Below are 47926 nucleotides of genomic sequence, written 5' to 3'. Positions count from 1 at the left end.
GGCCGCCTCGGTGGCGCGGCGCTGCACCTCGTCCGGGGCGTAGGAGACGGGCCCGTCGCTGTCGGCGGTCAGCGCGGTGTCCCCGTGGGCGTGGGTACTGCCGTGCGGCTAGGCCGACTTCTCGTGCGGGCCCTGGTCCTTCGGGACGATGCGCGGGACCAGCGTCGGGTTGACGTTGGAGCGGACCACGTCCGCGGTGATGACCACGCGGGCCACGTCCTTGCGGGACGGGACCTCGTACATCACCGACATCAGGACCTCCTCCATGATGGCGCGCAGGCCGCGCGCGCCCGTCTGGCGGAGGATCGCCTGGTCCGCGATGGCCTCCAGCGCCTCGCGCTCGAAGTCCAGCTCGACACCGTCGAGTTCGAACAGCCGCTGGTACTGCTTCACCAGCGCGTTGCGCGGCTCGATGAGGATCTGGAGCAGGGCCTCGCGGTCCAGGTTGTGGACCGAGGTGATGACGGGCAGACGGCCGATGAACTCGGGGATCATCCCGAACTTCACCAGGTCCTCCGGCATGACCTCCTGGAACTGGTCACTGGCCTCGATCTCGCGCTTGGAGCGGATCGTCGCCCCGAAGCCGATGCCCTTGGCGCCCGCGCGCGACTCGATGATCTTCTCCAGGCCGGCGAAGGCGCCGCCCACGATGAAGAGCACGTTCGTCGTGTCGATCTGGATGAACTCCTGGTGCGGGTGCTTGCGGCCGCCCTGCGGGGGCACCGACGCCGTCGTGCCCTCCAGGATCTTCAGCAGGGCCTGCTGCACGCCCTCACCGCTCACGTCGCGCGTGATCGACGGGTTCTCGCTCTTGCGGGCGACCTTGTCGATCTCGTCGATGTAGATGATCCCGGTCTCGGCCTTCTTGACGTCGTAGTCGGCTGCCTGGATCAGCTTGAGCAGGATGTTCTCGACGTCCTCGCCGACGTACCCGGCCTCCGTCAGCGCCGTCGCGTCGGCGATGGCGAACGGGACGTTCAGCATGCGGGCCAGCGTCTGCGCGAGCAGCGTCTTGCCGGAGCCCGTCGGGCCCAGCAGCAGGATGTTGGACTTCGCGAGCTCGATCGCGTCCTCGCGACCCTGCGCGCCGCCGTTCTCCCCGGCCTGGACCCGCTTGTAGTGGTTGTAGACCGCTACGGAGAGCGCCTTCTTCGCCGGCTCCTGGCCGACGACGTAGCTCTCCAGGAACTCGTAGATCTCACGGGGCTTGGGGAGTTCCTCCCACCGGACCTCGGAGGTCTCCGCGAGCTCCTCTTCGATGATCTCGTTGCAGAGGTCGATGCACTCGTCGCAGATGTACACACCGGGTCCTGCGATGAGCTTCTTCACCTGCTTCTGGCTCTTTCCGCAGAACGAGCACTTGAGCAGATCGCCGCCGTCACCGATGCGTGCCACGAGGTGCTTCCCCTTCGCCTGGGAGACGCCTGGTTCAGCGCTCCTGGTGCCTCATATCCGACGGTACCTTGCCGGGGGCCCCGTGCGGGGCCCCCTTGACGTGGTTCACATCCCCGAATCCGGTGGTGTGCCCGCGCCAACTGGCGGCAAGGGTCAGAGCTTGTTGCTCTTGCGGGTGGAGATGATCTGGTCGATCAGGCCGTACGCGAGGGCGTCCTCGGCCGTCAGGATCTTGTCGCGCTCGATGTCGTCGCGGATCTTCTCGATCGGCGTCGTCGAGTGCTTGGCCAGCATGGTCTCCAGCTGGTCGCGCATGCGCAGGATCTCGTTGGCCGCGATCTCCAGGTCCGAGAGCTGCTCACGGCCGGTGCCGCCGGAGGGCTGGTGGATCAGCACGCGGGCGTTCGGCAGGGCCATGCGCTTGCCGGGGGTGCCGGCGGCGAGCAGGACCGCGGCGGCGGAGGCCGCCTGGCCCATGCAGACCGTCTGGATGTCCGGCTTCACGAACTGCATCGTGTCGTAGATCGCCGTCAGCGCGGTGAAGGAGCCGCCGGGGCTGTTGATGTAGATCGAGATGTCGCGGTCCGGGTCCATCGACTCCAGGCACAGCAGCTGCGCCATGACGTCGTTGGCCGAGGCGTCGTCGATCTGCACGCCGAGGAAGATCACGCGCTCCTCGAAGAGCTTCGCGTACGGGTCGTACTCGCGCACGCCCTGCGAGGTGCGCTCGACGAAGCGCGGGATGACGTAGCGGTTGTCCACCTGCGGGCCGGTGTAGAGGCCGCTCGCGGAGCTCGCGGAGAAGTTGTTCTGCATCTGGGTGTTCACCATCCTGGTGGCGTTCTGCGGGCTGTCGGCTGACGGTTACTGACGGTGGGCGCCTGGATCAGGCCCCGGTGCCGCCGCCGCCCGGCGCGCTGGACGCGGCCGAGATGATCTCGTCGATGAGGCCGTAGTCCTTGGCCTCCTCGGCGGTGAACCAGCGGTCGCGGTCACCGTCGCGGATGATCGCCTCGACGGTCTGGCCCGAGTGGAACGCGGTGATCTCGGCCATCCGCTGCTTGGTGCGCAGCAGGTACTGGGCCTGGATCTTGATGTCCGACGCGGTGCCGCCGATGCCGGCGGAACCCTGGTGCATCAGGATGTCGGTGTTCGGCAGGGCGAAGCGCTTGCCCTTGGCACCGCCGGTGAGCAGGAACTGGCCCATCGAGGCCGCCATGCCCATACCGATGGTGACGACGTCGTTCGGGATGAACTGCATGGTGTCGTAGACGGCCATGCCGGCCGTCACCGAGCCACCGGGGCTGTTGATGTAGAGGTAGATGTCCTTCTCCGGCTCGGCGGCCAGGAGCAGGAGCTGCGCGGTGATCTTGTTGGCGATGTCGTCGTCGACCTGCTGGCCGAGGAAGATGATGCGCTCGCCGAGCAGCCGGTTGTAGACATGGTCGCCGAGGCCGCCACCGATGGACGGCTCACCCGCGGCGTAAGGCTTCAGATTCGTCACGTATCCACCTGCTCGTCTCCGACGGCCATGTGCCGTCTCAGCGTCTCGTTCTGGGGCGCGGTCCAGTCGGAGCGGACGGGTCCGCCGGCGCCCGGGTACTCACGTGCCCTCGTATTCATGGACCCTAACGCGCAGGTCGGACAACGCCATCCCGCTTCCCGAACTGTTCGCTCGGAGCGCAAGGTCCCAGAGCCCCGCGGAAGCCTTGCCGCGGCCGTGCAGAAGGGCCCGGACGCGGCTGCGTCCGGGCCCTTCGGGGCACTGCTCAGCGGGCTTCGCCCGGAGTGTTACTTGGCCTCGTCGGCCTTGACCTCGTCGTCGCCGTCAACGGCGGCCTCGACGGTCTCGGCGGCCGTCTCGACCTCGTCCTCGTCGTCGGAGAGGTCCACGACGTCACCGTTGGTGTCGACGACCTTGGCGGCCTCGACGACGACCGCGAGGGCCTTGCCGCGGGCGACCTCGCCGACCAGCATCGGGACCTGGCCACCCTCGACGACGGCCTGGGCGAACTGGTCGGGGGACATGCCGGAGGACTGCGCACGGCGCATGAGGTGCTCGGTGAGCTCCTCCTGGTTGACGCCCAGCTTCTCCTTGTTGACCAGGGCGTCCAGGACGAACTGGGTCTTGATGCCCTTGATCGCCTGGTCCTTGGTCTCGGCGTCGAACTCCTCGACCGTCTTGCCCTGGAACTCCAGGTACTTCGCCAGGTCCAGGCCCATCTGGCCGAGCTGGTGGTGCTCCAGGTTGTGCTTGCGGGTGTTGACCTCGTCCTCGAGCAGCTTCTCGGGGATCGGCACCTCGACGAGCTCCAGCAGCTTCTCCAGGACGCGCTCCTGGGCCTGCGTGGCCTGGTCGTACTGCTTCATGTTCTCGAGGCGCTTGCGGCTGTCGGCCTTGAGGTCCTCGAGGGTGTCGAACTCGCTCGCCATCTGGGCGAACTCGTCGTCCAGCTCCGGGAGCTCCTTGGCGGAGACCTTGGTGACCTTGACGGTGACCTCGGCGTCCTTGCCCTCGGCGGAGCCGCCCTTCAGCTGCGAGGTGAAGGTGGCCTCGCCGCCGGCCTCGAGGCCGGTGACGGCCTCGTCGATGCCCTCGAGCAGCTCGCCCGAGCCGATGGTGTAGGAGACGTCGGAGGCGACGCCGTCGGGCAGCACCTCGCCGTCGACCTTGGCCTCCAGGTCGATGGTGACGACGTCACCCTCGGCGGCGGCGCGCTCGACGTCCTTGGTGGACGCGAAGCGGCCGCGCAGCTGCTCGACGGACTTCTCGACGTCCTCGTCGGAGACCTCGATGGCGTCGACCTCGACCTCGATGCCGGAGTAGTCCGGGATCTCGATCTCGGGACGCACGTCGACCTCGGCGGTGAAGGCCAGCAGCTCGCCGTCCTTCAGCTCGGTGATGTCGACCTCGGGCTGGCCCAGCGGGTTCAGGTCGGCCTCGTTGACGGCCTCGGTGTAGAACTTCGGGAGGGCGTCGTTGACGGCCTCTTCCAGCACCGCACCGCGGCCGAAGCGCTGGTCGATGACGCGGGCCGGGATCTTGCCCTTGCGGAAGCCCTTCACCGTGACCTGCTGGTTGATCTTCTTGTACGCCGCGTCGAGGCTGTCCTTGAGCTCCTCGAAGGGCACCTCAACAGTGAGCCGAACCCGCGTCGGGTTCAGGGTCTCAACGGCGCTCTTCACGGTTCGGTCTCCTTGTGGCTGACTGCTGGGGGATCTGCCGTCTCGCTGCGATTCAGCGGTTCAGCGGACTTCGGCCCGGTACATCAGACACACGGGCACGCAGCTTGCATAGTAGCCGCAAGCGGCAATCAGCCCACAACGCGATCTTGCGGTGGTCGGGGTGGCCGGATTCGAACCGACGACCTTCCGCTCCCAAAGCGGACGCGCTACCAAGCTGCGCCACACCCCGTCGGTGCGACACGTAGGGTACATGCCCGGAGACCCTCTGATGCGCGGTGTTTCCAGAGCCATTTCGGACAGGCCGCGGCGCGGGCACGGAATGTGGTGTGCGATCCGCCGGAACGACCCGCTAGGATGCTGTCCGTGCCAGGGTCCCCGGACCTGCGGCGCACGCAATGCGGGCGTAGCTCAATGGTAGAGCCCTAGTCTTCCAAACTAGCTACGCGGGTTCGATTCCCGTCGCCCGCTCTGAGTACCGAAGGGCCAGGTCAGAGGACATCTCCTCGACCTGGCCCTTCGGTCGTTCCCGGGCCCGGAACCGCTCTCGGTCGAGCCCGGGGAAAGACCTGGCGCGGGAGCGGCCCGGCGCCCGGTTCGCCGGTTGCCCGGTGACCGTCCGGCGCGTCTCGGAGCGGCGGGCTCGCGTACAGGAGGGACCGGAGCTCCGTGGCGCCCTGCCGATGGGCCTCAGAGCTTGATGTTCGCGATCATCGTCGCGAGGGAGTTGAGGAAACGGTTCACGTCGTCCGCGATCGAGCTGGACGCCAGGAAGAAGCCGAAGAGGGCCGCGACGATGGCGGGGCCCGTCTTGATGTGGTTGCCGCGGATCAGCACCACCAGGATGACCCCCAACAGAACCACCACTGACAGCGAAATGGCCACTTCTGATCACACCTTCGGTCGTCCCCTGGTCGGCCGGGGGCGCACGGCCGAGAATGCCCCCACATGGACCATCCTCCCACCAACGGGCCGGAGTCATACGCCCCGTGACGAAAGGCCACTGTTCCGTTTTCGCCAACCGCCGTGCGCGAGGGGGCTCAGGGGGCGGTGAGACCCAGGAGGGAACGGACGTATGCGTACTTCGCGGACAACCGTTCACGGGTGGGGGCGTCAAGGACCGCGAGGCGTACGGGGTCGGCGTTGTGGGCGAGGTCGGCTTCCTTGACGAGGAGGGCGCCCGGGGTGGCCAGGATGCGGGCCGCGTAACTCTCCACCGGCTCGCCCGGTCGCTTGGTGACGGCCAGGACCATCTCCTTGACGGACTGCGGGAGAGCGGCGGAATCCAGCCAGGTGAGGCTCAGCGCCTCGTCCTCGATCGCGTCGTGCAGCCAGGCAGCTGCCTGCTGTTCGGGGCTGCCGCCGCGCACGCGCACGCCTTCGGCGACGGCCGCGAGGTGCTCGGCGTACGGCCTGCCGGCCTTGTCGGTCTGGCCCTCGTGCGCGCCGCGCGCCAGGGCCTCGACCTCCAGGAGGGTCAGGGGACTGCCCGTCATGCGATCTCCCTCGCTGCCGTGCACAGGGCCCGGGCGGCCCTGCGGACATCTGCCTGCGTCGTACGCCAGTTGGAGAACGCGGCGCGCAGCCCCGCGGTTCCCTCGTGGACGGTCGGCGTGACGAACACCTCGGCGGACACCGCCTCGCGCAGGGCGGTCAGCCGGGCCGGGTCGGGGGCGTCGGCGAGGGTGAAGCAGACGACGTTGAGGCGGACCGGGGCGAGGAGGGTGAAGGCGGGGTCCTCCTCCAGGGCGGCGCCGAGGGCCCGGGCGCCGGCGATGTTGCGCTCGACGATCTCGCGGTGGCCCTGGCGGCCGTAGGCGCTCAGCGTGAACCAGGCGGCGAGGGCGCGCAGCCGGTGGGAGTTCTCCGGAGTGAGGTGGACGAGGTCGGGGTGTTCGCCGAGGGGGCCGAGGTAGGCGGCGGCGTTCTGGAAGACGCGGGCCTGCAGGTCGCGTCGGCGGGTGAACTGGACGGCGCTGTCGTAGGGGACGTTGAGCCACTTGTGCAGGTCGACGCAGACCGAGTCGGAGGCGTCGAGGCCCGCGGTGAGGTGGGCGTGGTCCGGGGAGAGCGCGGCGAAGGCGCCGAAGGCGGCGTCGGTGTGCAGCCAGAAGTCGTGGCGCGGGCGGAGTGCGGCGATGGCGGTGAGGTCGTCGAAGTCGACGGTGTTGACGGTGCCCGCGTTGGCGACGACCACCGCCGGGCCCGGGGTGTCGGCCAGCGCCCGGTCGAGGGCGGCGGGGTCCACGGCCTCCCGGCCGGGCAGGGTCGGGACGCGGACGAGGGAGCTGCGGCCGAGGCCCAGGAAGGAGAGGGCCTTGGCGATGGAGGAGTGCGGGGCGCCGGAGACGACGCGGACCGGGCCGAGGGCCGCGGCGCCGTCCTCGGCCGGGGACACGCCGAGGCGCTCGCCGAGCCATTCGCGGGCGATCGCGAGGCCGGTGGTGTTGGACATGGTGGCGCCGCTGACGAAGGTGCCGGTGTGCGCGTCGGAGAGGCCGAACAGCTCGCGCAGCCAGCCCACGGTCTCGCGTTCGAGGTCCTGGCCGGCGCCGTCCATGGAGGAGTTGGAGTTCTGGTCGTGGGCGGCGGTGAGCCAGTCCCCGGCGAGCGCGGCGGGGGTGGCGCCGCCGGTGACGAAGCCGAGGTAGCGGGGGCCGGCGGAGGCCGAGAGCCGCGGCTCCCAGCGCTCGCGGAAGGCGGCGAGGGCGCTGTCCGTGCCGGTGCCCCGGACGGGGAGCGGTGCGGGCTCCCCCGGCTTCGGGGCGGGCGGTACGACGGCGCGCTCGTCCAGGGTGGCGAGCGCTTCGGCGGCGGCGCGGCGGGTGGCGTCGAGCAGGTCGGGGAGCCGGGCGAGGTCGGCGGCGAGCGTGCGGTCCATGGGGGCACGGTAGGGCCGGTGGGCGCCCGCGCGGGCGTGCCAATCCCGGGCGAGTGGCCCGGGCGAGTGGCCCGGGCGTGCCACCCGCCCGATCCGGCGCCGCTCCGGCCGGGGCGTCGTGGTCCCGCTTCGACCGGGCCGTCCCTCAGGCGGCCGCGGGCGCGGGAGCGCGGCGGGCCGCGGAGGCGAGTGCGGTCATGCGGGCGGCGACGGTCGCGGCGGAGCTGCGCGGGAGGCGGTCCGCGATCAGGCCGTCGGCGAGGAGGAGCACCTGGTCGGCGTGGGCGGCGGCGGCCGGGTCGTGGGTGACCATGACGATCGTGGCGCCCAGGGTGTCGACGGCGTCGCGGAGCAGGCCGAGGACCTCGGCGGCGGTGGTGGTGTCGAGGGCGCCGGTGGGTTCGTCGGCGAAGAGCACGTCGGGCCGGGTGACGAGGGCGCGGGCGACGGCCACCCGCTGCTGCTGGCCGCCGGAGAGCTCGGCGGGGCGCCGTCCTCCCTTCCCGTCCAAGCCGACGCGGGCGAGCAGGTCCGCGGCGCGGGCCCGGTCCGGGCGGCCGCCGGCGAGCCTCAGCGGCAGCAGCACGTTCTGCTCGACGGTGAGGGCGGGCAGCAGGTTGAAGGACTGGAAGACGAAGCCGAGCCGGCTGCGGCGCAGCTCGGTGAGCCCGTTCTCGTCCATGCCGGTGATCTCGGTGCCGCCGAGGCGTACGGAGCCCTCGGTGGGCAGGTCGAGGCCGGCCGCGCACTGGAGGAAGGTGGACTTGCCGGAGCCCGAGGGGCCCATCACGGCGGTGAAGCTGCCGCGCGGGAGGCTCAGGTCGATGCCGCGCAGCGCGTGCACGGCGGACGCCCCGCGTCCGTAGGAGCGCCGTACGCCGCGCAGTTCCACGGCGGCCGGCACGGTGTGCCGCTCCCCCGTCCGGGCTTGCGTCGCCGTGTTCTCGTCCGGGCGCCCGCGCCGTCGCAGTCCCATGGTGTGCCGCCTCTCGTCGCCGTCCTGGTCGTGGCTGCGACGCTACGGATCACGGTGGGGCCGCGGCCATGGAGCGGCCCGGGGTGGGCGGGGTGGGGAAGGCCCCACCCCGGCCGGGGCCCCACCCCGGACGGGGCCCCCACCCCGGTCGGGCCCCCGCCCGTGCTCAGGGGGAGCGGCGGATGAGGAGCAGGGCCCGGTCGTCGTTGACGTCCTTGGCGACCTTCTCGATCAGGTGCCAGGCCGCGCCCTCCCAGCCCGCGGAGACGTAGCGGTCGGCTTCGCCGGTGAGGCGGTCGATGCCCTCGCTGATCTCGCGGTCGGCGGTCTCGACGAGGCCGTCGGTGAAGAGCATCAGGACGTCGCCGCGGCGCAGGTTGCCGCGGGCGGGGGTGAACTCGGCGCCGTCGTAGACGCCGAGCAGCGGGCCCTCGCCGGACTTCTCCTGCCAGCGGCCGGTGCCCGCGCAGAGCTGGAGGGCGGGGAGGTGGCCGGCCGAGAGGAGTTCGTAGTCGCCGGTCTCCAGGTCCAGGACGAGGTGGATGGAGGTGGCGAAGCCCTCGTCCCAGTCCTGGCGGAGCAGGTAGCCGTTGGCGGCGGGCAGGAAGCCGTGCGGTGGCAGGGCGCCGAGCAGGCCGCCGAAGGCCCCGGACAGCAGCAGGGCTCTGGAGCCGGCCTCCATGCCCTTGCCGGAGACGTCGGTCAGGACGATCTCCAGGGTCCGGCCGCCGTTGGTGCGGGCCGCGACGACGAAGTCGCCGGAGAAGGACTGGCCGCCGGCGGGGCGCAGGGCCATCTCCCGGTGCCAGCCGCGGGGCAGGGCGGGCAGCTTGCTCTGGACGCGGATGCGTTCGCGCAGGTCGAAGAGCATGGTGCCGCCGCGCCGCCAGGGCACGCCGACGCGGCTGCGGAACTGCGCGATGACGAGGCCGAAGAACCCGCAGGCGGCGACGACGAGCACGGTGCCGGGGGTGACGCGCGCCGGACCCTGGGTATAAGGACCGAGCACGACGGCTTCGACGATCAGGGCGGTCGCGGAGGCGGCGTACAGGGCGAGGAGGCTGGCGGGGCGCAGCAGCAGGCCGCCGGCCACGATCGGCAGGACGAGCGCCGCCGGGGAGAACCACACGGGCAGCATGATCGTGCCGCAGGCTATGGCGGGGACGGTGAGCAGCAGCCCGATGAAGGCGAGCCAGTCGGAGGCGTCTCCGCGGAAGTAGTCGACGGCGGATTTACGCAGGGCGGTGCGGCCCCGGTGCGACCGCATGCGCATCCGGGCCAGAAGGGTCTCCACGCGTGCTCCGGCCATTGCTTCGGGACCTTATCCATCCTGGCTGTGAATGCGCAGGGGTACCCCCGCACCCGGGGCCGGGGGGTGTCCGAAATCGCCCGGGGCGTCATGGAATGCCATGGCAGGGATGGACGCATGGCTCTGGGGATGTGCGGATTGCAGGCATTGCCGGGCGATGGGCGGGATGTCCGGTGCGGCCTGACGAACAGCCGTGCGCCGGGAGAGTCCTAGTTCTGCTGGCAGGTGGGGCACCAGAAGAGGTTGCGGGCGGCGAGACCGGCGGTGCGGATCTCGCCCCCGCAGATGTGGCAGGGCATGTTCGCCCTCCGGTAGACGTACACCTCGCCGCCGTGGTCGTCCACCCGCGGCGGCCGGCCCATGGCCTCGGGGAGGTGCTCGTCGCGGACGGTGTCGATGCGGTTGTTGCGCACGCCCTGGCGCATCAGGGCGGCCAGGTCCTCCCACATGGCGTCCCATTCGGCGCGGGTGAGGTCCTTGCCCAGGCGGTACGGGTCGATGCCGTGCCGGAAGAGGACCTCGGCGCGGTAGACGTTCCCGACGCCCGCGACGATCTTCTGGTCCATGAGCAGCGCGGCGACGGTGGTGCGGGAGCGGGAGATGCGGGTCCAGGCGCGGTCGGGGTCGTCGCCGTCGCGCAGAGGGTCCGGTCCGAGGCGGGCGCTTGTCGCGGCCTTCTCCTCGTCGGTGATCCACGCGCAGGTGGTCGGGCCGCGGAGGTCGGAGTAGTAGGCGTCGTTGGCCAGGCGCAGCCGGACGGTGTCGGTGGCCGGCGGGGCGGGCGCGGGGCCGATCGCGTACTTGCCGAAGAGTCCGAGGTGGATGTGGATCCACCCGTTCTCGCGGAAGCCGAGGAAGAGGTGCTTGCCGTGGGCGTCGACGCCGTCGAGGATCCGGCCGTCGAGGAGGGCCGCGCTCTCGGCGAACCGTCCCTGGGGGCTGCTGACGGCCACCTCCCGTCCGGCGAACCGGGTCAGGTGGTCCTCGGCGAGGCGGTGGATCGTATGCCCCTCGGGCACTGCGCGCTCCTCGGCGGAAGGGAGTGGGGAAGACGACGGCCGTGCCACCCGCCCGGCGGGTGGCACGGCCGGAGGCGGGATCAGCCCTGCGGGTGGTGGGCCGGGATGGGGGGGAGCTCGCCGGTCTGCTCGTAGGCGGAGAGCATGTCGATGCGGCGGGTGTGGCGCTCCTCGCCGGAGTACGGGGTCGCCAGGAAGGCCTCGATGAAGCTGACGGCCTCGTCCTGCGTGTGCATGCGGCCGCCGACGGAGATGACGTTGGCGTTGTTGTGCTCACGGCCGAGCTGGGCGGTCTGGACGCTCCAGGCCAGGATGGCGCGGACGCCCTTGACCTTGTTCGCGGCGATCTGCTCCCCGTTGCCGGAGCCGCCGATCACGATGCCGAGGCTGCCCTCGTCCGCGGCGGTCTTCTCCGCGGCGCGGAGGCAGAAGGGCGGGTAGTCGTCCACGGCGTCGTAGATGTGGGGGCCACAGTCGACGGGCTCGTGGCCGTTGTTCTTGAGCCAGTCCACGAGGTGGTTCTTGAGCTCAAAGCCGGCATGGTCGGATCCGAGGTACACGCGCATGGGACGAGTGTGGCACGAGGAGCCCCGACGGCCCGCAGTGGGTGTCGCGTAAGTCACTTCTAAAGCTCAAGTAAACCCAAAGAACGCAGATGGGACACGGCAGGACCTTGGTCCTGGACGTTCGTCCGAAGGCAACGATCCGGATTGAGGTCTTCCGTCCTGCGTTCATCTCAGGTTTGAATGCCGGGGCTCGCAACCCGAGAACCTAAGGATCCGTCCATGAGCTCCACGACGACCCTCCAGAAAGAAGGCAACCCCACCGGGAACCCCGGTGACGGTCTGCCTTCCGACGGTCTGAAGGCCGGTCTCAAGAACCGCCACCTGTCCATGATCGCCATTGGCGGCGTCATCGGCGCCGGTCTCTTCGTCGGCTCCGGTGGCGGTATCGCCAAGGCCGGTCCCGCCATCCTGATCTCCTACGCCCTCGTCGGCGCCATGGTGGTCTTCGTGATGCGGATGCTCGGCGAGATGGCGGCGGCCAGCCCGAACTCGGGCTCCTTCTCCGCCTACGCCGACCGCGCGCTCGGTCGCTGGGCCGGCTTCTCCATCGGCTGGCTCTACTGGTTCTTCTGGGTCGTCGTCCTCGCCGTCGAGGCCACCGCCGGTGCCGCCATCCTGGAGAACTGGATCCCGGCCGTCCCGCAGTGGGCCTGGGCCCTGATCGTGATGGCGGTGCTGACCGTCACCAACCTCGGCTCGGTCGCCTCCTACGGTGAGTTCGAGTTCTGGTTCGCCGGCATCAAGGTCGTCGCCATCGGCGCCTTCGTGGTCATCGGCATGCTGGCCGTCTTCGGCGTCCTGCCCGGCTCCGACAACCCCGGCGCGGGCTTCGCGCACCTGACCGACGCCGGCGGCTTCTTCCCCAACGGCTACGGCGCGGTCCTCACCGGTGTGCTGATGGTCGTCTTCTCCTTCATGGGCAGCGAGATCGTCACCCTCGCCGCCGGCGAGTCGGAGAACCCCCGCAAGGCCGTCACGCAGGCCACCAACTCCGTGATCTGGCGCATCGGCGTCTTCTACCTCGGCTCGATCTTCGTCGTGCTGACGCTGCTCCCCTGGAACGACAAGTCGATCACCGAGAAGGGCTCGTACGTCGCCGCCCTGGACTCGATCGGCATCGCGAACGCCGGCACGATCATGGAGGTCATCGTCCTGACCGCCGTGCTGTCCTGCCTGAACTCCGGCCTCTACACCGCCTCCCGCATGGCCTTCTCGCTCGGTGAGCGCGGCGACGCCCCCAAGGCGTTCGCCAAGGTCAACGCCAAGGGCGTGCCGGTCGCCGCGATCCTCGGCTCCACGGTCTTCGGCTTCGTCGCCGTCTACTTCAACTACGCGTTCAAGGACACGGTCTTCAACTTCCTCCTGAACTCCTCCGGCGCCATCGCCCTCTTCGTGTGGCTGGTGATCTGCTTCACCCAGCTGAAGATGCGCGGGATCCTGGTCCGCGAGGCCCCGGAGAAGCTGACCGTGAAGATGTGGCTCTTCCCGTGGCTGACCTGGGCCACCGCCGCACTGATCATGTTCGTGATCGGCTACATGTTCGTGGACGACGCGAACCGCGAGGTGGTCACCCTGTCCACCCTCGTCGCCGGCCTGGTCGTGGCCGTCGGTGTGGTCCTGGACTTCCGCCGCAAGCGGGCCGCCGTCCAGGGCTGACCGAGCCCGATCCCGTCCCGTACGTCCCGTACACACGCCGGAGCCCGGCCCGCCTCGTCAGGCGGGCCGGGCTCCGGCGGTACGGGGGGGTGGCGCCGGCGTCAGCCGCGGCGGCCCACCAGCTTCCAGGCGGCCGGCAGGGCGCCCATCGCGAGGGCCGCCTTGAGGGCGTCGCCGATCAGGAACGGGGTCAGGCCCGCCGCGACGGCGGCGCTCAGGGACATCCCGGTGGCGGCCATCAGGTACGGCACGCCCACCGCGTAGATGACCGCGGAGCCGAGCACCATCGTGCCCGCCGTGCGCAGGACCGAGCGGTCGGCGCCGCGCCGCGCGAGGGCGCCGGCGACGGTGGCGGCGAGCAGCATGCCGAGCACGTACCCGAAGGAGGCACCGCCGGCGCCGGAGGTGCCGCCCGCGAACCACGGCACGCCGGCCATGCCGACGAGGGCGTACAACGCCAGCGCCAGGAAGCCGCGGCGGGCGCCGAAGGCGGTGCCGACGAGCAGTGCGGCGAAGGTCTGGCCCGTGACGGGGACCGGGGAGCCGGGCACGGGCACCGCGATCTGCGCGGCGATACCGGTCAGCGCGGCACCGCCGACGACGAGCGCGATGTCGCGCACGCGGCTCGCGGGCAGCAGGTCGGCGAGGACGGTGCCGGGCCGGAGGGAGACGGAAGCAGTGCTCATGAGGGGGCTCCGCGAGGTGGTGAGGGTCGGGACGATCACCGACGTTAGTGCGCGGTCCGGGGCCGCCCCACCGCCGCCCGGAACAAAGCCCCGCTCCCCCCGATGGTGGGGAATGAACAAAGCCCACTTCCCCGGCCGCGCCGACGTGATCCTCATCACGAGCAACATCCGATAGCACGTCCGTTTTGCACGGACAGCCGCCGCTCAGTGAGACTGTTGGATCCCGCCAAGCCACAGGCGGAGTCCCCACCATCGCTGGGCCGAACGAGAGTACGAGCACTCCTCATGCGTGAGCGCCTGCCAGAAGCACCTCCCACGACGGGCGAGCTGCCCCCGGAACCCCTCAGCCACAGCCTCAAGCAGCGCCACCTGACCATGCTGGGGCTCGGCGGCGTGATCGGCGCCGGCCTCTTCGTAGGCTCCGGCGCGGGCATCGGCATCGCCGGTCCCGCGATCATCTGCTCCTACCTGCTCGCCGGCGTCCTCGCGATGCTGGTGATGCGCGCGCTGGGCGAGATGTCGGCCGCGATGCCCGCCTCCGGTTCGTTCTCCGTCTACGCCGAGCGGGCGCTCGGCCGCTGGGCCGGCTTCTCGGCGGGCTGGCTGTACTGGTTCCTGCTGGTCGTGGTGCTCGCCGTCGAGGCCACCGGCGCCGCGAAGATCGCGAACGGCTGGGTGCCCTCGGTCGACCAGTGGGTCTGGGTGCTGCTCTTCATGGTGGTCTTCACCGTGAGCAACCTGGCCGCGGTGAAGAACTTCGGCGAGTTCGAGTTCTGGTTCGCCGCCCTCAAGGTCGGCGCGATCGTGCTCTTCCTGATCCTCGGCACCCTCGCGATCTTCGGCGTGCTCCCGGACACGGACCCGGTGGGCATGGCCAACCTCACCGGCCAGGGCGGCTTCTTCCCCGAGGGCTTCGGCGGCGTGGTCGCCGGCATGCTCGCCGTCATCTTCGCCTTCGGCGGCCTGGAGGTCGTCACCATCGCGGCCGCCGAGTCCGACGACCCGGCCCGTTCGGTCTCCCGCGCGGTGCGCAGCGCCGTCTGGCGCATCCTCTTCTTCTACGTCGGCTCGATGGTGGTCATCGTGACCCTGCTGCCGTGGAACTCGCTGGAGCCGGGACAGAGCCCCTACGTCGCCGTCCTGGACTCCATCGGCATCCCGGGGGCCGGCCAGATCATGAACATCGTGGTGTTCGTGGCCCTGCTGTCGGCGCTCAACGCGAACCTGTACGGGTCCTCGCGCATGATCTTCTCCCTGGCCGAGCGCGAAGAGGCGCCGAAGTCCCTGCTGAAGGTCTCGGGCGGCGGCGTGCCGCGCCGGGCGGTGTTCGCCTCGGTGGCCTTCGGCTTCGTCTCGGTGCTGCTCAACCTGCTGTGGCCGGACACGATCTTCCTCTACATGCTCAACGCGGTCGGCGCGGTGCTGCTGTTCGTGTGGGCGCTGATCGCGGTCTCGCAGCTGAAGCTGCGCCGCCGGATCGAGCGGGACATGCCCGAGCGGCTGGTCCTGCCGATGTGGCTGTTCCCGTACGCCACCTGGGCCGCCCTGGCCGGGATGGCGGCGGTCCTGGTGCTGATGCTGTTCGACGACTCCGCGCGCCCGCAGCTGCTGTGGTCGACGGGCGCGGCCCTGCTGGTCCTCCTGGTCGCCTTCGTACGGGAGCGGCGCAGCCCGAAGTCCTGACCGCCCGCCGGTCCACGGCCCACGCGAAGGCCCCCGCGCACCCGGCGCGGGGGCCTTCGCGTGTCAGGTGCGCAGGTACGAGGCTCCATTGACGTCGAGCACGGCGCCCGAGCTCCAGCGCGCCGCGGGCGAGGCCAGGTGCAGCACCGCGGCGGCGACCTCCTGCGGCGTGCCGACCCGGCCGAAGGGGCTCTGCGCCCGGATCCGCTCGCCCTCCTCCCCTTCGAGCCGCCCGGCGACCCGTTCGGTGGCCACGAAACCGGGCGCCACGGAGGCCACGGCGATGCCGTGCGGGGCGAGGGAGACGGCGAGGGACTGGCCCAGCGCATGCAGGGCCGCCTTGGTGGCACCGTAGGCGGGGTGGTCGGGCTCGCCCCGGAACGCCCCGCGCGAGCCGATGTTGACGACGCGGCCCTCCCGTCGGCCGTCGATCATGCGGCGGGCGACGCAGTGCGTGAGGTTGGCCGGGGCGAAGAGGTTGACGGCGGCCGTGTGCCGCCAGGCCTCCTGCCAGTCGGCGTACGAGGTCGTGGGCAGCGGGTGCGCGAGCATCACGGCGGCGTTGTTCACGAGGACGTCGATGCCGCCGAGCGCCTCCTCGGTCTCGGCGGCGAGGGCCTCCACGCGGGCCGGGTCGCCGAGGTCTCCGACGACGAGGACGTGGCCCTCGCCAGGGAGGTCCGCGAGGGTGCGCTCGGCGTCCGCGTGCCGGGCCGTGCAGTGCACCGCGACCCTGTCCCCCTGCTCGGCGAAGGCGGTGGCGACGGCCCGCCCGATTCCCCGGGAGGCCCCAGTGACGAGCACCCCCCGACCCGTGGCAGCCAATTCCCTTACGTCGTGGTCCATTCGGTCGTCCCCCGTCCGCCGTCGTCGCGTCGCCCGCGTCCTGTCTGCAGCGTACGGGGGTGATCACGGCCGGTCATTCGACTGTCCGAATACCGGACGTCGACCATCCGAAGATCGGACAGAGGTGAGACTGGGGCACCTCATCACGTCCCCCCGTACAACCGGACAGGCACACCCGCAATGAGCCAGAGCACCCTGACACCTCCCGAAGCACCACAGACCGACGGCGGATCACCCCTCGGCAACGGACTCAAGCAGCGCCACCTCTCGATGATCGCCCTCGGCGGCGTCATCGGCGCGGGTCTCTTCGTCGGCTCCGGAGCCGGCATCGCGGCCGCGGGCCCCTCGATCGTGCTCGCCTACGCCGCGTCCGGACTGCTCGTGATGTTCGTGATGCGGATGCTCGGCGAGATGTCCGCCGCCAACCCCGCCTCCGGCTCCTTCTCGGTGCACGCGGAGCGGGCGATCGGCCCGTGGGCCGGGTTCACCGCCGGCTGGATGTTCTGGACCCTGCTGTGCGTGGGCGTGGCCATCGAGGCCATCGGCGCGGCGCACATCATGGCGGGCTGGTTCCCGGGCACCCCGTCGTGGATGTGGGTGCTGGTCTTCATGGCGCTGTTCTGCGGCTCCAACCTGGCCGCCGTCTCGAACTTCGGCGAGTTCGAGTTCTGGTTCTCCGCCCTCAAGATCGGGGCCATCGGCCTCTTCCTGGGGCTGGGCGTGCTGGCCGTCCTCGGCCTGCTGCCCGGCACCGGCGCGCCCGGCACCGCCAACCTGCTCCACGACGGCGGCTTCCTGCCCAACGGTGTGGACGGCCTGCTCGTCGGCCTGCTGGCCTCGGTCGTCGCCTACGGCGGACTGGAGACGGTCACCATCGCCGCCGCCGAGTCGGAGAACCCGGTCAAGGGCGTGGCCAAGGCCGTGAAGACCACCATGTGGCGCATCGCCGTCGTCTACGTCGGCTCCATGCTCGTCATCGTCACCCTGCTGCCGTGGAACGACCCGAAGGTCACGGAGGACGGCCCCTACGCGGCCACCCTGGACCACCTGGGCATCCCGGCGGCCGGCGAGATCATGAACGTGGTCATCCTGATCGCCCTGCTGTCCGCGATGAACGCCAACATCTACGGCTCCTCGCGCATGGCCTACTCCCTCGTCTCCCGCGGCCAGGGCCCCAAGGCGCTGGGCAAGGTCACCGGCAGCGTGCCGCGCCGGGCGGTGCTCGCCTCCTCCGGCTTCGGCTTCGTCACCGTGCTGCTGTCGTACTGGTACCCGGACACCCTGTTCGCCTGGCTGCTGAACATGGTCGGCGGCGTCATCCTCGTGGTCTGGGGCTTCATCGCCGTCTCGCAGTTCGTGCTGCGCCGCCGGCTGGAGCGCGAGGCCCCCGAGACGCTCGTCGTCCGGATGTGGGGCTTCCCGTACCTGACCTGGGTGGCGCTGGCCGGCGTGGCCGGGGTCCTGGTGCTGATGGCGCTGGGCGAGGACACGCGGGTCCAGGTGATCTTCACCGGCGGCCTCACCGCCGCCCTCGCGGTGACCGGATACGTCCTGCAGCGCCGGGCGGCCGACGCCCGCTGACAGCCCTTCCTCCGCAGGTGGGCCCCGTGCGAACGCACGGGGCCCACCTGCGTTTTACAGAGGTAACCCTTACTCGTGAGGCGGAATAGATACTGCTAGCGTGCAGTTGCGCATTAATTGCAATTAGCGATTGGCACGCTGAGGGGACCGGATAACACGCATGGCCATCTACACGCTTCCTGAGCTCCCGTACGACTACGCGGCGCTGGAGCCGGTGATCAACCCGCAGATCATCGAGCTGCACCACGACAAGCACCACGCGGCCTACGTCACGGGCGCCAACAACACGCTGGAGCAGCTGGCGGAGGCGCGCGACAAGGAGAACTGGGGCGCGCTCAACGGCCTGGAGAAGAACCTCGCGTTCCACCTCTCCGGCCACATCCTGCACAGCATCTACTGGCACAACATGGCCAGCCCGAAGACCGGCGAGGGCGGCGGCGAGCCCACCGCGGCCGACGGCCTGGGCGACCTGGCCGACGCGATCACCGAGTCCTTCGGCTCCTTCGCGAAGTTCAAGAAGCAGCTGACCTTCGCGTCCTCCGCCACCCAGGGCTCCGGCTGGGGCGTGCTCGCGTACGAGCCCGTCAGCGGCCGTCTGGTCGTCGAGCAGGTCTACGACCACCAGGGCAACGTGGGCGTGGCCAGCACCCCGATCCTGGTCTTCGACGCCTGGGAGCACGCCTTCTACCTGCAGTACAAGAACCAGAAGGTGGACTTCATCGAGGCGATGTGGAACGTCGTCAACTGGCAGGACGTCTCCAAGCGCTACGCCGACGCCAAGGCGAACACCCCGCTGCTGATCCCCGTCAAGGGCTGATCGCACCCCGAGTCCGTCTGCCTCGTGATCGTCTTCTCAACCTTCACCGGCGGGCGTGTCCAGCAGAAGACCCCCGTGAGGACGTGACTCACGGGGGTCTTCTGTGTCTCCTCGCCGTACGGGCTACTCGAAGGAGGGGCCCTTGGTGCGGGTCCGCTTGATCTCGTAGAAGCCGGGCGTGGAGGCGACGAGCAGGGTGCCGTCCCACAGCCGGGCGGCGGCCTCGCCGCGCGGGGTCGGGGTGACGACCGGGCCGAAGAAGGCGACGTCGCCCTCGCCGTCGGCGCCCGGAACGGAGATCACCGGGGTGCCGACCTCCTGGCCCACGCGGTCGATGCCGTTGTTGTGCGAGGCGCGCAGCACCTCGTCGTACTCGTCGGAGTCGGCGTACGCGAGCAGCTCGGCCGGCAGGCCGACCTCGGCCAGCGCCTCGGCGATCACCTCGCGGGTGGCCCCCTTGTCCTCGTTGTGGATGCGGGTGCCGAGCGCGGTGTAGAGCTTGCCCGTGACCTCGTCGCCGTGCTTCTGCTGGGCCGCTATGACCACGCGCACGGGGGCCCAGCCCTTGGGGCCGAGCAGCTCGCGGTAGACCTCGGGCAGCTCGTCGAGCCTGTTCTCGTTGAGGACGGCGAGGCTCATCACGTGCCAGCGCACCTCGACGTCGCGGACCTTCTCGACCTCCAGCATCCAACGGGACGTCATCCAGGCCCAAGGGCAGAGCGGGTCGAACCAGAAGTCGACCGGGGTCTTCTCGCGCACCTGGGTCTCGGTCATGTCTCTCCTCGGTGTCGGTCTCAGGCGGAAAAAGGCATCAACGGCGCATGTCCTCCGTGGCCAACCAGGACGCCCTCGCACGCATTCCCCTCGTGCGAGGATTCGACCAAGAACGCGATCGCGCACGAAGGAGTGCAGGTGCCCGGAGAGAATCTGTCCCGCGAGGAGGCCCGCGAGCGGGCCGAGCTGCTGTCCGTCGACGGGTACGAGGTCGTCCTCGACATCAGGTCGGCGGTGGACGAGGCCGAGCCGGCCGAGGGCCCGCGGACCTTCCGCTCGGTGACGACGGTCCGCTTCCGGGCCGCGGCCCCCGGCGGTGCCACCTTCGCGGACCTGATCGCCCCTTCGGTGAACTCCGTCACCCTGAACGGGCGGGCGCTGGACGTGGCCGCCGTCTTCGACGGGGCCCGCATCGCCCTGGACGGCCTGGCCTCCGAGAACGTCCTGGTGGTCGACGCGAACTGCGCGTACAGCCGGACGGGCGAGGGCCTGCACCGCTTCGTCGACCCGGAGGACGGCGAGGTCTACCTCTACACGCAGTACGAGCCGGCCGACGCCCGCCGGGTCTACGCGAACTTCGAGCAGCCGGACCTGAAGGCGCCGTACCGCTTCGAGGTGACCGCGCCCGAGGGCTGGCAGGTGTGGAGCAACGGCGTGGAGGAGTCCCGCGAGGGGCAGACCCGCCGCTTCGCCGAGACCGCGCCGATCTCCACGTACATCACCTGCGTGGTGGCCGGGCCCTACCACTACGTCACGGACACCTACACCCGCGGGGACCTGACCATCCCGCTGGGCGCGATGTGCCGGAAGGGACTCGCGAAGCACTTCGACGCGGACGACGTCTTCCTCGTCACCAAGCAGGGCTTCGACCTCTTCCACGAGATCTTCGACTACCCCTACCCCTTCGGGAAGTACGACCAGGCCTTCGTGCCGGAGTACAACCTGGGCGCGATGGAGAACCCGGGGATGGTGACCTTCCGGGAGGAGTACATCTTCCGCGGCAAGGTCACGCAGGCCTCGTACGAGCGGCGCGCGAACGTGATCCTCCACGAGATGGCGCACATGTGGTTCGGCGACCTCGTCACCATGAAGTGGTGGGACGACCTGTGGCTGAAGGAGTCCTTCGCGGACTTCATGGGCTCCTTCGGGCTCGTCGAGGCCACCCGCTTCGACCAGGCGTGGGTGTCCTTCGCCAACAGCCGCAAGGCGTGGGCCTACCGCGCCGACCAGCTGCCGTCCACGCACCCGATCACGGCCGACATCCGTGACCTGGAGGACGCGAAGCTGAACTTCGACGGCATCACCTACGCCAAGGGCGCGGCGGTGCTCAAGCAGCTGGTCGCCTACGTCGGCCGGGAGGCGTTCCTGGAGGGCGCGCGCCGCTACTTCAAGGCGAACGCGTACGGGAACACCACCCTCGACGACCTGCTGTCGGTGCTCGGCGAGGTGTCCGGGCGGGACATGACCGAGTGGTCGCGGGCCTGGCTGCAGACGGCGGGCGTGAACGTGCTGACCCCGCTGGTGACCTACGACGCCGAGGGCCGGATCACCGAGCTCGCGGTCGTCCAGGAGGGCGACGAGCTGCGCCCGCACCGCATCGGCGTGGGCCTGTACCGGCTGGAGCCGGACGGCGCGCTGGTGCGCTACGCCCGGGCCGAGGCGGACGTCTCCGGGTCCCGCTCGGTGATCGCGGAGCTGGCCGGGCAGGACCGGCCCGACCTGGTCCTGGTCAACGACGAGGACCTCACCTACTGCAAGATCCGCTTCGACGAGGGTTCGCTGGCCACCCTGCGCGCGCACCTGGGCGACCTGGCGGACCCGCTGGCCCGGGCGCTGAGCTGGTCGGCGCTGTGGAACCTGACGCGGGACGGCCTGATGCCGGCGCGCGACTTCGTCTCGCTGGTGCTGGCGCACGCGGGCCGGGAGACGGACGTCGGCGTCCTGCAGCAGCTGCACGCGCAGGCGCACACCTCGGTCACCCACTACGCGGCGCCGGACCGGCGCGAGCAGGTCGGCCGGGAGCTGGCGGCGGGCGCGCTGCACGAGCTGCGGGCGGCACGGCCGGGGTCGGAGCACCAGCTGACGTGGGCGCGGTTCTTCGCGGCGAGCGCGGCGAGCGAGGGCGACTTCCAGCTGCTGCTGGGGCTGCTGGAGGGTTCGGCCCGGATCGACGGACTGGACGTGGACCAGGAGCTGCGCTGGGACTTCCTGCTGCCGCTGGCCGCGCACGGGGCGGTGGACGAGGGCGTCCTCGCCGCCGAACTGGCCCGGGACGACACGGCGTCGGGCAAGCGGCACCAGGTGCGGTGCCTGGCGGCGCGGCCCTCGCAGGCGGTCAAGGACCAGGCGTGGGCGGCGGTCGTCGAGTCGGACGCGCTGTCGAACGCGCTGGTGGAGGCGACGATCGCGGGCATGCAGCAGTCCTCGCAGCGGGCCCTGCTGGCGGCTCACGCGGGGCGCTACTTCGAGGTCATCGAGCGGGTGTGGTCGGACCGGTCGATCCAGATCGGGATGGACATCGTGAAGGGGCTCTACCCCGCGCTCCAGGGGGACGCGGCGACGCTGGAGGCCACCGACGCCTGGCTGTCGGCCCACGCATCGGCTCCGCCGGCGCTGCGCCGCCTGGTCCTGGAGTCCCGCGACGACCTGGCCCGGGCCCTGCGCGCCCAGGCCTGCGACGTGGCGGCGGGCGCCTAGTGCGCGGTTCCGCTGCCGGGGCGGCGCCCCGGCAGCGGAACCGGTCACCCGTACGGGCGCACCTCATCGGCAGTCGAACGCCCGTACTTTAGCCCCGTCTTGTCCGGATTTGTCGACGAGCGTGTAACAGGGGTTAGCAAGGCCATGGCCTGAGGGAATCACCGCGTCATGAACCACAACGCACCCCTCCCCCTCGCCCACCTCACCGGCAACCGTCCCCGCGTGCTGACCCTCGCACAGCTGCGCGAGCACGGCGTGAGCGCCTCCGAGGCGGCCGAGCGGCCCTGGCAGCAGATCCTGCCCGGCGTGTTCCTGCTCCACGCCGGACCGGCGACGAGCGAGGAGCGGCTGCACGCCGCGCTGCTGTACGCGGGGCGGCGCGGGGCGGGCGAGGCCATGATCACCGGGCTGGCGGCACTGGCCCTCTACCGGTTCGCCGCCGCGCCCCCGCTGCTCGCCCTCTCGCACATCGACGTCCTGGTGCAGGGCACCCGGCGGCTGCGGTCGACGGGCGACGTGCGGATCGTGCGCGCGCACACCGCGCCCCGGCCCCAGCAGGTCACCGGGCTGCCCGTGGCACCCGTCGCGCGGGCCGTCGCCGACGCCGTCGCGCAGCTCTCCGACGCCGGCACCGTGCGCCGGCTGCTGAGCGAGGCCGTCCGCAGCGGGCACTGCGAACCGGCGGCCGTCGTACGGGAGCTGACGGTGGCCCGGCTGCTGAACCGGCCGCACGTGGTGGACGCCGTGGAGTCCCTCCTCGCGGAGGGCCGGGCCATCGCCGAGGACCGGCTGTACCAGGTCGTGCGCGGCCACGAACTCCCCGACCCCGTCTGGAACGTGGACCTGCGGATCCCCGGCGGCCCGCACCTCGGCGGGGTCGACGCGTACTGGCCCGAGCACGCCGTGGCCGTGGAGATCGACACGCGCGCCCCGCGCCAGGGCGAGGACGAGGAGTGGTCCGAGTGCGTGCGCAAGCGCGAGACCCTGGAGCGGCTCGGGGTGACCGTCGTGCACATCACCCCGCGCAAGCTCCGCGACTGGCCCGAGCAGCAGGCCGCGGTCATCCGGACCGCCCTGACGGCGTCCGCGGACCACGAGCCCGCCGCCTACCTGGTGGTGCTCCCGAGGTGAGGGGAGTACTCCGGGGTACTCCACAGCAGCCGCCCCGGATGCACGGCCTCCACCACCGACTCCACCCGGAAGCGGGTGCGGCGGCCGCCGTCGGGCGCGAACTCCGTCCGGGCCCGGCCGCTGAGCTGGAGGACGGACCCGCTCTCCCAGTCCGGGAAGAGCAGCCCGGCCCGCGGATCGGCCGTGAGGTTGCCCAGGGTCAGGAACATGGCGTTCCCCGCGTAGTCGGGCCAGGCCAGTTCGACCGGGGAGAGCACTTCCACGAAGCCCGGCAGCCCGCCCCGGTGGCTGGCGTCCACCCCCTCCTCTTGCGCCGTGGTGGCGATGAAGAAGGTGTCGGCGCCGCGTACGGTGCGCACCTGGCCGGGGGTGAGCGCGTCCCCGCGGCGCACGACGCCGGCCCCTGCCGCGACCAGCTCCAGCGGCTGCCTCTTCTGCAGGTACTTGGGGCAGTTGGCGAAGACCTGCTCGGCCTCGACGGCGAAGCCCCGCGGGGTCGCCGCGAGGGTTCCGTTCAGCCGCATGCGGCGCCGGGTGCGCGGGTCGAGCGCGATGGTCCCGACCCGGGTCCCGTCCGTGGCCAGCGCCTCGGCGAGCGGGTCGCCCGCGGGCGGACCGCCGGCGACGGCGATCCGGTGCGGACCGGTGGCGCGTACGAAGCCGGGCGGGCCGGTGAGCAAGGAGGCCCACATCCGGCCTGCGCCGTCGGCGGCCCCGACGACCAGGTGCGGCTGGAGCTCCAGGAAGGCCGCGGCGACGTCGCGGATGCCGGTGCCGATCGAGCGGCCGACGTGCTCGGCCGGCCCGCGCACGCCGACCCGCTCCTGCACCGCGAGCGACCCCCAGTGGTAGACGCCGGACATCAGAAGAACCCGCAGGTCGGCGCGTCCGCGGTGGGGGCGGGGGCACCCTCGGCGCCGGTCGGTACGGAGATTTCCAGGCGCGTGCCGTCGGGGTCGTGGAAGAAGATGCCGCCGGAGGCCGCGCCCTCGCGGTGCGCGACGACGCCCTCGTGGGCGAACGTGACGCCGAGGCCCCGCAGCCGCTCCTCGTACGCGCGCACCTCTTCGACGTGGTCCGCCGAGAACGCCAGGTGGTGCAGCCCGGCCGCGGCCGGCGCGAAGGCGCCGTCGGCCTGCTGCCAGAGCGTGAGTTCGAGCTCGCCGTCCCGGCCGAGGAAGGCGTGGCGGCGGCCCTCCTCCTTGCCCTCGCCCAGCACCTGGAAGTCGAGCGCGTCGCGGTAGAACGCGAGCGAGCGCTCCAGGTCGGTGACGTTCAGGCCGATGTGCCCGGTGCGGAGCCTGCTGATGGCGGTGGTCATGACGGGTCCTTCCCCGGAGGCCGTTCCCTGGTCTCTAACCTTCTACATTCAATTTAAAGGTTAGAACCACAGGCGTCAACCGCTCACGTACCCTTGAGGGGTTAGCGAGCGAGGAGACGGACATGACCACGGCGGACCCGCGGCCCCTGACCGGGGAGCCGATCGCCCTCGACCTGCTGAACACCCGCTGGATGCACGAGGGCGAGCCCGCCGACCTCTTCGCCGGCGCCTTCGGGCTGAGCCGGGTCGAAGGGCTCGCGGTCTGGCTGGAGTCCACCGGACTGGCCCGCCGGTTCCGGGCCGACGCCGCGACCCTCGTCCACCTGATGACCGCGCGCGAGGCACTGGCCCGCGCGGTGGCGGACCCCGCCGACGAGAGCGCCCGGGCGCTGATCGACGCCGTACTGGAGCACGGCCGCATCCGCGCCACCCTGACCGCCGAAGGGCCGGGCGAGCGGGCCGAGTTCGCCGATCCCGCCTGGGGGCCCGCCTGGACGGCCGCGCGCGACTACCTCGACCTCCTGGGCTCGGCGCCCGACCGGATCCGCAAGTGCGCCTCGGAGACCTGCGTCCTGCACTTCCACGACACCTCGCGCAACGGAACGCGGCGCTGGTGCTCGATGTCCGCCTGCGGAAACCGGGCGAAGGCCTCGCGCCACTACGCGCGCACGCGCGAGCGCTGATCGCTCGAAATCTGTCACACCCGTACCGGTGCGCGCCCGCGCCCCGGTACCGACTTGGGGCCACTAAGTCGATAAATCAACTCTTCAGCCCCCATGGTTCGCACCACTGTGCCCGGATACGGGCCCACTGGCGGGAACACCGCACTGGCGAGTGTCCGCCACGGTAGGTCTCGGTCGATGACATCCCTCCCCAAAGACCGGTCGCTTGAGGAAAGCTGACCGGTCATCCGGCACCGAAATCCGGACCGTATCTTTCACTTACCAGGGATGCTGATGACCCTCGAATCCCCCAGCTCCATACCCGGGCCCAGACGCGCCGCGCGCGTCGCGGCCGCGGCAGGCCTGGTCGCCGCCCTCGTGGCGGGCGGCGCCGTGCCCGCGTTCGCGGCGACCGGTGCGGACACCCCGGGCACCTCGCCCGCGGTCAAGTCCGCCGACCAGAAGCTCGGTTCGGCCGACGTCGAGCTCCTCCAGGAGGCCAAGGCCAAGGGTGACGCGAACGTCACCGTCATGGTCGCGACCGCCCCCGGCCAGACCAAGCAGGTCGCCGACCAGCTGGACGCCGTCCAGGGCGCCTCGGTGGGCCGGACGTACGACAACCTCGGCTACGTGCGCGCCACCGTGCCCACCGCCCAGGCGGAGGCGGCGCTGAAGGCGGCCGCCAAGCTGTCCTCGGTGCACGGCATCGACCTGCGCCACGAGATCCAGCTGCCGGACCCGCGGCCCGAATCCGGCCGCGAGACCGGCACGGTGAAGAAGACCGCGGCCGAGACGTACGCGGCGCCGGACAAGAACACCCCGGCGAAGAACCCGTACAACCCGTCCTTCGAGACCGGCGCGGTCGACTTCGTCGAGGACAACCCGCAGGCCGACGGCCGCGGCGTCACCATCGGCATCATGGACTCCGGTGTCGACCTCGGCCACCCGGCCCTGCAGAAGACCACCACCGGCGAGCGCAAGATCGTCGACTGGGTCACGGCCACCGACCCGATCACCGACAACGACGGGACCTGGCGCGCCCAGATCACCCCCGTCACGGCCGCGGGCGGCACCTTCACCGCGGGCGGCCAGAGCTGGAAGGCGCCCGAGGGCAGCTTCCAGTGGAGCCGGTTCAGCGAGTCGATCACCGCCACCGGTGACATGGCGGGCGACGTCAACCGCGACGGTGACACCACCGACCGGTTCGGCATGCTGTACGACGTGGCCGCCGGCACCGTCCGCGTCGACACCGACCAGGACGGCGACTTCACGAACAACGAGCCGATGAAGCCGTACAAGGACGGCTACCAGATCGGCTACTTCGGCACGGACAACCCGGCGACCGAGGTCGCCGAGCGGATCCCGTTCGTGATCGAGATCCGCAAGGACGTCCCGATGGACCCGCTCGGCGGGGACTGGGTCGGCAAGAAGGCCGACTTCGTCAACATCGGCATCATCGAGTCCGAGCACGGCACGCACGTCGCCGGCATCACCGCCGCCAACAGCCTCTTCGGCGGCAAGATGAACGGCGAGGCGCCCGGCGCCAAGCTCGTCTCCTCGCGCGCCTGCTCCTGGTCCGGCGGCTGCACCAACATCGCGCTGACCGAGGGCATGATCGACCTCGTCGTCAACCGCGGCGTGGACATCGTCAACATGTCCATCGGCGGCCTGCCGGCGCTGAACGACGGCAACAACGCGCGCGCCGAGCTCTACCGCAACCTCGTCGACACCTACGGCGTCCAGCTGGTCATCTCGGCCGGCAACTCCGGCCCGGGTGTGAACACCATCGGCGACCCGGCCCTCGCGGACAAGGTCATCTCCGTGGGCGCCTCGGTCTCGAAGGAGACGTGGGCCGCCAACTACGGCTCCGGCGTGAGCACGAAGTACAACATGTTCCCCTTCTCCTCGCGCGGTCCGCGTGAGGACGGCGGCTTCACGCCGACCATCAGCGCCCCCGGCGCGGCCATCAACACCATCCAGACCTGGCTGCCCGGCGCGCCGGTGAAGGAGGCCGGCTACACCCTGCCGGCCGGTTACGGCATGCTCCAGGGCACCTCGATGGCCTCGCCGCAGGCGGCGGGCGCCAGCGCCCTGCTGATCTCGGCCGCGAAGCAGCAGAACATCAAGCTGACCCCGGCCTCCCTGCGGGTCGCGCTCACCAGCTCCGCGAAGAAGATCGACAACGTCCCGGCGCACGCGCAGGGTTCGGGTCTGATCGACGTCAAGGGCGCCTGGGAGTCCATCCAGCGTGACGCCAAGGCCAACGAGTTCACCGTCAAGGCGCCGGTCGACACCGCGATCGACCAGTTCCTGAAGACCCCGGGCTTCGGCACCGGCCTGTACGACCGCGAGGGCGGCCTCAAGGTCGGCCAGAAGAAGGTCTACAACGTCGTCGTCACCCGCACCACGGGCGTCAAGTACGGCACCCGGCACGACCTGAGCTGGCGCAACAACGACGGCACCTTCAAGGTCATCGGCGGCTACGACTACGTCACCCTGCCGCTGAACAAGCCCGTCACCATCAAGGTCGAGGCCAACGCCAAGACGGCCGGCGTCCACAGCGGCATCCTGCAGCTGGACGACGAGACCACCGAGGGCATCGACAAGCAGATCCTGACGACCGTCGTGGCTTCCGCCCCCCTGGCCGCGCCGTCGTTCTCCCTGTCGCAGTCCTCGACCGTGCAGCGCAACTCGCACAAGTCGTACTTCGTGACCGTGCCGCCGGGCGCCAAGAGCCTGGAGGTCGCGCTCAGCGGTCTCGCGGCCGGCGCCCAGACGCGCTTCATCGCGATCCACCCGTACGGCACGCCGGTCGACCCGACGGCCACGACCAACTGCTACCCGAACTACGACAACCCGGCCAACACCTGCCGCCCCGACGTGCGCTCGTACCCCGAGCCGACGCCGGGCGTCTGGGAGATCGAGGTCGAGGCCCGTCGTACGTCGCCGGTCCTGGACAACCCGTTCAAGCTGGACGTCTCCGTGCTCGGCGCGGCCTTCGACCCCGCGGTCAAGGTCCTGCCCGAGGTCAAGCAGGGCACCCCGGCCCCGGTCCAGTGGAGCGTCAAGAACGCCGGCGCGGCCATCAGCGGCGGCAAGCTCAAGGGCGGCCCGCTCGGTTCCGCGAAGGTCGCCAAGCCGACCATCGCCAACGGTGAGACCCACACCACCGAGATCGCGGTGCCCGCGGGCACCTCGCGCCTCGACGTGGCCATCGGCAAGGTGTCCGACACCGCCGCCGACCTCGACCTCGAGGTCTACAAGGACGGCGTCAAGGTCGGCTCCGCCGCCGACGGCGACTCCGAGGAGGCCGTGAGCCTGGTGAACCCGGCCGCGGGCACCTACACCGTCAAGGTGATCGGCTACGCGATCCCGTCCGGTTCCACCACGTACGACTACCGCGACGTGTTCTTCTCGGCCGCCCTGGGCTCCGTCCAGGTCGACGAGGCCGCCGCGGTGAACCTCGCCACCGGCGCCACCGCGCAGGTCTCGGCGAACGTCCTGGTCACCAGCGCGGCCCCCGAGGGCCGTCAGTTCTTCGGCCAGGTCGAGCTGCTCAACGCCCGCGGCACCGCCGCCGGCACCGGCAGCGTGCAGATCGAGAAGGTCCTCCCGTAGCACCTTCCGCAGGGAAACCCGAGGGGGCGGCGCTCTGACGAGCACCGCCCCCTCGGGCCGTTCCACCCCCGGCCCCGCTACCTGCCGAGCGAGCGCAGCGACTCGGCGTAGGTGCCGACCGCGTGCGCGATCACGTCCAGGTTGGTGTCGAAGACCTTGAGGTCCAGGTTCCCCAGGTCGTCTCCGGCCCCGTGGTAGTTCGGGTCGTACGGGGCGCCGGCCGTGCCGCCGTACCTCTTGGCCTGCTCGGGGGTCTTGATGCCCTCGGCCCCGGTGAAGGTGCCGCCGGCCGGGATGCCGTTCGCGATGAACGGCCCGTAGTCGGAGCGGCCGTCGAAGTCGCTGCCCTCGTGCGGCTTGCCCTTGCGGTCGAGGAAGCCGTTGATCAGCGCCTCGATCTGCGCCGAGCCGGCCGGGCCGGCGCCGGCGCCCGTGCGGTCGGAGTCGTCGCCGTCGTAGACGAACTGCACCGGGTTCGGCGAGGCGATCATGTCGAAGTTCAGGTAGAGCGCGATGTCCTTCTTCTGCTTCTCCGACAGCTGCGCGACGTAGTGCTCCGAGCCCAGCAGGCCCAGTTCCTCCGCCGACCACCAGCCGAAGCGGACCTTGTTGGCGGGCCCCTTCCCCTTCTTGTTGGCGCCCTCCCCGGCCAGCTTCAGGGCCACCTCCAGCAGACCGGCCGAACCGGAGCCGTTGTCGTTGATGCCCGGGCCCTCGGGCACCGAGTCCAGGTGCGCCCCGAGGCTCACCACGCGGTCGGAGCGGCCGCCCCGGGTCTCGGCGATCACGTTGCGGGTGGTCTTCTTCAAGTGCTCCTGGTCCAGGTCCAGGCGTACGGTCACCTCGCCCTTCCCGGCGGCTGCGGCCAGCGCCTCGCCGTCGGCCAGTGTGATGCCGGCGCTCGGGATGATCCCCTCGGCGGGCGAGGAGTAGCCGCCCCGCACCGGGGTGGTACCGCTGTGGTTGTAGACGATGATCCCGAGCGCGCCCGCCGCGGCCGCCGCCCGCTGCTTCTCCACGAAGGTGCAGGAACCCCGCTTGACCAGGGCGATCTTCCCCGTGAAGGCACCGGCCGGATAGTCGTCCGCCGTGCAGCCGGGGGTCTCGTCGACCCGGGCGGGCACGAGCGGTGCGGTCAGGCCGCCCGCCGGGGTGGACGGGGTGAAGGTGAAGGCGGCGGTGGCCGGCTCGCGGGGGTCCTGGCCGAGGACGGTGGTCCGCTCGGTCCGCGTGTGCGCCTCGTGGATGTCGAAGTCCTGGTAGGAGACCTCGTACCCGGCCTTCTTCAGCGTGTCGTGCACGTAGGCCGCGGAGGCGGCGTGGCCGGGGGTGCCGGCGGCGCGGTTGCCGCCGTTGGCGTCGGCGATCTGCTGGAACTTCTTCAGGTGGCGGTACGCGCCCTTGGCGGTGACCTCCTCCACCAGCTCCCCGGCGAGCCGGCCCTCGCGCGGGTGGGCCGCCGCCGGGGCGGCCGCGAGCAGGACGGGTGCGGCGACGGCGGCTGCCGCGAGGGCGGCGAGCGCCGGTATGGACCGGTGGCGATGGCGGTTGCGGCGAATGGCACGCACGGTGGATCTCCCCGAGGTATGTTGCGATCAGCAGTCGATCATGTCCGCATAGCGGTCACGACAGATCGGACGCTAACCGGCCCCGACCAGGCAAAACGGTCGTTCCGGGGCCGTGAAACACGGCCGCCATGCACTCGTCATGGGTGTTCACATTCAGAACACCGTCCGTTCCTCGGACAATAAATTGGACAAGGCGCGTGGGGTCGAACGCATGATGGCCCCACGCGCGCCCGCGTCGTAACGGAGCAGAAGGAGTCACCGTGAGGGTCGGAATCGTCGGAGCCACCGGTCAGGTAGGCGCAGTCGTGCGCAGCATCCTCGCCGAGCGCAAGTTCCCGGTGGACGAGCTGCGCCTGTTCGCCTCGGCCCGGTCCGCCGGCTCGACGATCGAGTGGGAGGGCCGCGAGATCACCATCGAGGACGCCTCCGCGGCCGACTACTCCGGCCTGGACATCGTGATCTTCTCCGCGGGCGGCGCCACCTCGAAGGCCCTGGCCGAGAAGGTCGCCTCGCAGGGCGCCGTCGTCATCGACAACTCCTCCGCCTGGCGCAAGGACCCCGAGGTCCCCCTCGTCGTCTCCGAGGTCAACCCGCACGCGATCAAGAACCGCCCCAAGGGCATCATCGCGAACCCGAACTGCACCACCATGGCGGCCATGCCGGTGCTGCGCCCGCTGCACGAGGAGGCCGGCCTGACCTCGCTGGTCGCCACCACCTACCAGGCCGTCTCCGGCTCCGGCCTGGCCGGTGTCGCCGAGCTCGACGGCCAGGTCAAGGCCGTCGCCGAGGGCGCGACCGGGCTGGTCCACGACGGCGGTGCCGTCGACTTCCCCGAGCCGGGCGTCTACAAGCGTCCGATCGCCTTCAACGTGCTCCCGCTCGCGGGCTCGATCGTCGACGACGGCTCCTTCGAGACCGACGAGGAGCAGAAGCTCCGCAACGAGTCCCGCAAGATCCTGGAGATCCCGGAGCTGAAGGTCTCGGGCACCTGCGTGCGCGTGCCGGTCTTCTCGGGCCACTCCCTCCAGATCAACGCCCGTTTCGACCGCCCGATCAGCGTCGAGCGCGCCTACGAGCTGCTGAAGGACGCCGCGGGCGTGGAACTCTCCGAGATCCCGACCCCCCTCCAGGCCGCCGGCAAGGACGCCTCGTACGTGGGCCGCATCCGCGTGGACGAGACGGTGGACAACGGCCTCGCGCTGTTCGTGTCGAACGACAACCTCCGCAAGGGCGCCGCGCTGAACGCGGTCCAGATCGCGGAGCTCGTGGCCGAGGAGCTGCGCGGCTGACCCCGCACCCGGTACGACCAGGAGGGCGGGCGCCGCACGGCGCCCGCCCTCCCGCCGTGTCAGGGCCGGCGCACCTCGAACTGGAAGCAGCCGAACTCCGCGAAGCGCAGGTGGACCAGGGCCACCCCGGGATCGGCGAAGGCCTCGTCGAGGGCTCCCTCGACCACCCCGTCGGGATCCTCCCCGAGGTCCAGGACCCGTCCGCCGAGGATGTGCCCGCGGGCGTCGTAGCGCCGGGCGGTGCGCTGCACCCCGGACCGGGCGAAGGGGTATCCGCCGCCGTCCGCGGGCCCTGCGCAGTCCTCGGCGTGGATGAAGACGGGCCCCTGCTCGTCGTAGGCGCCGGGATCGGCTCCGGTCCGCTGCGCCCAGCGGCGCAGCGGCGCGTAGGAGACGAGGGCGATCCGCTCCCCCGCCGTGCTGGTGCGCAGGCAGCACCGCAGCGGCGCCCCGCCCTCCGCGTCGGTGTACGGGGCGGGGCCGCGTCCCGCGTCGTCGCGTGCACGGAGCTCCTTGAGCGCCGCCTCCTCGATGGGCATCGCCCGGTATCTGCTGGTCATGCCCCCAGCGTGCCGGGGCGGGGCGCCGGTGTCCGGCAGGTTTGCGACCTCGCGTTCGCCCGTGGATTACTCCGGGGCGGCAGGCGTTTCCCCGTGGAAGGATGTCGGGGCAACGTCACCATCGAAGGAGATGACCGCGTGCCAGGCACGAACCTCACCCGTGAAGAGGCTCAGCAGCGTGCGAAGCTGCTCACCGTCGACTCGTACGAGATCGAACTCGATCTCAGCGGCGCGCAGGAGGGCGGCACCTACCCCTCCGTGACCACCGTGCGCTTCCAGTCGGCCGAGGCCGGGGCGGAGACCTTCATCGACCTGGTCGCCCCGGCGGTGCACGAGGTCGTCCTCAACGGCAAGTCGCTCGACGTCGCGGCGGTCTTCCGCGACTCCCGGATCGCCCTGGCGCACCTCGCGGCCGGCGCCAACGAGCTGCGGGTCGTCGCGGACTGCGCGTACACCAACACCGGTGAGGGCCTCCACCGCTTCGTCGACCCGGTCGACCAGCAGGCCTACCTCTACACCCAGTTCGAGGTTCCGGACGCGCGGCGGGTCTTCGCCAGCTTCGAGCAGCCCGACCTGAAGGCCACGTTCCAGTTCACCGTGACGGCCCCCGAGGGCTGGACGGTCATCTCGAACTCCCCGACGCCCGCGCCGGCGGACGTCAAGGACAACGTCTGGCGCTTCGAGCCGACCCCGCGCATCTCCTCGTACATCACGGCGCTGATCGTCGGCCCCTACTACGCGGTGCACAGCTCCTACGAGGGCAAGGACGGGCAGTCCGTGCCGCTCGGCATCTACTGCCGGCCCTCGCTCGCCGAGTTCCTCGACGCGGACGCGATCTTCGACGTGACCCGGCAGGGCTTCGACTGGTTCCAGGAGAAGTTCGCCTACGACTACCCGTTCGCCAAGTACGACCAGCTCTTCGTGCCGGAGTTCAACGCGGGCGCGATGGAGAACGCGGGCGCGGTCACCATCCGCGACCAGTACGTCTTCCGCTCGAAGGTGACGGACGCGGCGTACGAGGTGCGCGCGGAGACCATCCTCCACGAGCTCGCCCACATGTGGTTCGGCGACCTCGTCACCATGGAGTGGTGGAACGACCTGTGGCTGAACGAGTCGTTCGCCACCTACACCTCGATCGCGTGCCAGGCGTACGCGGAGGGCTCGAAGTGGCCGCACGCGTGGACCACCTTCGCCAACTCCATGAAGACCTGGGCGTACCGGCAGGACCAGCTGCCGTCCACGCACCCGATCATGGCGGACATCCGTGACCTCGACGACGTCATGGTCAACTTCGACGGCATCACGTACGCCAAGGGCGCCTCGGTGCTCAAGCAGCTCGTCGCCTACGTCGGCACGGACGCCTTCTTCAAGGGCGTGCAGGCCTACTTCAAGGCGCACGCCTTCGGCAACACGCGCCTGTCGGACCTGCTGGGCGCGCTGGAGGAGACCTCGGGCCGCGACCTGACCGCCTGGTCGAAGGCGTGGCTGGAGACGGCCGGCATCAACGTCCTGCGCCCGGAGATCAGCACCGACGCGAACGGCGTGATCACCGCCTTCGGCATCCGCCAGGAGGCGCCCGCGCTGCCCGCCGGCGCCAAGGGCGAGCCCACGCTGCGCCCGCACCGCATCGCGGTGGGCCTGTACGAGCTCCAGGACGGCGCGCTCGTGCGCACCGACCGGATCGAGCTGGACATCGACGGCGCGCTGACCACGGTGCCGGAGCTGGTCGGCCGTACCCGCCCGGCGGTCTTCCTGCTCAACGACGACGACCTGTCGTACGCGAAGGTCCGCCTGGACGAGGAGTCCCTCGCCGCGGTCACCGCGCACATCGGCGACTTCGCGGAGTCCCTGCCGCGCGCCCTGTGCTGGGCCTCGGCATGGGACATGACGCGTGACGGCGAGCTCGCCACCCGCGACTACCTCTCGCTGGTGCTCTCGGGCATCGGCAAGGAGTCCGACATCGGCGTCGTCCAGTCGCTGCACCGCCAGGTGAAGCTGGCCGTCGACCTCTACGCGGACCCGGCGTGGCGTGAGGAGGGCCTGGCGGCCTGGACCGGGGCCACCCTGGAGCACCTGCGCGCGGCGGAGCCGGCCGGCGACCACCAGCTGGCGTGGGCGCGGGCCTTCGCGGCCACCGCCCGCACCGAGGAGCAGCTGGCGTACCTGTCGGCGCTGCTGGACGGTTCGGCCGAGATCGAGGGCCTGGCCGTCGACACCGAGCTGCGCTGGGCGTTCCTGGAGCGGCTCGTCGCGACGGGCGTCGCCGACGAGCCGGCGATCGCGGCGGAGCTGGAGCGGGACGCGACGGCGGCCGGCGAGCGCCACGCGGCGACCGCCCGGGCGGCCCGCCCGACGGCGGAGGCCAAGGCCGCGGCGTGGGCCTCGGTGGTGGAGTCCGGCGACCTGCCGAACGCGGTGCAGGAGGCCGTGATCGGCGGTTTCGTCCAGACCGACCAGCGCGAGCTGCTGGCCCCGTACACCGCGAAGTTCTTCGCGGCGGTCAAGGAGGTCTGGGAGACCCGCAGCCACGAGATCGCCCAGCAGATCGCGGTGGGCCTGTACCCGGCGCTCCAGGTCTCGCAGGAGACCCTGGACGCGACGGACGCCTGGCTGGCCTCGGCCGAGCCGAACGCCGCGCTGCGGCGTCTGGTGTCGGAGTCCCGGGCGGGCGTCGAACGCGCCCTGAAGGCCCAGGCCGCCGACGCCGCAGCGTCCGCTGCCGCTCAGGTCTGAGGGCCCCCGGGCTCTGCCCGCACCCGCCGGGGCGGTGTCCCCCGCGGGTGCGGCGCCGTGGCGGGGGCCCTGCCCCCGCACCCCCGCGCCTCAAACGCCGGCGGGGCTGGATTTTCCAGCCCCGCCCGGCGATCGAGGGCACGGGTCCGGAAATCCAGCCTCGCCGGCGTTTGAGGCGCGGGGTCCGGGGCGGAGCCCGGGAAACGGAGAAAGGGCGGGGCGGGGAGAAGCTCCGCGCAGCGGCATGCCCCGCCCGCGCCCGGCGCCTGCGGCCCGGCCCGACGGGGTCAGCGTGCGGCAGCGACGGTCCGCAGGGCCGTGAGGACGTGGGCCACCGCGGGAGCGGACTCGGCTCCGCGGCGGACCGCCGCGATCACGTGCCGCGTCGGCCGGTCCCGCGACAGCACCCGTACCGCCACGCCGGAGGCCCGGCTCGACACCATCCGCGGGACCAGGGCCACGCCCATCCCCGCCTCGACCATGGCCAGGATGGCCGTCCATCCCGATGCCGAGTGGGCCTGTTCGGGGACAAAGCCCGCAGCCTCGCACGCGCCCCGGGCGATCTCCGACCAGGGGCCGCTGCCCCCGTAGATCCACGGGTCGCCGGACAGGTCCGCCAGCCGCAGGCCGGCCGCGTCCCGCAGGGGGTGCCCCGGCGGGAGCGCCACGTCCAGCGGGTCCTCCATGAGCGTGACCCGGGTGAACCGCCGGTCCCGCGCGGTGGGCGCGTGGGCCGCCAGGGACAGCGCGAGGTCCACGCCCCCGGCGGACAGGAGCTCGTACGATTCCGCGGCCTCGGTCTCACGGACCCGGACCTCCACCCCCGGGTGGGCCCTGCGCAGTTCCGCCACCGCCGGGACCACCAGCGCGGGCACGGCGGTGGAGAACGCCCCGACCCGTACCTCTCCCGCGTCCCCGGCGAGGTAGCCCGCCAGCTCCGCGTCGGCCCGCTCCAGCTGCGCGAACACCTCCTCCGCGTGCCGCAGGACGAGGTGGGCCGCGTCGGTGAGGCGGACCCGGCGGCCCTGTGCCTCCAGCAGGGCCACACCGAGCTGCCGGGAGAGGTTCGTCAGCTGCTGCGAGACGGCCGAGGGCGTCATGTGGAGCGCCTCGGCCGCCGCGGTCACGGTGCCCCGTTCGGCGAGGGTCCGCAGGATCCGCAGCTTCTTGATGTCCCACTCGGTCATGGGCCCGAACCTACCGCCGGGCACTTCCCAGCCCGACCCCGCCGAGGATCAGGGCCATGCAGAGCAGCTCGGCCGGTCCGGTCGGCTCGCCCAGGAGCAGCAGGCCCAGGCCGGCGACGCACACCGGCTGGAGGTAGTAGACGACTCCCGCGCGGGCCGCCCCGATGACGGAGACGGCCTTGTTCCAGGCGAAGAAGGCGACGGCCGAGGAGAACACCCCGACGTACAGCAGCGGTCCGACCGTGGCGGCCGTCGTCTCGAAGCCGCCCTGGAGGTGGAGGGAGACGGCGTAGGCCGGGGCCAGCATCAGCGCCCCGAGCACGAAGGTGGTGATCAGGAAGGCCAGTCCGCCGAGCTCGGCGGGCTTGCGCTTGAGCAGGGCGCTGTAGGTGGCGAAGGAGAGGGCGGCGGCGAACATCCACAGGTCGCCGGCGCCGAAGTCGAAGCCGATCGAGCCGTCACCGACGAGCAGCAGCACGCCGAAGGCGGCGAGCAGCATGCCGAAGGTGCGGCGGGCGCCGAGGCGTTCCCCGCCGAGGCGGGCGTACAGCGCCATGATCACGGGCGAGGCGGCCATGATCATGCCCATGTTGGAGGCCGAGGTGGTCAGTCCGGCCTGGTGCACGAGCGTGTTGTAGAGGGCGACGCCGAACAGCGAGGCGAGGGCGATGAACCCCAGGTGGCGCCGGATCAGGGTGCGCTGCTGCCAGGCCTGTCGGGCGGCGAAGGGGGCGACGGCGAGCAGGGCGATGATCCAGCGCCAGAAGACCGCCTGGACGGGCGGGACCGTCTCGGCCATGCCGCGGGTGGCGACGAAGCTGCCGGACCAGACGACCGTCGCGAGCAGGGCGAGGAGCACGCCGAACCCGGCGGCACCCTTCTTGCCGGTGCTGCCGGGTTCGGCGTGCGAAACGGTGCGGGCGCGGTCCATGACGGCCACTGTGCGTCTCCCCCTCGGGGTCGGTCGGATGTCGAGGGACCTACCGTCGCACCTGGCCATCGGTCAGGTCCATCGAAATGTTCCGATCGATCTTTTCAGCAGAACTGAACGATTGAGGGGTGCGGGCGGCCGCCAGCTGTCCGGCGACGGTGGCTCCGAAGGCGATCGCCATGCCCGCGAGCTGGACGGGGGTGAGGGCCTGTCCGAGGGCGGCCCAGCCGATGACGGCCGCGGTGAGCGGGGAGAGCGGTCCGAGGAGGGTGACGGAGGTCGCGCTGAGCTGCCCGATGCCGCGGAACCAGAGCCAGTAGGCGATGCCGGTGTTGATCAGCATCATGTAGCCGTAGCCGAGGAGGGCCTTGCCGTCGAGGGCCGGCGGGGCGCCTTCGACGAGGGCGGCCACCGGGATGATGACCAGGCCGCCGGCGGTGAGCTGCCAGCCGGTCACGGCGAGCGGTCCGACACCCTCGGGCCGGCCCCAGCGCTTGGTCATGACGGTGCCAGCGGCCATGGAGGCGGAGGAGACCACACCGGCGACGACGCCGACGAGGTCCAGTGCCGCCTCGGCCTTGAGGACGACCATGCTGACGCCGAACGCCGCGACGACGGCGGCCAGTACGGTACGCAGGCTCGCGCGCTCCCCGAGGAGGAGGGCGGCGAGGCCCACGACGAAGAGGGGGCCGGCGGAGCCGAGCACGGCCGCGACCCCGCCGGGCAGCCGGTAGGCGGAGAGGAACAGCAGCGGGAAGAAGGCGCCGATGTTGAGGGTGCCGAGGACGGCGGACTTCCACCACCACGCCCCCTTGGGCAGAGTGCGGGCCAGCGCGGTGAGCAGCAGGCCCGCGGGCAGGGCCCGCATGACGCCGGTGAAGAGCGGCCGGTCGGGCGGCAGGAGTTCGGAGGCGACGGCGTAGGTCGAGCCCCAGGAGATGGGGGCGAGGGCGGTCAGGGCGACGGTGGCGATGCGCTTCATGGCGGGTGGCTCCTCGTACGGGTGAGGAAGACGGGACCGGGGGGTGGTTCAGGCCGCTGCGGTGGCGGTGGCCGGCCGGCGGCCGGCGTCGTCCTCGGCCGGGGTGGGGGCGCCGTCGGCCGCGGCCGGGGTGGCGCCCGCGACCGGCGCCGGGGGCTCGGCGTACACGGCCTCGGCCGGCAGGTGCCGCTCCAGCCGGACCAGCGCCAGGGCGGCGCCGAGCGCGGCGGCGGTGAGCACGGCCCAGGGCAGGCGGCCGTCCACGGCGAGCAGGGCGGTGAAGAGGGAGGGGGCGAGGGCGGTGGCCAGCGAGTAGGACAGCTGGTAGGTGGCCAGGTAGCGGCCGCGGACCGGCTCGGGGGCGGCGGAGACCGACAGGGCGCCGCCGGAGGGGCTGTGGACCAGTTCGCCGAGGGTGTAGACGACGACGATGACGAGGAGGGCGGCGAGGGTCACGGCCTGGCCGGGGCGCAGCGTGCCGAGCACGATCTGTCCGGCGAAGGCGGCGGCGAAGAGCAGCGCGCCGAGGGCGGCGGAGCGGGTGCGGCGGGCACCGGAGCGGCGGACGCGGCCCGCGACGAGGACGCCGATCCCCGCGCACAGGGCGGTGTTGAGGGTGAAGGCCGCTCCGGTGAGGGAGGCGGGGGCCGCCAGCCAGGTGGAGAGGTAGAGCGGGAAGAGGACGGAGAGGGCGGAGTAGCCGAGCGCCGTGAGGAAGTTGGCGGCGGTGAGCCCGAGGAAGGGGCGGTCGCGCAGCACCGTGCGGTAGCCGGCGTCCGGCAGCCCGGCGGTGGCCGCGGCAGCGGCAGCGGTGGCGGCGGCCGGGACCGGGCGGACCCGGCCGACGAGCAGTCCGGCGAGGGCGAAGGCCAGGGAGTTGGCCCAGGCGGTGTGGGTGAAGGCGCCGGTGCCCCACAGCGCCAGCACGCCGGAGACCAGGAGGGCGCCCGCGCCCATCCCGGCGTTCTGCAGGGCCCGGGTGGAGGCCTGGAGCCGGTCGCGGGCGGCGCCCCGCGCCACCTCCCCGATCAGGGACTGCTGCACGACGGAGAAGGAGCGGTCGGCGAGCGCGGTGACGAGGGCGACGGCCGCGAAGGCGGCCGGGAAGCTCGCGAAGGGGTAGAGGGCGAAGCCGAGCGCCCGGATCCCGTAGAGCACCAGGTTCACCCGCTTGGCGCCGAACCGGTCGACGGCCGTGCCGGCCAGGGGCATGAAGGCCAGCCCGGCGACGCCGGTGACCGTCAGGACCAGGCCGACGAGGGTGAAGGAGAGGCCGGTGACGTGGTGGAAGAAGACGAGCGAGAAGGGGACGTACATGCCGATCCCGATCGCGCTGATGGCGATGCCGAGGAGCAGCGACCGCTCCCCCGCGACCTTCGCCTCCCCGGCCTTCGACGCCCTGCCCCTGAACACTGCCATGACGGCCTCTCCCCCGATTCGGTTGCTGGCAAGTAGCTTACCGCTAAGCTACTTTCCGTCAAGCAACTTTCTTGCGAACGATCCGAGGCAACCGGAATACTGCGCTCATGAGTGAGGACAAGGACGCGGTCGACGCCATCACGGCCCAGTGGTTCGCCGTGCGCCCCGAGCTGGACACGGCCCCCATGGCCGTCTTCGGGCGCATCTACCGGATCGCCAAGGCGATGGGCGACGCGATGGAGGAGCGCTACCAGCGTTTCGGCATCTCGCGCGGGGAGTTCGACGTCGTCGGCACGCTGCGCCGTTCGGGTGCCCCGTACACGCTCTCGCCCCGCCAGCTCTCGGCGACGCTCATGCTCACCACGGGCGGCATGACGGGGCGGCTGGACAAGCTGGAGAAGGCCGGGCTGCTGTGCCGCAAGCCCGATCCGCACGACCGGCGGGGGCTCCAGGTGACGATCACCGACCGGGGCCTCGCGCTCGTCGACGAGGCCGTCGCCGCGGGCCTGGAGGTGCAGCGCGCCGCGCTCACCGGGCTGACCGACGAGGAGGTCGCCCAGCTCACCGGCCTGCTGCGCAAGCTGATGGCCGGCGTCTGAGGACATGACGAGGCGCCGGGGGTCGACGCACGGCCGATGCGGATCGGCGGTGCGGACCCCCGGCGCCCGGGAAGGTCGCGGCTCCGGCCCCCGAGGGGCCGGACCGGGTCAGGCCTGCTTCTTCTTCGGCCTGTCCGACTTGTCGAGGGCCATCACGAGACCCACGATGACCAGGAAGATCACGATCGGCAGGGCCACGTACAGGCCGAGCGTCTCGCCGATGCTCAGGCCCGGGCCCGGGTCGTCGCCGTCGTCGCGGGTCAGCGCGAGAGCGGGAGACGTCATCAGCAGCATCATCAGCGTCGTTCCGGCCGAGACGGCGCCGGCGCGCAGAGCGTTCTTCTTGTCCACGGTGCAAACGTAGCGAACACCTAAACGCCGCGCGCGCCCGGGGGTGCCGTACGGGGACCCGCTCCCGCCTGCACCGCGCTGAGCAGCGCGTTCGCCCGGGGCGAGGCCATCAGCTCCTCCAGCGTCAGCGGCCGGCCCGCGGCATCGGCGACCGGCAGCCGCCAGTTGGGGTACTGGTCCCAGGTGCCCGGAAGGTTCTGCGGCCGCCGGTCCCCCACCGCGTCCGGCAGCCATACGCCCACCAGGCGCGCGGGGGTGCGCAGCAGGAAGGCGTACAGGGCCTGCACGGCGGCCTCCTCGCCCTTGGTGTCGAGGCCCAGCCCGTCCAGCAGGGCCAGCCACTCGGCGGTGTCGGCGGCGTCCTCGGCCCGCTCCCGTTCGACCGGACGGGTCAGCAGGCCGAGCCGGTCGCGCAGTTCGACGTGGCCGCCCGCGAGCTTGGCGGCCGTGGGCGGCAGGTCGTGGGTGGTGACGGTGGCCAGGCAGTCCGCCCTCCACGCCTGCGGGGCGAGCGGGCTGCCGTCGCCCGACCAGTCCCGCTCGAACCACAGCACCGACGTGCCGAGCACCCCGCGCCGGGCCAGCTCCCGGCGCACGTGCGGTTCCACCGTCCCGAGGTCCTCGCCGATGACCGGGGCGCCGGCCCGGTGCGCCTCCAGGACCAGGACCGCCAGCATGGCCTCGCCGTCGTAGGCGACGTACGTGCCCTCGGCGGGCGGGGTCCCCTCCGGGATCCACCAGAGCCGGAAGAGCCCCATGACGTGGTCGATGCGCAGCGCGCCCGCGTACCGGAACACCCCGCGCAGCAGCGACCGGAAGGCGGCGTAGCCGGTGCCGGCCAGCACGTCGGGGCGCCAGGGCGGCAGCCCCCAGTCCTGGCCGCGCGCGTTGAAGGCGTCCGGCGGGGCCCCGACCGAGATGGAGCGGGCGTGGAGCGCCGGCTCGAAGGCGTCCGAACCGCCCGGGTGCACCCCGACGGCCAGGTCGTGCACGATGCCGACGGTCATCCCGGCCTCGCGGGCGGCCCGCTGGGCGGCGGCGAGCTGGCCGTCCGTCAGCCACACCAGCCAGCGGTGGAAGTCGGTGCGCGCCTTCGGGTCCTCGCCCGTGCGCGAGGCCTGCCAACCCGCGTGGAGGTCCAGCGACGGCCCGCCCTGCACGCAGAACGCACGGTAGTCCGCCTCCCGTTCGCGGGTCCGGGGGACGGCGTACAGCATCTCCAGGGCCTGCCGCTTGAGGTCCCAGACGGCGTCCCGGTCGATCAACGCGCCCTTCTCCAGCACCTCGTGGCGCAGCGCCGCACCCCGGGAGGCCAGTTCGGCCAGGGCCTCGCGCTCGGGGCAGTCGGCGTACTCGGGGACGTCCTCGATCCGCAGGTGGACGGGGTCGGGGAAGCGGCGCGAGGACGGCCGGTACGGGGAGGGGTCGGTCGGTGTCCCCGGCAGGGCGGCGTGCAGCGGGTTGACCTGGACGAAGTCCGCGCCGTGGGTCCGGGCCGCCCAGCGGGCGAGTTCGGCGAGGTCCCCGAGGTCGCCCATGCCCCAGGAGCGCTCGGACAGGAAGGAGTAGAGCTGGACGAGCAGCCCGTAGGCGCGCCCGGGTGCGGCGGGGGCCCGCTCCGGGGCCACGACCAGGGTGGCCCCGGCGGTCCGCCCGTCGGGGGCCTCGGCGGTGATCCGGTGGACCCCGAGCGGGAGTCCGGGGCCCCAGGCCAACTCCTCGCCCGACTCCTCCGCCACCACCACGACCCGGCTGCCCGGCGGAAGTCCGGCGGGCAGCGGCGGTACGGGCTCCCCCTGCCAGAGCACCACCGTGGGCGGCAGCAGCCGCGTCGCGGCCCGCTCGGCGGCCGACTCGGCGGACCCCCGGATGCTCTCGGCGTCGTCGGTGACGACCCCGAGCAGACCGAGGACGGTTCTGATCGTGGCCTCGGGGACCTGGACGGTGACGTCGGGGGCGGGCTGGTAGGCGGTGGCGATGCCGTGCAGGGCGGCGAGCCGGGCCAGGTCGTCCATGGACGGGCGCTCCTTCGTGCGTGCGGGCAGGAGGGGATGAGGGTGGGTCAGAAGCGTGGAGCACAAAAGCGGGACGCCGCCGGGGAACACCGCAGCCATACCCACTCGGAGGGGCCGCATTCCTGGCAGATCCGGGGCAGATCACCCACCCGCATTGACACTCCAGCCGCACGGGTGGTGGGCTCGGGCTCATTCGTACGAGCGGGGGACGTCTCGCGACGAGGAGGCTCTGTGCAGCTCAGGGGCAGGAAACGGTCGACCGCCGCCGCCATTGCGGTGATCGGGTCGCTGCTCGGCGGCGCCGTGGCCTCCGCGCCGCTCGGGTTCCTCGCGAGCCCCTCCCTCCCGGACGGGACGACCGGCGCACCGGGCACGTCCGGCGCGGCCGGTGCCGGAGGCGTCGGCGCCAACGGCACCGTCGGACCCGTGCTCGACCCCGGCGCGGACACCCCCCGCAGCGCCGCCGAGGGGCCCGCCGTGTGGCCCCGGCCGCAGTCGATGGCCGCCGACGCCGCGCGCGAGGTGCCGCTCGGCAGGGAGGCCGTGCTGGTGGCACCGGCCGACGCCGACCCGCACGCCGTCCGGGTGGTGCGCGAGGCCCTGCGCAAGGCGGGCGTGAAGACCCTGCACGAGCCGGAGCCGGGCGAGCCGCTGCCCGCGCGGGGCACCGTCGTACGGCTCCAGGACGCGGGCGCGCAGGAGGCCCTGCTGGCACTGGGCGCGACCGCGGCCACGGACCTGCCGAACGGCGGCTACCGCCTCGCCGTGGGAAAGCCCGGCGGACGGGACACGGTGGCGCTGGCCGGCGTCGGCGAGGAAGGCCTCTTCCACGCGGCGCAGACGCTGCGCCAGCTCCTCGCCTCGACCAGCGGGAAGGTGCCCGGCGTCCTGGTGCGCGACTGGCCCGCCGCGCCGGTGCGCGGCATCACCGAGGGCTTCTACGGCCAGCCGTGGACCGAGGAGCAGCGCCTGGCCCAGCTGGACTTCATGGGCCGCACCAAGCAGAACCGGCTGCTGATCGCGTCCGGCGACGACCAGTACCGCACGACGGGCTGGCGCGAGGACTACCCGAAGGAGCGGCAGCAGGAGTTCCGCACGCTGGCCGAACGGGCCCGCGCCAACCGGGTGGTGCTGGCCTGGGCGGTCACCCCGGGGCAGTCCATGTGCCTGTCGTCGTCGGCCGACCGGGCGGCGCTCGCACGCAAGCTGGACTCGATGTGGGACCTGGGCTTCCGCGCCTTCCAGGTGCAGTTCCAGGACGTCAGCTACACCGAATGGGGCTGCCGCGCGGACGTGCAGCAGTACGGCAGGGGCCCGGAGGCCGCCGCGAAGGCGCACGCGGAGGTCGCGAACGAGCTGTCCGCACACCTGGCCTCCCGGTATCCGGGGGCGCCCGCGCTGTCGCTGCTGCCGACCGAGTACTACCAGGAGGGCGCCACCGCCTACCGGACGGCCCTGGCCCGCGGGCTGGACGCGCGGGTGGAGGTGGCCTGGACGGGCGTCGGCGTGGTGCCGCGCACGATCACGGGCCGGGAACTGGCCGGCGCGCGCTCCGCCCTGGGGCAGCAGCCCCTGATCACCATGGACAACTACCCCGTCAACGACTGGGTTCCGGGCCGCATCTTCCTCGGCCCGTACGCGGGCCGCGAACCGGCGGTGGCGGGCGGCTCGGCGGCGCTGCTGTCCAACGCGATGCAGCAGCCGATCCTGTCGCGCATCCCCCTCTTCACGGCGGCCGACTTCGCCTGGAACCCGCGCGGCTACCGGGCCGGCGAGTCCTGGCAGGCGGCCGTGCGCGACCTCGCGGGCTCGGACCCGCGGGAGCGCGAGGCGGTGGCGGCGCTGGCCGGGAACACCACCTCCTCCGGGCTCAAGCAGGAGGAGTCGGCGTACCTGAAGCCGCTGGTCGAGCAGTTCTGGAAGGCCCGGGCCGCGGGTGACCCGGCGGCCGGGACCGAGCTGCGCAAGGCCTTCACGGTGCTGCGCGAGGCCCCGGCCCGGCTGACCGCCCTGTCGGACGAGGCGGGCCCCTGGCTGGAGCGCCTCTCGCGCTACGGAACGGCCGGCGAACTGGCCGTGGACGTCCTGCAGGCCCAGGCCCGCGGGGACGGGGCGGCCGCCTGGCAGGCCTCCCGGGCCCTCGCCGAGGCGCGCGGTGCGCTGGCCGAGCCGGGCCCCGCCCAGGTGGACAAGGCCGTCCTGGACCCCTTCCTGGAGAAGGCGGCGGCGGAGGCGGACGCCTGGACCGGGCTCGCCCGCACGACCGGAACGGTGACGAAGGACGCGCAGGCCTGGACGGTCCGGCTGGACTCCGTACGCCCGGTGTCGGCGGTGACGGTGATGACGGACCCGCTCCCCTCGGGCTCGCGGGGCGCCGTGGTGGAGGTCCACGTACCGGGCGAGGGCTGGCGCAAGGTCGGCGACGCGGCGGCGTCGGGCTGGACCCAGATCGACACGGCGGGGCTGCGCGCGGACGCGGTGCGCCTGGCCTGGGCCGGGGCCGCGCCCGTGGTGCACCAGGTGGTCCCGTGGTTCGGGGACGGCCCCCGGGCCCGCTTCGAGCTGGCCGACGGCGCCGGCACCGACGCCGAGATCGGCGGCGCCCCGCAGCGGGTCACGGCCCAGCTGTCCGCCCTGGGCCCCGGCGAGGTCCGCGGACCGCTGTCGGCGCAGCCGCCGGCCGGGATAGAGGTCCGCCTCCCGCAGACCGCGGTGGTCCCGCGCGGCGGCCGGGCGTCGATACCGTTCGAGGTCGTCGTCGCCGCGAACACCGCGCCGGGCACCTACCGGATCCCGGTGTCCTTCGACGGGGAGTCCCGCACCCTGACGGTGCGGGCGGTGCCCCGTACGGGCGGGCCGGACCTGCTGCGCACCGCGCGGGCGAGTGCCTCGGCGAACGAGACCGCCTCGTTCCCGGCCTCGGCGGCCGTGGACGGCTCCCCGAGCACCCGCTGGTCGTCACCGGCGGTGGACGGCGCGTGGTGGCAGGCGGAGCTGCCCGCCCCGGCCCGGGTCGGCCGGCTGGTGCTGCACTGGCAGGACGCCTACCCCTCGGCCTACCGGGTGGAGACCTCGGCGGACGGGGTGACCTGGCGGCCGGCCGCGGCCGTCACCTCGTCCAAGGGCGGCCGCGAGTCGCTCCGGCTGGACGCGCCGGCGCCGGACACCCGGTTCCTGAGGGTGACGTGCGAGCGCCGCGCGACGCGCTACGGCTGCTCGCTCTGGTCGGCGGAGGCCTACGCGGTCACGCCGTAGCCCTGCGATCCGGCCTCGCCGGCGATTGAGGCTCGGCCTCCCGGGGCAGCGCCCCGGGAGGCCGAGCCGCAGGTCTGACGACGGCCTGCGGCCCGGTGTGGATCCGGCGGAGCCCCCGGCAGGGGCCGTCAGGAGGCCGCCACGCCGATCCCGATCCGCTCCAGGGCGTCATCGGCCCCGTACGGCTGGAGGTAGGGCATCCACCGGGGGTCCCGGTGCCCGGTGCCGATGATCCGCCAGGCCAGGCCCGAGGGAGGGGCCGGCTGGTGGCGCAGGCGCCAGCCCAGTTCCAGCAGGTGCCGGTCGGCCTTGACGTGGTTGCAGCGCCGGCACGCCGCGACGACGTTGTCCCAGACGTGCTGTCCGCCCCGGCTGCGCGGAATGACGTGGTCGACGCTGGTGGCGACGGCGCCGCAGTACATGCAGCGGCCGCCGTCCCGCGCGAACAGGGCGCGCCGGGTGAGTGGAACGGGCCCCCGGTAGGGGACACGCACGAAGCGCTTGAGCCGTACCACGCTGGGCGCGGGGACGACCCGTGTCGCGCTGTGCAGATAGGCGCCGGATTCCTCCAGGGAGACTGCCTTGTTCTCCAGGACGAGGACGAGCGCGCGGCGGAGCGGTACGACGCCGAGGGGCTCGTACGACGCATTGAGGACCAGGACGTGCGGCACGGACTGCCTCCTTGTACGTCGGCGGCGCGTGGCTCGCGCCGGGACGATCTGCTCTCCAGTCTCTCCTTACGGCTGGTCGAAGCGCCACCACTCGCCCGTAACGGGTCCGAGGTGTTTTCAACCACAGTCAGTCATCCCCAGGTGAGTCTGGTCTCTCCCTCGAACACGGCACCAAGGTGAAGGGATTGCCCCGTTAGTGTGGTTGGTCTGCTCGCGCACCCGCCCCCGGCCCCCGGCCGGGGGGACACCCCCGGACGGGCAGACCGCTACATCTGGAGGTTCCTGTCGTGCCCTGGCCCGCCGCTCTGCTGCCGCTGGCAGCCGATGTCCCGGACACGCCCGCTTCGGTCAAGGAGGCGCAGGAGAGCGTCACCGAGGCCGCCAGCTTCATCGAGCAGAACTGGGCCACCTGGCTGAGCATCGGTCTGCGGATCCTGCTGATCGTCGTGATAGCGGCCGTGATCCGCTCGGCGGTCCGCAAGGCGCTGACCAAGCTCATACACCGGATGAACACCAGCGCCGAGGCGGTCGAGGGCACCGCGCTCGGCGGGCTGCTGGTCAACGCCGAGCGGCGGCGCCAGCGGTCGGAGGCGATCGGTTCCGTCCTGCGGTCGGTGGCGTCCTTCCTGATCCTCGGCACGGCCGCGCTGATGGTCCTGGCCGCCCTGAAGATCGATCTGGCCCCGCTGCTGGCCAGTGCCGGTGTGGCCGGTGTCGCCATCGGTTTCGGCGCCCGCAACCTGGTGACGGACTTCCTCTCCGGCGTCTTCATGATCATGGAGGACCAGTACGGCGTCGGCGACAAGATCGACGCGGGCGTGGCCTCGGGCGAGGTCATCGAGGTCGGCCTGCGCGTGACCAAGCTGCGCGGCGACAACGGCGAGATCTGGTACGTGCGCAACGGCGAGATCAAGCGGATCGGCAACCTCAGCCAGGGCTGGGCGACCGCGGGCGTGGACGTGCAGGTCAGGCCCACGGAGAACCTGACGCGGATCCGCGAGGTGGTCCAGCAGGTCGCCGACTCGCTGGCGAAGGAGTCCCCCTGGGACGAGCGGCTGTGGGGTCCGGTGGAGGTCCTGGGCCTGGACGAGGTGCTGCTCGCCTCGATGACGGTGAAGGTGTCCGCGAAGACGATGCCGGGCCAGCAGTTCGCGGTGGAGCGGGAGCTGCGCTGGCGGATCAAGGAGGCCTTCGACGCCGCGGGCATCCGGATCATCGGCGGCCTGCCGGCCGGGGACGAGGAGGAAGAGGCCCCGGCGGACCCGTCGGCCTCCGTCGCCGCGCCGTCCGCGCTGGCGAACCCCGCCTCCCCGCAGTCCCTGGCGACCGCCCCGATCCCGCCGCCGGCCGGCCCCCGGATCACCAAGTAGCGGCCCGGTCCGCCGCCGCCCCCCTCCCGCTGCCCCGCGGGCCCGTCCTCACGGACACGGCCCGCGGGGCAGCGGCATTGACACGGCTCGAACAGTGATAGGAAACTTACCTAACAGATCACCTCGGTGAGGGAGAGCCGCCGCATGCCCGCCGCCACGCCCGGAACGCCCAGCCTCTTGCGCGCCATGAACGAC

Annotated in this window: 39 protein-coding genes and 2 tRNA genes (1 of these 41 only partly in view); 15 read left to right on the top strand and 26 right to left on the bottom strand. The window is 72.0% G+C overall.

Features of this window, described 5'->3' with window-relative positions:
• Nucleotides 1-108: 108 nt before the first annotated feature.
• The 5 genes from clpX to AB0O53_RS21835 all read right to left on the bottom strand — a co-directional run bounded on the left by clpX (nucleotide 109) and on the right by AB0O53_RS21835 (nucleotide 4810).
• A complete protein-coding gene (clpX, locus tag AB0O53_RS21855) occupies nucleotides 109-1395 on the bottom strand; it encodes an ATP-dependent Clp protease ATP-binding subunit ClpX (protein WP_030840753.1) in 1287 nt (428 codons plus the stop codon).
• Nucleotides 1396-1548: 153 nt separating this feature from the next.
• On the bottom strand, nucleotides 1549-2226 hold the full coding sequence (locus AB0O53_RS21850) for an ATP-dependent Clp protease proteolytic subunit (protein ID WP_326477129.1): 678 nt from the start codon (nucleotides 2224-2226) through the stop codon (nucleotides 1549-1551).
• 55 nt (nucleotides 2227-2281) lie between these two features.
• Entirely contained in the window at nucleotides 2282-2899 is a 618-nt protein-coding gene (locus tag AB0O53_RS21845) for an ATP-dependent Clp protease proteolytic subunit (protein WP_266391368.1), read from the bottom strand.
• Nucleotides 2900-3186: 287 nt separating this feature from the next.
• Nucleotides 3187-4581, bottom strand: a complete 1395-nt coding sequence (tig, locus tag AB0O53_RS21840; RefSeq protein WP_030840747.1) for a trigger factor — start codon at nucleotides 4579-4581, stop codon at nucleotides 3187-3189.
• A gap of 152 nt (nucleotides 4582-4733) precedes the next feature.
• A tRNA-Pro gene (locus AB0O53_RS21835) sits at nucleotides 4734-4810 on the bottom strand.
• 168 nt (nucleotides 4811-4978) lie between these two features.
• Here AB0O53_RS21835 and AB0O53_RS21830 point away from each other — a divergent pair.
• Nucleotides 4979-5049 (top strand) — tRNA-Gly (locus tag AB0O53_RS21830).
• 219 nt (nucleotides 5050-5268) lie between these two features.
• On the opposite strand, the gene AB0O53_RS21825 is transcribed toward AB0O53_RS21830, so the two are convergent.
• From AB0O53_RS21825 to AB0O53_RS21795, 7 genes are all read right to left on the bottom strand, one after another.
• Nucleotides 5269-5463, bottom strand: coding sequence for a membrane protein (locus AB0O53_RS21825; RefSeq protein ID WP_030026959.1), 195 nt, complete (start codon nucleotides 5461-5463; stop codon nucleotides 5269-5271).
• 155 nt (nucleotides 5464-5618) lie between these two features.
• Nucleotides 5619-6074 (bottom strand): HD domain-containing protein, encoded by a 456-nt coding sequence (locus AB0O53_RS21820; RefSeq protein ID WP_350995370.1) that lies wholly within the window; start codon nucleotides 6072-6074, stop codon nucleotides 5619-5621.
• Nucleotides 6071-7459 carry a pyridoxal phosphate-dependent decarboxylase family protein gene (locus tag AB0O53_RS21815; RefSeq protein ID WP_350995368.1) on the bottom strand — a complete coding sequence of 463 codons (1389 nt, stop codon included), beginning with the start codon at nucleotides 7457-7459 and terminating at the stop codon, nucleotides 6071-6073. The genes AB0O53_RS21820 and AB0O53_RS21815 overlap by 4 nt, the downstream gene beginning before the upstream one ends.
• A 145-nt stretch (nucleotides 7460-7604) precedes the next feature.
• The gene (locus AB0O53_RS21810) at nucleotides 7605-8435 is read right to left on the bottom strand and encodes an ABC transporter ATP-binding protein (protein WP_365197551.1); all 831 of its coding nucleotides are present in this window, start codon (nucleotides 8433-8435) and stop codon (nucleotides 7605-7607) included.
• Nucleotides 8436-8601: 166 nt separating this feature from the next.
• On the bottom strand, nucleotides 8602-9744 hold the full coding sequence (locus AB0O53_RS21805; protein WP_350995364.1) for a SpoIIE family protein phosphatase: 1143 nt from the start codon (nucleotides 9742-9744) through the stop codon (nucleotides 8602-8604).
• A gap of 209 nt (nucleotides 9745-9953) precedes the next feature.
• Entirely contained in the window at nucleotides 9954-10763 is an 810-nt protein-coding gene (locus AB0O53_RS21800) for an Fpg/Nei family DNA glycosylase (RefSeq protein ID WP_350995362.1), read from the bottom strand.
• Between the two features lie 80 nt (nucleotides 10764-10843).
• Complete coding sequence (locus tag AB0O53_RS21795) at nucleotides 10844-11329, bottom strand: ribose-5-phosphate isomerase (protein ID WP_030036244.1); 486 nt, start codon at nucleotides 11327-11329, stop codon at nucleotides 10844-10846.
• 219 nt (nucleotides 11330-11548) lie between these two features.
• On the opposite strand from AB0O53_RS21795, the gene AB0O53_RS21790 reads away from it, so the two are divergent.
• Nucleotides 11549-12985, top strand: coding sequence for an amino acid permease (locus AB0O53_RS21790; protein ID WP_350995359.1), 1437 nt, complete (start codon nucleotides 11549-11551; stop codon nucleotides 12983-12985).
• Nucleotides 12986-13086: 101 nt separating this feature from the next.
• On the opposite strand, the gene AB0O53_RS21785 is transcribed toward AB0O53_RS21790, so the two are convergent.
• Nucleotides 13087-13671: a biotin transporter BioY gene (locus tag AB0O53_RS21785; RefSeq protein WP_350995357.1), complete on the bottom strand. Its 585-nt coding sequence runs from the start codon at nucleotides 13669-13671 to the stop codon at nucleotides 13087-13089.
• A 285-nt stretch (nucleotides 13672-13956) separates the two neighbouring features.
• Here AB0O53_RS21785 and AB0O53_RS21780 point away from each other — a divergent pair, with 285 nt between their 5' ends.
• The gene (locus AB0O53_RS21780; protein ID WP_350995355.1) at nucleotides 13957-15354 is read left to right on the top strand and encodes an amino acid permease; all 1398 of its coding nucleotides are present in this window, start codon (nucleotides 13957-13959) and stop codon (nucleotides 15352-15354) included.
• Nucleotides 15355-15417: 63 nt separating this feature from the next.
• Here the strand turns inward: AB0O53_RS21780 and AB0O53_RS21775 are convergent, their stop codons facing one another.
• Entirely contained in the window at nucleotides 15418-16200 is a 783-nt protein-coding gene (locus tag AB0O53_RS21775; RefSeq protein ID WP_365197546.1) for an SDR family NAD(P)-dependent oxidoreductase, read from the bottom strand.
• Between the two features lie 180 nt (nucleotides 16201-16380).
• On the opposite strand from AB0O53_RS21775, the gene AB0O53_RS21770 reads away from it, so the two are divergent.
• Both AB0O53_RS21770 and AB0O53_RS21765 read left to right on the top strand, forming a co-directional pair.
• Nucleotides 16381-17781, top strand: a complete 1401-nt coding sequence (locus AB0O53_RS21770; RefSeq protein ID WP_365197543.1) for an amino acid permease — start codon at nucleotides 16381-16383, stop codon at nucleotides 17779-17781.
• A 160-nt stretch (nucleotides 17782-17941) separates the two neighbouring features.
• The gene (locus AB0O53_RS21765; protein ID WP_030958438.1) at nucleotides 17942-18598 is read left to right on the top strand and encodes a superoxide dismutase; all 657 of its coding nucleotides are present in this window, start codon (nucleotides 17942-17944) and stop codon (nucleotides 18596-18598) included.
• 123 nt (nucleotides 18599-18721) lie between these two features.
• Here the strand turns inward: AB0O53_RS21765 and AB0O53_RS21760 are convergent, their stop codons facing one another.
• Entirely contained in the window at nucleotides 18722-19372 is a 651-nt protein-coding gene (locus AB0O53_RS21760; RefSeq protein ID WP_350995351.1) for a mycothiol-dependent nitroreductase Rv2466c family protein, read from the bottom strand.
• Between the two features lie 138 nt (nucleotides 19373-19510).
• Here AB0O53_RS21760 and pepN (AB0O53_RS21755) point away from each other — a divergent pair, with 138 nt between their 5' ends.
• Nucleotides 19511-22069 carry an aminopeptidase N gene (gene pepN / locus AB0O53_RS21755; protein WP_350995349.1) on the top strand — a complete coding sequence of 853 codons (2559 nt, stop codon included), beginning with the start codon at nucleotides 19511-19513 and terminating at the stop codon, nucleotides 22067-22069.
• A 168-nt stretch (nucleotides 22070-22237) separates the two neighbouring features.
• Nucleotides 22238-23200, top strand: coding sequence for a hypothetical protein (locus AB0O53_RS21750; protein ID WP_350995347.1), 963 nt, complete (start codon nucleotides 22238-22240; stop codon nucleotides 23198-23200).
• Here AB0O53_RS21750 and AB0O53_RS21745 read toward each other — a convergent pair.
• Both AB0O53_RS21745 and AB0O53_RS21740 read right to left on the bottom strand, forming a co-directional pair.
• A complete protein-coding gene (locus tag AB0O53_RS21745; protein WP_365197539.1) occupies nucleotides 23176-24063 on the bottom strand; it encodes a pyridoxamine 5'-phosphate oxidase family protein in 888 nt (295 codons plus the stop codon). The two genes, AB0O53_RS21750 and AB0O53_RS21745, sit on opposite strands and share 25 nt — an antisense overlap.
• A complete protein-coding gene (locus AB0O53_RS21740) occupies nucleotides 24063-24521 on the bottom strand; it encodes a VOC family protein (RefSeq protein ID WP_350995343.1) in 459 nt (152 codons plus the stop codon). The genes AB0O53_RS21745 and AB0O53_RS21740 overlap by 1 nt, the downstream gene beginning before the upstream one ends.
• Nucleotides 24522-24643: 122 nt before the next feature.
• Here AB0O53_RS21740 and AB0O53_RS21735 point away from each other — a divergent pair, with 122 nt between their 5' ends.
• Both AB0O53_RS21735 and AB0O53_RS21730 read left to right on the top strand, forming a co-directional pair.
• The gene (locus AB0O53_RS21735) at nucleotides 24644-25204 is read left to right on the top strand and encodes a CGNR zinc finger domain-containing protein (protein ID WP_350995341.1); all 561 of its coding nucleotides are present in this window, start codon (nucleotides 24644-24646) and stop codon (nucleotides 25202-25204) included.
• Nucleotides 25205-25477: 273 nt separating this feature from the next.
• Nucleotides 25478-28801, top strand: coding sequence for a S8 family serine peptidase (locus tag AB0O53_RS21730; RefSeq protein WP_350995339.1), 3324 nt, complete (start codon nucleotides 25478-25480; stop codon nucleotides 28799-28801).
• 77 nt (nucleotides 28802-28878) lie between these two features.
• Here AB0O53_RS21730 and AB0O53_RS21725 read toward each other — a convergent pair whose 3' ends face one another.
• Entirely contained in the window at nucleotides 28879-30360 is a 1482-nt protein-coding gene (locus tag AB0O53_RS21725; protein WP_350995428.1) for a M28 family metallopeptidase, read from the bottom strand.
• Nucleotides 30361-30629: 269 nt separating this feature from the next.
• Here AB0O53_RS21725 and AB0O53_RS21720 point away from each other — a divergent pair, with 269 nt between their 5' ends.
• Nucleotides 30630-31658, top strand: coding sequence for an aspartate-semialdehyde dehydrogenase (locus AB0O53_RS21720; protein WP_350995337.1), 1029 nt, complete (start codon nucleotides 30630-30632; stop codon nucleotides 31656-31658).
• Between the two features lie 59 nt (nucleotides 31659-31717).
• Here the strand turns inward: AB0O53_RS21720 and AB0O53_RS21715 are convergent, their stop codons facing one another.
• Nucleotides 31718-32218 (bottom strand): DUF1203 domain-containing protein, encoded by a 501-nt coding sequence (locus tag AB0O53_RS21715; protein ID WP_350995334.1) that lies wholly within the window; start codon nucleotides 32216-32218, stop codon nucleotides 31718-31720.
• Nucleotides 32219-32356: 138 nt separating this feature from the next.
• Between AB0O53_RS21715 and pepN (AB0O53_RS21710) the strand changes: the two genes are divergently transcribed.
• Nucleotides 32357-34951 (top strand): aminopeptidase N, encoded by a 2595-nt coding sequence (pepN, locus tag AB0O53_RS21710; protein ID WP_365197534.1) that lies wholly within the window; start codon nucleotides 32357-32359, stop codon nucleotides 34949-34951.
• 287 nt (nucleotides 34952-35238) lie between these two features.
• Here pepN (AB0O53_RS21710) and AB0O53_RS21705 read toward each other — a convergent pair whose 3' ends face one another.
• From AB0O53_RS21705 to AB0O53_RS21690, 4 genes are read right to left on the bottom strand one after another with little or no spacing between them, the layout of a single operon-like run.
• Nucleotides 35239-36138: a LysR family transcriptional regulator gene (locus AB0O53_RS21705; RefSeq protein ID WP_350995330.1), complete on the bottom strand. Its 900-nt coding sequence runs from the start codon at nucleotides 36136-36138 to the stop codon at nucleotides 35239-35241.
• A gap of 10 nt (nucleotides 36139-36148) precedes the next feature.
• A complete protein-coding gene (locus AB0O53_RS21700) occupies nucleotides 36149-37069 on the bottom strand; it encodes a DMT family transporter (protein WP_350995328.1) in 921 nt (306 codons plus the stop codon).
• Between the two features lie 49 nt (nucleotides 37070-37118).
• Nucleotides 37119-38051 (bottom strand): EamA family transporter, encoded by a 933-nt coding sequence (locus tag AB0O53_RS21695; RefSeq protein WP_365197532.1) that lies wholly within the window; start codon nucleotides 38049-38051, stop codon nucleotides 37119-37121.
• A 48-nt stretch (nucleotides 38052-38099) separates the two neighbouring features.
• Nucleotides 38100-39470 (bottom strand): MFS transporter, encoded by a 1371-nt coding sequence (locus AB0O53_RS21690; protein ID WP_365197529.1) that lies wholly within the window; start codon nucleotides 39468-39470, stop codon nucleotides 38100-38102.
• A 107-nt stretch (nucleotides 39471-39577) separates the two neighbouring features.
• Here AB0O53_RS21690 and AB0O53_RS21685 point away from each other — a divergent pair, with 107 nt between their 5' ends.
• On the top strand, nucleotides 39578-40069 hold the full coding sequence (locus AB0O53_RS21685) for a MarR family winged helix-turn-helix transcriptional regulator (protein WP_350995322.1): 492 nt from the start codon (nucleotides 39578-39580) through the stop codon (nucleotides 40067-40069).
• Nucleotides 40070-40177: 108 nt separating this feature from the next.
• Here the strand turns inward: AB0O53_RS21685 and AB0O53_RS21680 are convergent, their stop codons facing one another.
• Both AB0O53_RS21680 and AB0O53_RS21675 read right to left on the bottom strand, forming a co-directional pair.
• A complete protein-coding gene (locus tag AB0O53_RS21680) occupies nucleotides 40178-40420 on the bottom strand; it encodes a hypothetical protein (protein ID WP_030650150.1) in 243 nt (80 codons plus the stop codon).
• 20 nt (nucleotides 40421-40440) lie between these two features.
• A complete protein-coding gene (locus AB0O53_RS21675) occupies nucleotides 40441-42435 on the bottom strand; it encodes a 4-alpha-glucanotransferase (RefSeq protein WP_365197526.1) in 1995 nt (664 codons plus the stop codon).
• Nucleotides 42436-42666: 231 nt separating this feature from the next.
• Here AB0O53_RS21675 and AB0O53_RS21670 point away from each other — a divergent pair, with 231 nt between their 5' ends.
• Nucleotides 42667-45690 carry a beta-N-acetylglucosaminidase domain-containing protein gene (locus tag AB0O53_RS21670; protein ID WP_365197523.1) on the top strand — a complete coding sequence of 1008 codons (3024 nt, stop codon included), beginning with the start codon at nucleotides 42667-42669 and terminating at the stop codon, nucleotides 45688-45690.
• A gap of 128 nt (nucleotides 45691-45818) precedes the next feature.
• Here the strand turns inward: AB0O53_RS21670 and AB0O53_RS21665 are convergent, their stop codons facing one another.
• Entirely contained in the window at nucleotides 45819-46361 is a 543-nt protein-coding gene (locus tag AB0O53_RS21665) for an HNH endonuclease (protein ID WP_030650158.1), read from the bottom strand.
• Between the two features lie 287 nt (nucleotides 46362-46648).
• Here AB0O53_RS21665 and AB0O53_RS21660 point away from each other — a divergent pair, with 287 nt between their 5' ends.
• Both AB0O53_RS21660 and AB0O53_RS21655 read left to right on the top strand, forming a co-directional pair.
• Nucleotides 46649-47731, top strand: a complete 1083-nt coding sequence (locus tag AB0O53_RS21660; RefSeq protein WP_350995315.1) for a mechanosensitive ion channel family protein — start codon at nucleotides 46649-46651, stop codon at nucleotides 47729-47731.
• Nucleotides 47732-47875: 144 nt separating this feature from the next.
• On the top strand, nucleotides 47876-47926 hold the 5' portion of the coding sequence (locus tag AB0O53_RS21655) for an ROK family transcriptional regulator (protein WP_365197520.1). It continues 1176 nt past the right edge of the window; 51 of the gene's 1227 nt are visible here — the first part of the coding sequence; its start codon is at nucleotides 47876-47878; its stop codon lies beyond the right edge, outside the window.

Origin of the sequence: Streptomyces erythrochromogenes, from assembly GCF_040684695.1 — a bacterium.
Taxonomy (GTDB): domain Bacteria; phylum Actinomycetota; class Actinomycetes; order Streptomycetales; family Streptomycetaceae; genus Streptomyces; species Streptomyces erythrochromogenes_C.
This window is presented reverse-complemented; position numbering and strand designations above follow the sequence as displayed.

Excerpts from the sequence above, each read along its gene's own strand:
- AB0O53_RS21850 (WP_326477129.1), bottom strand. The coding sequence starts at position 2,226 with ATGGTGAACACCCAGATGCAGAACAACTTCTCCGCGAGCTCCGCGAGC.
- AB0O53_RS21820 (WP_350995370.1), bottom strand. The coding sequence starts at position 6,074 with ATGACGGGCAGTCCCCTGACCCTCCTGGAGGTCGAGGCCCTGGCGCGC.
- AB0O53_RS21815 (WP_350995368.1), bottom strand. The coding sequence starts at position 7,459 with ATGGACCGCACGCTCGCCGCCGACCTCGCCCGGCTCCCCGACCTGCTC.
- AB0O53_RS21810 (WP_365197551.1), bottom strand. The coding sequence starts at position 8,435 with ATGGGACTGCGACGGCGCGGGCGCCCGGACGAGAACACGGCGACGCAA.
- AB0O53_RS21805 (WP_350995364.1), bottom strand. The coding sequence starts at position 9,744 with ATGGCCGGAGCACGCGTGGAGACCCTTCTGGCCCGGATGCGCATGCGG.
- AB0O53_RS21795 (WP_030036244.1), bottom strand. The coding sequence starts at position 11,329 with ATGCGCGTGTACCTCGGATCCGACCATGCCGGCTTTGAGCTCAAGAAC.
- AB0O53_RS21790 (WP_350995359.1), top strand. The coding sequence starts at position 11,549 with ATGAGCTCCACGACGACCCTCCAGAAAGAAGGCAACCCCACCGGGAAC.
- AB0O53_RS21785 (WP_350995357.1), bottom strand. The coding sequence starts at position 13,671 with ATGAGCACTGCTTCCGTCTCCCTCCGGCCCGGCACCGTCCTCGCCGAC.
- AB0O53_RS21780 (WP_350995355.1), top strand. The coding sequence starts at position 13,957 with ATGCGTGAGCGCCTGCCAGAAGCACCTCCCACGACGGGCGAGCTGCCC.
- AB0O53_RS21775 (WP_365197546.1), bottom strand. The coding sequence starts at position 16,200 with ATGGACCACGACGTAAGGGAATTGGCTGCCACGGGTCGGGGGGTGCTC.
- AB0O53_RS21770 (WP_365197543.1), top strand. The coding sequence starts at position 16,381 with ATGAGCCAGAGCACCCTGACACCTCCCGAAGCACCACAGACCGACGGC.
- AB0O53_RS21765 (WP_030958438.1), top strand. The coding sequence starts at position 17,942 with ATGGCCATCTACACGCTTCCTGAGCTCCCGTACGACTACGCGGCGCTG.
- AB0O53_RS21760 (WP_350995351.1), bottom strand. The coding sequence starts at position 19,372 with ATGACCGAGACCCAGGTGCGCGAGAAGACCCCGGTCGACTTCTGGTTC.
- AB0O53_RS21750 (WP_350995347.1), top strand. The coding sequence starts at position 22,238 with ATGAACCACAACGCACCCCTCCCCCTCGCCCACCTCACCGGCAACCGT.
- AB0O53_RS21745 (WP_365197539.1), bottom strand. The coding sequence starts at position 24,063 with ATGTCCGGCGTCTACCACTGGGGGTCGCTCGCGGTGCAGGAGCGGGTC.
- AB0O53_RS21740 (WP_350995343.1), bottom strand. The coding sequence starts at position 24,521 with ATGACCACCGCCATCAGCAGGCTCCGCACCGGGCACATCGGCCTGAAC.
- AB0O53_RS21735 (WP_350995341.1), top strand. The coding sequence starts at position 24,644 with ATGACCACGGCGGACCCGCGGCCCCTGACCGGGGAGCCGATCGCCCTC.
- AB0O53_RS21730 (WP_350995339.1), top strand. The coding sequence starts at position 25,478 with ATGACCCTCGAATCCCCCAGCTCCATACCCGGGCCCAGACGCGCCGCG.
- AB0O53_RS21715 (WP_350995334.1), bottom strand. The coding sequence starts at position 32,218 with ATGACCAGCAGATACCGGGCGATGCCCATCGAGGAGGCGGCGCTCAAG.
- AB0O53_RS21705 (WP_350995330.1), bottom strand. The coding sequence starts at position 36,138 with ATGACCGAGTGGGACATCAAGAAGCTGCGGATCCTGCGGACCCTCGCC.
- AB0O53_RS21700 (WP_350995328.1), bottom strand. The coding sequence starts at position 37,069 with ATGGACCGCGCCCGCACCGTTTCGCACGCCGAACCCGGCAGCACCGGC.
- AB0O53_RS21695 (WP_365197532.1), bottom strand. The coding sequence starts at position 38,051 with ATGAAGCGCATCGCCACCGTCGCCCTGACCGCCCTCGCCCCCATCTCC.
- AB0O53_RS21690 (WP_365197529.1), bottom strand. The coding sequence starts at position 39,470 with ATGGCAGTGTTCAGGGGCAGGGCGTCGAAGGCCGGGGAGGCGAAGGTC.
- AB0O53_RS21685 (WP_350995322.1), top strand. The coding sequence starts at position 39,578 with ATGAGTGAGGACAAGGACGCGGTCGACGCCATCACGGCCCAGTGGTTC.
- AB0O53_RS21675 (WP_365197526.1), bottom strand. The coding sequence starts at position 42,435 with ATGGACGACCTGGCCCGGCTCGCCGCCCTGCACGGCATCGCCACCGCC.